48 protein-coding genes, 1 riboswitch and 1 other annotated feature are annotated in these 52,335 nt (G+C 59.8%); of the genes, 40 read left to right on the forward strand and 8 right to left on the reverse strand.

Translation table 11 applies throughout. The annotated features are described in order from the left end of the window. The first annotated feature begins 146 nt into the window (after positions 1-146). The 13 genes from rlmH (at position 147) to AAAU26_RS01460 (ending at position 14,148) form a co-directional block, all read left to right on the forward strand. Complete coding sequence (rlmH, locus tag AAAU26_RS01400; protein ID WP_158403043.1) at positions 147-632, forward strand: 23S rRNA (pseudouridine(1915)-N(3))-methyltransferase RlmH; 486 nt, start codon at positions 147-149, stop codon at positions 630-632. Positions 633-898: 266 nt separating this feature from the next. Next, positions 899-2,320: a glycine--tRNA ligase gene (locus AAAU26_RS01405; RefSeq protein WP_227619075.1), complete on the forward strand. Its 1,422-nt coding sequence runs from the start codon at positions 899-901 to the stop codon at positions 2,318-2,320. Between the two features lie 522 nt (positions 2,321-2,842). Continuing rightward, a complete protein-coding gene (locus tag AAAU26_RS01410) occupies positions 2,843-4,084 on the forward strand; it encodes an aminopeptidase (protein ID WP_227619074.1) in 1,242 nt (413 codons plus the stop codon). A 126-nt stretch (positions 4,085-4,210) separates the two neighbouring features. Next, positions 4,211-4,696: a ribosome maturation factor RimP gene (gene rimP / locus AAAU26_RS01415; protein ID WP_158396369.1), complete on the forward strand. Its 486-nt coding sequence runs from the start codon at positions 4,211-4,213 to the stop codon at positions 4,694-4,696. A gap of 100 nt (positions 4,697-4,796) precedes the next feature. Next, a complete protein-coding gene (gene nusA / locus AAAU26_RS01420) occupies positions 4,797-5,918 on the forward strand; it encodes a transcription termination factor NusA (protein WP_015565881.1) in 1,122 nt (373 codons plus the stop codon). A gap of 33 nt (positions 5,919-5,951) precedes the next feature. Then, entirely contained in the window at positions 5,952-6,257 is a 306-nt protein-coding gene (gene rnpM, locus AAAU26_RS01425; RefSeq protein ID WP_158396373.1) for an RNase P modulator RnpM, read from the forward strand. Then, the gene (locus AAAU26_RS01430) at positions 6,241-6,618 is read left to right on the forward strand and encodes a L7Ae/L30e/S12e/Gadd45 family ribosomal protein (protein ID WP_015565883.1); all 378 of its coding nucleotides are present in this window, start codon (positions 6,241-6,243) and stop codon (positions 6,616-6,618) included. Before rnpM ends, AAAU26_RS01430 begins: the two co-directional genes overlap by 17 nt. Next, complete coding sequence (gene infB, locus AAAU26_RS01435) at positions 6,615-9,050, forward strand: translation initiation factor IF-2 (protein ID WP_227619073.1); 2,436 nt, start codon at positions 6,615-6,617, stop codon at positions 9,048-9,050. The genes AAAU26_RS01430 and infB overlap by 4 nt, the downstream gene beginning before the upstream one ends. A gap of 263 nt (positions 9,051-9,313) precedes the next feature. After that, on the forward strand, positions 9,314-9,700 hold the full coding sequence (rbfA, locus tag AAAU26_RS01440) for a 30S ribosome-binding factor RbfA (protein ID WP_015565885.1): 387 nt from the start codon (positions 9,314-9,316) through the stop codon (positions 9,698-9,700). Between the two features lie 32 nt (positions 9,701-9,732). Continuing rightward, positions 9,733-10,716, forward strand: coding sequence for a DHH family phosphoesterase (locus AAAU26_RS01445; protein WP_227619072.1), 984 nt, complete (start codon positions 9,733-9,735; stop codon positions 10,714-10,716). Next, positions 10,716-11,600 (forward strand): tRNA pseudouridine(55) synthase TruB, encoded by an 885-nt coding sequence (truB, locus tag AAAU26_RS01450; protein WP_149794864.1) that lies wholly within the window; start codon positions 10,716-10,718, stop codon positions 11,598-11,600. The genes AAAU26_RS01445 and truB overlap by 1 nt, the downstream gene beginning before the upstream one ends. Positions 11,601-11,609: 9 nt before the next feature. Further along, positions 11,610-12,527: a riboflavin biosynthesis protein RibF gene (ribF, locus tag AAAU26_RS01455; protein WP_227619071.1), complete on the forward strand. Its 918-nt coding sequence runs from the start codon at positions 11,610-11,612 to the stop codon at positions 12,525-12,527. Further along, on the forward strand, positions 12,517-14,148 hold the full coding sequence (locus tag AAAU26_RS01460) for a GGDEF domain-containing protein (protein ID WP_227619070.1): 1,632 nt from the start codon (positions 12,517-12,519) through the stop codon (positions 14,146-14,148). The genes ribF and AAAU26_RS01460 overlap by 11 nt, the downstream gene beginning before the upstream one ends. A gap of 58 nt (positions 14,149-14,206) precedes the next feature. Here the strand turns inward: AAAU26_RS01460 and AAAU26_RS01465 are convergent, their stop codons facing one another. Further along, the gene (locus tag AAAU26_RS01465; RefSeq protein ID WP_227619069.1) at positions 14,207-15,757 is read right to left on the reverse strand and encodes a carboxylesterase family protein; all 1,551 of its coding nucleotides are present in this window, start codon (positions 15,755-15,757) and stop codon (positions 14,207-14,209) included. Positions 15,758-15,984: 227 nt separating this feature from the next. Between AAAU26_RS01465 and rpsO the strand changes: the two genes are divergently transcribed. The 8 genes from rpsO to AAAU26_RS01505 all read left to right on the forward strand — a co-directional run bounded on the left by rpsO (position 15,985) and on the right by AAAU26_RS01505 (position 25,270). Continuing rightward, on the forward strand, positions 15,985-16,239 hold the full coding sequence (rpsO, locus tag AAAU26_RS01470; RefSeq protein ID WP_005933138.1) for a 30S ribosomal protein S15: 255 nt from the start codon (positions 15,985-15,987) through the stop codon (positions 16,237-16,239). A 219-nt stretch (positions 16,240-16,458) separates the two neighbouring features. Beyond that, on the forward strand, positions 16,459-18,603 hold the full coding sequence (locus AAAU26_RS01475) for a polyribonucleotide nucleotidyltransferase (RefSeq protein ID WP_227619068.1): 2,145 nt from the start codon (positions 16,459-16,461) through the stop codon (positions 18,601-18,603). 148 nt (positions 18,604-18,751) lie between these two features. Next, positions 18,752-19,013, forward strand: a binding site (T-box leader). 113 nt (positions 19,014-19,126) lie between these two features. After that, positions 19,127-20,050 (forward strand): MetQ/NlpA family ABC transporter substrate-binding protein, encoded by a 924-nt coding sequence (locus tag AAAU26_RS01480; RefSeq protein ID WP_227619067.1) that lies wholly within the window; start codon positions 19,127-19,129, stop codon positions 20,048-20,050. 24 nt (positions 20,051-20,074) lie between these two features. Further along, positions 20,075-21,088: a methionine ABC transporter ATP-binding protein gene (locus AAAU26_RS01485; protein ID WP_149794869.1), complete on the forward strand. Its 1,014-nt coding sequence runs from the start codon at positions 20,075-20,077 to the stop codon at positions 21,086-21,088. After that, positions 21,085-21,741 carry a methionine ABC transporter permease gene (locus AAAU26_RS01490; protein WP_015565892.1) on the forward strand — a complete coding sequence of 219 codons (657 nt, stop codon included), beginning with the start codon at positions 21,085-21,087 and terminating at the stop codon, positions 21,739-21,741. Before AAAU26_RS01485 ends, AAAU26_RS01490 begins: the two co-directional genes overlap by 4 nt. Positions 21,742-21,853: 112 nt before the next feature. Further along, positions 21,854-23,128, forward strand: a complete 1,275-nt coding sequence (locus AAAU26_RS01495; RefSeq protein ID WP_158396389.1) for an O-acetylhomoserine aminocarboxypropyltransferase/cysteine synthase family protein — start codon at positions 21,854-21,856, stop codon at positions 23,126-23,128. Positions 23,129-23,237: 109 nt separating this feature from the next. Further along, complete coding sequence (metA, locus tag AAAU26_RS01500) at positions 23,238-24,176, forward strand: homoserine O-acetyltransferase MetA (RefSeq protein ID WP_149794871.1); 939 nt, start codon at positions 23,238-23,240, stop codon at positions 24,174-24,176. A gap of 53 nt (positions 24,177-24,229) precedes the next feature. Next, positions 24,230-25,270, forward strand: coding sequence for a DmpA family aminopeptidase (locus tag AAAU26_RS01505; protein WP_158403031.1), 1,041 nt, complete (start codon positions 24,230-24,232; stop codon positions 25,268-25,270). 41 nt (positions 25,271-25,311) lie between these two features. Here the strand turns inward: AAAU26_RS01505 and AAAU26_RS01510 are convergent, their stop codons facing one another. Genes AAAU26_RS01510 through AAAU26_RS01520 form a run of 3 tightly spaced genes read right to left on the reverse strand, consistent with a single transcriptional unit; the run spans position 25,312 to position 27,609 of the window. After that, a complete protein-coding gene (locus AAAU26_RS01510; RefSeq protein ID WP_207677656.1) occupies positions 25,312-25,899 on the reverse strand; it encodes a flavin reductase family protein in 588 nt (195 codons plus the stop codon). Beyond that, positions 25,896-26,876: a glycosyltransferase family 2 protein gene (locus AAAU26_RS01515; protein ID WP_227619066.1), complete on the reverse strand. Its 981-nt coding sequence runs from the start codon at positions 26,874-26,876 to the stop codon at positions 25,896-25,898. Before AAAU26_RS01515 ends, AAAU26_RS01510 begins: the two co-directional genes overlap by 4 nt. 46 nt (positions 26,877-26,922) lie before the next feature. Continuing rightward, positions 26,923-27,609, reverse strand: a complete 687-nt coding sequence (locus tag AAAU26_RS01520; RefSeq protein ID WP_227619065.1) for a Crp/Fnr family transcriptional regulator — start codon at positions 27,607-27,609, stop codon at positions 26,923-26,925. A 162-nt stretch (positions 27,610-27,771) separates the two neighbouring features. On the opposite strand from AAAU26_RS01520, the gene AAAU26_RS01525 reads away from it, so the two are divergent. Next, positions 27,772-28,791, forward strand: a complete 1,020-nt coding sequence (locus AAAU26_RS01525) for an ABC transporter substrate-binding protein (protein WP_227619064.1) — start codon at positions 27,772-27,774, stop codon at positions 28,789-28,791. A 62-nt stretch (positions 28,792-28,853) separates the two neighbouring features. On the opposite strand, the gene brnQ is transcribed toward AAAU26_RS01525, so the two are convergent. After that, positions 28,854-30,128: a branched-chain amino acid transport system II carrier protein gene (brnQ, locus tag AAAU26_RS01530; protein ID WP_227619063.1), complete on the reverse strand. Its 1,275-nt coding sequence runs from the start codon at positions 30,126-30,128 to the stop codon at positions 28,854-28,856. A gap of 166 nt (positions 30,129-30,294) precedes the next feature. Between brnQ and AAAU26_RS01535 the strand changes: the two genes are divergently transcribed. Genes AAAU26_RS01535 through AAAU26_RS01545 form a run of 3 tightly spaced genes read left to right on the forward strand, consistent with a single transcriptional unit; the run spans position 30,295 to position 32,372 of the window. After that, on the forward strand, positions 30,295-31,068 hold the full coding sequence (locus tag AAAU26_RS01535; protein WP_015565901.1) for an ABC transporter permease: 774 nt from the start codon (positions 30,295-30,297) through the stop codon (positions 31,066-31,068). After that, positions 31,065-31,664, forward strand: a complete 600-nt coding sequence (locus AAAU26_RS01540; protein WP_227619062.1) for an ATP-binding cassette domain-containing protein — start codon at positions 31,065-31,067, stop codon at positions 31,662-31,664. The genes AAAU26_RS01535 and AAAU26_RS01540 overlap by 4 nt, the downstream gene beginning before the upstream one ends. A gap of 18 nt (positions 31,665-31,682) precedes the next feature. Beyond that, positions 31,683-32,372 carry a DUF6199 family natural product biosynthesis protein gene (locus AAAU26_RS01545; protein ID WP_227619061.1) on the forward strand — a complete coding sequence of 230 codons (690 nt, stop codon included), beginning with the start codon at positions 31,683-31,685 and terminating at the stop codon, positions 32,370-32,372. Between the two features lie 3 nt (positions 32,373-32,375). On the opposite strand, the gene hemW is transcribed toward AAAU26_RS01545, so the two are convergent. Next, the gene (gene hemW, locus AAAU26_RS01550) at positions 32,376-33,458 is read right to left on the reverse strand and encodes a radical SAM family heme chaperone HemW (protein ID WP_227619060.1); all 1,083 of its coding nucleotides are present in this window, start codon (positions 33,456-33,458) and stop codon (positions 32,376-32,378) included. Between the two features lie 110 nt (positions 33,459-33,568). On the opposite strand from hemW, the gene AAAU26_RS01555 reads away from it, so the two are divergent. From AAAU26_RS01555 to AAAU26_RS01610, 12 genes are all read left to right on the forward strand, one after another. Further along, positions 33,569-34,276, forward strand: a complete 708-nt coding sequence (locus AAAU26_RS01555) for a Bax inhibitor-1/YccA family protein (RefSeq protein WP_227619059.1) — start codon at positions 33,569-33,571, stop codon at positions 34,274-34,276. A 214-nt stretch (positions 34,277-34,490) separates the two neighbouring features. Beyond that, positions 34,491-35,141, forward strand: coding sequence for a hypothetical protein (locus tag AAAU26_RS01560; RefSeq protein ID WP_207677646.1), 651 nt, complete (start codon positions 34,491-34,493; stop codon positions 35,139-35,141). 159 nt (positions 35,142-35,300) lie between these two features. Further along, a complete protein-coding gene (locus AAAU26_RS01565; RefSeq protein ID WP_227619058.1) occupies positions 35,301-36,086 on the forward strand; it encodes a M23 family metallopeptidase in 786 nt (261 codons plus the stop codon). Positions 36,087-36,214: 128 nt separating this feature from the next. Continuing rightward, positions 36,215-37,504 (forward strand): BaiN/RdsA family NAD(P)/FAD-dependent oxidoreductase, encoded by a 1,290-nt coding sequence (locus tag AAAU26_RS01570; protein ID WP_158396413.1) that lies wholly within the window; start codon positions 36,215-36,217, stop codon positions 37,502-37,504. Between the two features lie 136 nt (positions 37,505-37,640). Beyond that, on the forward strand, positions 37,641-38,306 hold the full coding sequence (cmk, locus tag AAAU26_RS01575) for a (d)CMP kinase (RefSeq protein WP_158396415.1): 666 nt from the start codon (positions 37,641-37,643) through the stop codon (positions 38,304-38,306). After that, positions 38,303-38,911: a lysophospholipid acyltransferase family protein gene (locus AAAU26_RS01580; RefSeq protein WP_158396417.1), complete on the forward strand. Its 609-nt coding sequence runs from the start codon at positions 38,303-38,305 to the stop codon at positions 38,909-38,911. Before cmk ends, AAAU26_RS01580 begins: the two co-directional genes overlap by 4 nt. 258 nt (positions 38,912-39,169) lie before the next feature. After that, positions 39,170-41,080 (forward strand): bifunctional 4-hydroxy-3-methylbut-2-enyl diphosphate reductase/30S ribosomal protein S1, encoded by a 1,911-nt coding sequence (locus tag AAAU26_RS01585; protein ID WP_158396419.1) that lies wholly within the window; start codon positions 39,170-39,172, stop codon positions 41,078-41,080. 87 nt (positions 41,081-41,167) lie between these two features. Next, a complete protein-coding gene (locus AAAU26_RS01590) occupies positions 41,168-41,785 on the forward strand; it encodes a GtrA family protein (protein ID WP_217211795.1) in 618 nt (205 codons plus the stop codon). Between the two features lie 58 nt (positions 41,786-41,843). Next, complete coding sequence (locus tag AAAU26_RS01595) at positions 41,844-41,981, forward strand: hypothetical protein (RefSeq protein WP_015565914.1); 138 nt, start codon at positions 41,844-41,846, stop codon at positions 41,979-41,981. Between the two features lie 42 nt (positions 41,982-42,023). After that, complete coding sequence (deoC, locus tag AAAU26_RS01600) at positions 42,024-42,689, forward strand: deoxyribose-phosphate aldolase (protein ID WP_158387707.1); 666 nt, start codon at positions 42,024-42,026, stop codon at positions 42,687-42,689. Positions 42,690-42,786: 97 nt separating this feature from the next. Beyond that, positions 42,787-42,885: riboswitch (SAM riboswitch) on the forward strand. Between the two features lie 110 nt (positions 42,886-42,995). Continuing rightward, positions 42,996-44,150 (forward strand): methionine adenosyltransferase, encoded by a 1,155-nt coding sequence (metK, locus tag AAAU26_RS01605; RefSeq protein WP_158400097.1) that lies wholly within the window; start codon positions 42,996-42,998, stop codon positions 44,148-44,150. A gap of 230 nt (positions 44,151-44,380) precedes the next feature. Further along, a complete protein-coding gene (locus tag AAAU26_RS01610; RefSeq protein WP_149794891.1) occupies positions 44,381-45,520 on the forward strand; it encodes a ribose-phosphate pyrophosphokinase in 1,140 nt (379 codons plus the stop codon). A gap of 72 nt (positions 45,521-45,592) precedes the next feature. On the opposite strand, the gene AAAU26_RS01615 is transcribed toward AAAU26_RS01610, so the two are convergent. Both AAAU26_RS01615 and AAAU26_RS01620 read right to left on the reverse strand, forming a co-directional pair. Then, positions 45,593-45,940 (reverse strand): Hpt domain-containing protein, encoded by a 348-nt coding sequence (locus AAAU26_RS01615; RefSeq protein WP_227619057.1) that lies wholly within the window; start codon positions 45,938-45,940, stop codon positions 45,593-45,595. Between the two features lie 9 nt (positions 45,941-45,949). Further along, on the reverse strand, positions 45,950-47,869 hold the full coding sequence (locus AAAU26_RS01620) for a diguanylate cyclase (RefSeq protein ID WP_227619056.1): 1,920 nt from the start codon (positions 47,867-47,869) through the stop codon (positions 45,950-45,952). Positions 47,870-48,381: 512 nt separating this feature from the next. On the opposite strand from AAAU26_RS01620, the gene AAAU26_RS01625 reads away from it, so the two are divergent. The 3 genes from AAAU26_RS01625 to AAAU26_RS01635 all read left to right on the forward strand — a co-directional run bounded on the left by AAAU26_RS01625 (position 48,382) and on the right by AAAU26_RS01635 (position 52,159). Beyond that, a complete protein-coding gene (locus tag AAAU26_RS01625) occupies positions 48,382-49,431 on the forward strand; it encodes a substrate-binding domain-containing protein (protein WP_174235888.1) in 1,050 nt (349 codons plus the stop codon). A gap of 169 nt (positions 49,432-49,600) precedes the next feature. Then, entirely contained in the window at positions 49,601-51,142 is a 1,542-nt protein-coding gene (locus tag AAAU26_RS01630) for a sugar ABC transporter ATP-binding protein (RefSeq protein WP_227619055.1), read from the forward strand. Between the two features lie 18 nt (positions 51,143-51,160). Beyond that, on the forward strand, positions 51,161-52,159 hold the full coding sequence (locus AAAU26_RS01635) for an ABC transporter permease subunit (RefSeq protein ID WP_158396431.1): 999 nt from the start codon (positions 51,161-51,163) through the stop codon (positions 52,157-52,159). Positions 52,160-52,335 lie beyond the last annotated feature (176 nt).

Here is a 52,335-nt window from a genome sequence, read left to right on the forward strand (position 1 = left end):
GGAGAGTGGAGTCCAGAGGTAGGGAGGGGGGATTCGAAACACCCCTCCCTATCTCTGGCCCGCGCGGAGCGCAAGCCGCTTGAACAAAAGAAAAAACTGCCCCGCGCTGCCAGCGCGAGAACCTACACAAAAGAGGAAGGATAACCATGCAGAATATCGACCTGATTTGCGTCGGCAAGCTCAACGCGAAATACTTCGCCGAGGGCGTGGCCGAATACCAGAAGCGTCTGGCGGCGTTTGCGTCCTTCCGCATCATCGAGCTTCCGGAAGAAAAAATCGAAGAGAAAAACGCCTCCGACGCTGTGGTGAAAAAGGCGCTGGATAAAGAGGGAAAAGCCATCCTCGGCAGCGTCCGCAAGGGCGCGGCAATCGTCGCCATGTGCATCGAAGGAAAACAGATCTCCTCCGATGAGCTGGCCCAGTTCCTTGCCGACCGCGCAAACAGCGGTGCGGGAGATGTGGCCTTCGTCATCGGCTCGTCCCACGGCCTCTCGGATGAGGTCAAGCGCGCGGCGGCGCTCAAGTTCAGCATGGGCCGCATCACGATGCCCCACCAGCTGGCCCGCCTTGTTCTCACCGAACAAATCTACCGTGCCTGCACCATCAATGCCGGAATGAAATATCATAAGTGAACCTCAAAGCCCTCGCAGAAGCGGGGGCTTTTGTCGTCTGCGGAAAATTTCGTCAGACGCTTTATTTTTTACCATTTTTCTATATGATAAATCCGATTGTGTTGTTCCGGATGCGGGGCAAGGCTTTACAATCCCCGCAAAACATGATAAAGTAAAGATACTGTGCTTTTAACAGGAAAAGCACGCCCGGCTGCGGGGAAAGCAACCGGGACAAATACACAACACGACACGGCAAACCAGCCGCGGACGGAAAGGATGTACTTACAATGGAACAGAGCGAAAAGACCCTTGATATGATCGTCAATCTCTGCAAGAACCGTGGTTATGTGTTCCCCGGTTCCGAGATCTACGGCGGTCTGGCCAATAGCTGGGACTACGGCCCTCTGGGTGTCGAGTTCAAGAACAACGTCAAGAAAGCATGGCTGAAAAAGTTCGTGCAGGAGAGCCCCTACAATGTGGGCCTCGATGCCGCCATCATCATGAATCCTCAGACCTGGATCACCACCGGCCACGTTGCCGGTTTCTCGGACCCGCTGCTGGACTGCCGTGCCTGCAAGGCCCGCCACCGTGCTGACAAGCTTATTGGCGACGAGCACCCCGAGGTCAACGTCGATGCCATGAGCTTTGACGAGATGGACGCTTTCATCGCTGAACACGAGGATATTGTCTGCCCCGTCTGCGGCAAGCACGACTTCACCCCCATCCGTAAGTTCAATCTGATGTTCAAGACCGCCATCGGCGTCACCGAGGACAGCTCTTCCACCTGCTACCTCCGTCCCGAGACGGCACAGGGCATCTTCGTCAACTTTGCCAACATCCAGCGCACCACCCGCCGCAAGCTGCCCTTCGGCGTCTGCCAGGTGGGCAAGGCATTCCGAAACGAGATCACCCCGGGCAACTTCACCTTCCGTACCCGTGAGTTCGAGCAGATGGAGTGCGAGTTCTTCTGCAAGCCCGGCACCGACCTCGAGTGGTTCTCCTACTGGAAGGACTATTGCGAGAACTGGCTGCTGAGCCTCGGCATCAAGAAGGAGCACCTGCGCCTGCGTGACCACGAGCCTGCAGAGCTGGCCTTCTACAGCCGTGCTACCACCGACATCGAGTATGCCTTCCCGTTCACCGACTGGGGCGAGCTGTGGGGCATTGCAGACCGCACCAACTACGACCTGAGCCGTCATCAGGAAGCCTCCGGCAAGAGCCTCGAGTACTTCGACAGCGAGACCAACGAGCACTACATCCCCTATGTCATCGAGCCGTCTCTGGGCTGTGACCGTGTGGCTCTGGCCTTCCTGTGCGAGGCTTATGATGAGGAGCACCTGACCGACAGCAAGGGCAAGGAGGACATCCGCACCGTCCTGCATCTGCACCCGGCTCTGGCTCCCTATAAGTGCGCTGTCCTGCCCCTGAGCAAGAAGCTGGGTGACAAGGCAATGGAGATCCGCAATGAGCTGAGCAAGTACTTCATGGTGGACTACGACGATACCGGTTCTATCGGCAAGCGCTACCGCCGTGAGGACGAGATCGGTACTCCGTACTGCATCACCGTGGACTTCGACACCGTGGGCGACGAGGCCAAGGGCATCGTGGCCGACAACTGCGTCACCGTCCGCGACCGCGACACCATGGAGCAGGTTCGTATGCCTATCTCCGAGCTGAAGAGCTACATCGAGAGCAAGATCGAGTTCTGATAAAAACTCACTTTTGTGAGTGAGAAAAACAGCCCCGCCGTTGCATTTTCGGCGGGGCTGTGGTATAATACAAATAAAGAAAGTGCTGTCTGGCAAACGGTCAGCACCTTTCCGGCAAGTCAATTACAACAAAGAATGACCGCACGAGTGGGCTAAACTGGGCGGTCATTTTTTGTTGTTGAAAATCTTCCACGCAATATCAAACATCCCAAAACCCACAGTTGCAAGCAACGTGAGAAGAGCTAAAGTTTCCAAAAGCGTCATGAAGCATCACCCCTTTCGCTGTGGAGCGTCGGGGGCATAACAAAAATGTTCGCCTTCCCGACGCAGTGCCGGAAAGGTGTAGACCGCCTGCCGTATGTAGACAGCACTCTCAAATACAAGTATAACAGACGTTTCCCGTTTTTTCAACCGGTAGAAACGTCTGTTTTGTTTTTATCGGGTGGACAATTCGCCCGGGAACGGTTATACTGTCAGATAGAAAATGCACCGCCGTGGTTTGCACGGCAGAAAGGATATTCCGTGGAAAACTTTACTATTCTTCTGAAAAAATATGCCGATTTCATCGTCCGGGTGGGTGTCAATCCCCAGCCGGGCCAGACCCTTGTCATCAACTGCTGCCTCGAGGCCGCACCGCTGGCCCGTCTGTGCGTGCGCAGTGCCTACGAGGCCGGCGCCCGTGACGTGCTGGTGAATTGGAGCGACAACGACGTTTCCCGCAGCCGGATGGAACTGGGTAGCGAGGAAGCCCTGAGCGATTTCAAGTCCTGGCAGCTGCGCCGCTATCTCGACTACGCCGAGAGTGAGGGCGGGGTCTGCGTGCTGCATATCCTCGCCGATGACCCGGAAGTCTACGCCGGTCTGGACGGCGCGAAAATCAGCCGGGTGAACGCCGGTCAGCGCAAGTTCATGGCTCCGTGGCGCGAGTACACCATGAACGACCGCGTCCAGTGGTCCATCGCCGCCATGCCCAGCGCCCCGTGGGCAAAAAAGATGTTCCCGGAGCTGGACGAGGCTGCGGCCATCGAGAAGCTCTGGCGGCTCATTTTCGATGTCTGCCGCGTGACGGGCGGCGACCCCGTCAACGAGTGGAAGGCCCACCTCGACCGTCTGACCGGCCTGAAGGACAAGATGAACGCCCTCGACCTCGAGAGCGTCCATTTCGAGAGCAGCAACGGCACGGATCTGACCGTCGGCATCGCCGACAAGGCCACCTGGGAGAGTGCCGCCAGCGTCAGTGAAAAGGGCGTGGTCTTCCTGCCCAACATCCCCACCGAAGAGGTCTTCACCGCACCCCACAAGGACAAGGTGAACGGCATCGTCTACGGCACCAAGCCCTACGTCTTCAACGGCCAGCTCATCAAGGGCTTCCATGTCACCTTCAAGGATGGCCGCGTCGTGGAGCACGGTGCAGACGAGGGCGCGGAGCTTCTGGGCCGGCTGCTGGACACCGACGAGGGCGCACGGAGCATCGGCGAAGTGGCGCTGGTGCCGGCGTCCAGCCCCATCAACCGCAGCGGCGCGCTGTTCTACAGCACCCTCTTCGATGAGAACGCCGCCTGTCACATCGCCTTTGGCGCCAGCTATCCCGGCACCACCGAGAACGGCACCCGCCTGAGCAAGGACGAGCTGCTGGCCCGGGGCATGAACCAGTCCGCCATCCACGAGGACGTCATGGTGGGTGCCGAGGACAGCCATATTACCGGCAAGTGCCGCGATGGACATACGGTTGACCTGTTCCGTGATGGTGTGTGGGTGCTGTGAGAAGAGGATTTTTCACGAAAAAGCTTGCATAATCCGCAAGAGTATGCTATATTCTAATAGTACGCTATAGTTTTATTGGAAAGTGGGCCGCAAGGTCCGCTTTTCTTGTTTGTTTGGAGGTTTTTTATGGCGAAGCAGTCTGGCGGCAACACCGCCCAGAGAGTCGAAGCGCTTGTCCGCCCCGTCGTGGAGGGCATGGGCCTGCGCCTGTGGGATGTGGTCTTTGAGAAGGAAGGGCCGGACTGGTATCTCCGTGTGCTCATCGACAAGGACGGCACCATGGACACCGACACCTGTGCCGAAGTGTCCCACGCGCTGGACCCCATCCTCGATGAGGCAGACCCCATCGACCAGAGCTATTATCTCGAGGTGGGCAGCCCCGGCCTTGGCCGCAAGCTGACCCGCCCGGAGCACTACGAGGCACTCAAGGGCGAGAAAATCGGCGTCAAGCTCATCCGCCCCACCGCCGACGGCGTGCGCGAGTTTGCCGGCATCCTGAAAGGCCGCGAGGGCAGCACCGTCACGGTCGAGACGGAGAACGGCCCGGTGAGCTTTGAGGTGAACGCTGCATCCGGCGTCCATCTCTGTGATGACGAACATCTGTTTGATTAAGAACAGCCCTCTCAGGCGCGTTCCGCGCCAGCTCTCCCAGAGGGAGAGCCAAAGATGAATCGAGAAAAGATACCATTATAATCTAGGAGGAACCCGAAAAATGGCAGCAGCGAACAACGAATTTTTTGAAGCTCTCTCCATGCTGGAGCACGAGCGCGGCATTACCGCGGAGTACCTGATCGAAAAGATCAAGGCTGCTATCGTCATCGCCGTGAAGAAGAACTACGAGGTCGAGGACGACCACGTCATGGTCGAGATCGACCCCAACACCGGCAAGTTCAACGTCGCCCTCATCCAGGACGTCGTGGCCGATGAGGACTGGTACGACGAGCACAGCGAGATCGGCATCACCGAGGCTCAGCACATCCGCAAGAGCTATCAGGTGGGCGACCGCGTCGTGACCCCCCTCAAGACCAAGGACTTTGGCCGCATCGCAGCCCAGACCGCAAAGCACGTCATCCGTCAGGGCATCCGTGAGGCTGAGCGCAGCCAGCAGCTGAGCGAGATCCAGTCCCGCGCCCACGACATCGTGCAGGCTACCGTCACCCGCGTTGACCCCGAGAAGGGCATCGTTGCCCTCGACCTGGGCAAGGGCGGCGAGGCTATCCTGCCCCGCAACGAGCAGGTCCCCGGCGAGGTCTACACCGAAGGCCAGATGCTGCAGGTCTACATCGTGGATGTCGTGGCAAGCGAGCGCGGCCCCCGCGTCATGATCAGCCGCACCCACCCCGGCCTCGTCAAGCGCCTGTTCGAGCTGGAAGTGCCTGAAATTTACGACGGCACCGTCGAGGTCAAGGCCATCAGCCGCGAGGCCGGCGCCCGCACCAAGATGGCTGTCTGGTCCAAGGACGCCAACGTCAACCCCGTCTCTGCCTGCATCGGCCCCCACGGCGACCGTGTGGCCGCTGTCGTCGAGAAGCTGGGCGGCGAGAAGATCGACATCGTGAAGTGGAGTGAGGACATCTCCGAGTTCATCTCCGCAGCTCTCAGCCCCGCAAAGGTGGTCAAGGTCGAGCTGCTGCCCGGCGAGACCCGCTCCTGCCGCGTGACCGTGCCGGACCAGCAGCTGAGCCTTGCCATCGGCAACAAGGGCCAGAACGCCCGTCTGTGCGCCCGCCTGACCGGCTACAATATCGACATCCGCCCCGAGAGCGGCTACTACGGCGAGGAAGAGCCGAAGGCTGCCGAGGCTGAGAAGACCGAAGACACCGCCGCAGAATAAGCGCGGAACACCTGCCGAAGGAGGGAAAACCGGATGGCACAAAAGAAGATCCCTGCCCGCCAGTGCATCGGCTGCCTGACCAGCCGCCCCAAGAAGGAACTGGTGCGTGTGGTGCGCGCACCCAGCGGAGAGATCAGCATCGACCCCGTGGGCAAGAAGCCCGGCCGCGGTGCTTACCTCTGCCCGGATGCCGCCTGCCTTGCAAAGGCAAAAAAGAAGAAGGCGCTGGAGCGCTGCTTTGAGCAGCCGGTCCCCGCCGAGGTATACGATGCACTGGCCCAGCAGCTGGCCAGTGTGGAAGCAGAAAAGGAGGCCGACCGCGATGGCAAAGAAGCATAACGCCCCCGCAAAACCGGCCCTTGAGCCGAATGAGGCCCTGTTCCAGGCCGTGAGCCTCTGCCGCAAGGCGGGCGCTCTGACCATGGGCTTTGACGCGGTGGAAGACGCCGTCGTCAAGGGCAAGGCATGGCTCGTGATGACTGCATCCGACGCCAGCCCCAAGACCGTGCAGCGGCTCAACTACGCTGTGGGCGATATGGTGGACGTCATCCCCATGCCGCTGACACAGGATAAGCTGGCTGACATCAGCCGCAAACCGGTGGCCATTTATGCCGTCACCGACCGCAACCTCGCCAAGCTCTGCTTTGACCGGCTGACGGCGTGCGGAGCGATTCAAACTGAGGAGGATATGAGCGAATGACCGTAAAATATAAAGTGAGCGATTTTGCAAAGGACCTGAGCATCTCTGCCAAGAAGGTCCTCGACGAGCTGAACGCCATGGGCAGCACCGGCAAGAAGAACAGCTCCACTCTGGAAGAGAACGAGCTGAACTACCTGCTGGAGAAGTTCAGCAAGGACAACAGCGTCAAGAGCCTGGACGAGTTCCTGAACAGCGCCAAGGCTCCCAAGGCTGAGCCGAAGCCCGCCGAGAAGAAGGCGGAGCCCAAGGCCGAAAAGAAGCCCGAGGCTCCCAAGGCTGAGCCCGCAAAGGCCGAGGCAAAGCCCGCTGCCAAGCAAAACAACAAGAAGAACGAGCAGCACAAGAAGCGCGAGGAGAAGACCGTCTCTCTGAGCGAGCTGGCCCGTGAGACCGGCGCAAAGGCTACTGCAGCTTCCGCTCAGTCCGTCTCTGTCCGCCGCGAGGACAATCAGGTCACCGTCGATACCCGCACCGTCGATATGAACGTGGACCGCTTCGACGCCCGTTACGACGATCTGGCTTCCACCAAGAACACCGAGAACCGCCGCAAGCCCACCCCCCAGGGCAACAAGCAGAAGTTCACCCAGCGCGGCCAGCGCCAGCGCCAGCAGTTCCAGAAGGGCAAGCGTGAGACCGAGTTCGAGCGTCTGCAGCGCATCCAGCTGGAAAAGGCCCGCAATGCGCAGCTGAAGGTCCTCATCCCCGATGAGATCACCGTCGGTGAACTGGCTGCCCGCCTGAAGCAGCAGGCCGGCAAGGTCATCGCCAAGTTCATGCAGATGGGCGAGATGCATGCCATCAACGACATCATCGATTTCGATACCGCCGCTCTGGTGGCCGAGGAGTTCCACGCCAAGGTCGAGAAGGAAGTCCACGTCACCATCGAGGAGCGCCTGTTCACCCAGGAGGAGGATTCTCAGGACGATCTCGTCACCCGTCCCCCGGTCGTCTGCGTCATGGGCCACGTTGACCACGGCAAGACCAGTATCCTGGACGCTATCCGCAAGACCAATGTCACCGCAGGCGAGGCTGGCGGCATCACTCAGGCCATCGGTGCATATCAGGTCAAGGTCAACGACAGCCTCATCACCTTCCTGGATACCCCGGGCCACGAGGCATTCACCTCCATGCGCGCCCGCGGTGCCAACATGACCGATATTGCAGTTCTGGTCGTCGCCGCCGATGACGGCATCATGCCCCAGACGGTCGAGTCCATCAACCACGCCAAGGCCGCCAACGTCAAGCTCATCGTGGCCATGAACAAGATGGATAAGCCCACCGCCAACCCTGAGCGCGTGATGGAGGGCCTGACCAAGTACGGCATCATCACCGAGGACTGGGGCGGCGATGTCGCCTGCATCCCTGTCTCTGCTCTGACCGGCATGGGCATCAACGACCTGCTGGAGCGCATCGCTCTGGAAGCTGAGGTCATGGAGCTGAAGGCTAACCCCAACCGCCGTGCCAAGGGCGCTGTTGTCGAGGCTCGTCTGGACAAGGGCCAGGGCCCCATCGCCACCATTCTGGTGCAGAACGGCACCCTCCACTCCGGCGACGTCATCATCGCCGGTACCGCCGTGGGCCGTGTGCGTACCATGCGCAGCGACAAGGGCATTCTGCTGAACGACGCCGGCCCCTCCACTCCTGTGGAGATCACCGGTCTGACCGCTGTGCCTGAGGCCGGCGACCTGTTCGAGGCCGTCGAGGACGAGCGTCTGGCCCGTGAGCTGGCCGAGCAGCGTATCGCTGCCGCCAAGGAGAAGCAGTTCTCCTCCTTCCAGAAGGTCACGCTGGATAACCTGTTCAGCCAGATGGCTCAGAACGATATGAAGGAGCTGGCCATCGTCGTTAAGGCTGACGTCCAGGGCTCCGCCGAGGCCGTCAAGCAGAGCCTCGAGAAGATCTCCAACGACGAGGTCCGCGTCCGCGTCATCCACGCCGGTGTCGGTGCCATCAGCAAGTCCGACGTTGACCTGGCCGACGCATCCAACGCCATCATCATCGGCTTCAACGTCCGCCCCGACAACGTGGCGAAGGAAGAGGCCGCTGCCACCAAGGTCGAGATGCGTATGTACCGCGTCATCTATGACGCCATCAACGACGTCACCGACGCTATGAAGGGTATGCTGGCTCCCAAGTTCCGCGAGGTGTCTCTGGGCGAGCTGCAGGTCCGTCAGGTCTACAAGATCTCCAACGTCGGCACCGTCGCAGGCTGCCGTGTCACCAGCGGCAAGATCACCCGCGACAGCAAGGTGCGTGTCGTCCGTGACGGCATCGTCATCACGGAGGACGAGATCGCATCTCTGAAGCGCTTCAAGGACGACGCCAAGGAAGTGGCCGAGGGCTACGAGTGCGGCGTTACTCTGGCAAAGTTTGCCGACGTCAAGGAAGGCGACGTCTACGAGGCCTTCAAGATGGAAGAATACCGCGACTAAGAGAAATAACCTCTCAGTCTGCCTTCGCTCGACAAGGCCGGGTTGCGGCACCCAGCATCCGCAGCACTTCGTTTGCGTCTTGCTGGCCGCTGCCCCAACAGCGACTCCCTGTTTCCGCCACTGGCGGCGGTCGTCGTTGTTGCCCCTACCGAGGAGAGCCTCTGGCGAAGAGGTGAAGCTTTACGAAATGCCAAGGACTCTCCTCGATAGGAGAGGTGGCATTGCGAAGCAATGACGGAGAGGTTTATTTTAGAGGAGAAACTATGTCTCAGAAAAATATGGGCCGTCTGGCGCAGGACATGAAGCGTGAGCTCATCGCCATCATCGGACGGCTGAAAGACCCGCGGCTGGAGGGCGGTCTGCTGACCGTCACCCGGCTGGATGTGACGCCCGACCTGGACGTGGCGAAGGTCTATGTGAGCGTGATGGGCCGTGAGGACGGCCCCAAGCCCGCTATCGAGGCCCTGAACCGCGCCGCAGGCCATGTGCGCACCGAAGTGAGCAAGAAAATGCACATCCGCAAGGCACCCCGCTTCATCTTTGTGGAGGACGACGGTGCCGCCTATGCAGCCCACATCAATGAGCTGCTCCGCACGCTGAATGTGAACGGCGATGCTGAGGACTCTCAGCCCGCCGAGACCGAGGAATAAATCCAGCGCTGCGGAAAGGATGGATCCATCAAATGACAGAACAGCTCAATGTGCAGCAGATGGCCGAGCGCCTCTGTGCTGCGGACAACATTCTGGTCCTGTGTCATAAAAACCCGGACGGCGACACCATCGGCTGCGGCAGCGCCCTCTGCCACGCGCTCAAGGCGCTGGGCAAGACGGCAGCTGTCCTCTGCTCCGATGCAGTGCCTTCCCGCTACAGCTTTACCGCACCGGTGCCGTTCCGGGGCGAGTTTGAGCCCAAGACCGTTGTGGCCGTGGATGTTGCCAGCGTGCAGCTCTTTGGTGAAAACAACGGTGTGCCGCAGTATACCCGCCACGTCGATCTCTGCATCGACCACCACACGGGCAACAGCGGCTATGCGGATTTCACCCTGCTGGACGGCAATGCGGCCGCAGCGGCAGAGCTTCTGTATGAGGTCATCAGCGAGATGGGCGTGGAGATCACGCCCCTCATCGCCAACTGCCTCTACACCGGCCTCGCTACTGACACCGGCTGCTTCCGGTTCTCTTCCACCACTGCCAACACCCATCTTGTAGCTGCAAGGCTCATTCTGGCCGGTGCGCAGGTGGAGGAGCTGAACACCCTGCTCTTCGACACCAAACCCCGGGAGAGGATGGAGGCGGAGCGTATCGCCCGCAACCATCTGGAATATCATCTTGAGGGCCGCTGCGCCTTGATGTATCTGACCCGGGACGAGATAGAGCAGAGCGGCGTGGACCCGGCTGACCTGGAAGAGCTGACCAGCCTGCCCATCAGCATCGAGGGGGTCAAAGTGGGCCTGCTGCTCCGTCAGCAGCCCGGCGGCAGCTACCGCATCAGCGTGCGCGCCGCCAAGGGCGTGGACGCCTGCGCCATCGCACGGCGTCTGGGCGGCGGCGGCCACACCCGCGCAGCGGGCTGTGAGCTGCTGGGCAACCTCGACAACGCCAAGAGCGCCATTCTGGCCGAAGTGGAGGCGGAACTCGACCGCCCCGAGACGCAGGAGGAAAGCTGATGCAGGGCATCCTTATCGTAGATAAGCCGATGGAGTGGACCAGCTTTGACGTCATCGCCAAGCTGCGCGGCATCCTCGGTACCCGCAAACTGGGTCACAGCGGTACGCTGGACCCCATGGCCACCGGCGTTCTGCCGGTGTTCTGCGGCGGGGCCAGCAAGGCTGTGGACCTTCAGCTCGACCACACCAAGACCTACTGCGCCCGGCTGCGGCTGGGGATGCAGACCGACACCGGCGACATCACCGGCACCGTGCTGGAAACAGCCCCGGTGACGGCGGGGGAGAAGGAACTGCTGGCTGTTCTGCCCCGGTTCCTCGGCCCCCAGATGCAGACGCCGCCCATGTACTCGGCTGTCAAGATCAACGGCCAGCCCCTCTATAAGCTGGCCCGCGAGGGCGTCACGGTGGAGCGGAAGGCCCGTCCCATCGAGATACTGGACATCCGGTACGGCGGCAGCCCGGTGGAGAACGAATACGTCCTCACCGTCCGCTGCTCCAAGGGAACGTATATCCGCACTCTGTTGGAGGACATTGCCGCCGCTATGGGCCAGAAAGGCACCATGAGCGCCTTGCGCCGCACGACGGCGGGTGTCTACACCGAGGCCGACGCCCACACGCTGGAAGAGATACAGGCGGCAAAGGACGCAGGCCCCGAGGCACTGCAGGCTTTGATGCTGCCGGTGGAGAGCGTGTTTGAGAGCCTGCCTCTGCTGGTGGCAGAGCCAAGGGTGGAGCAGCACCTGTACAACGGCTGCCCCACCAGCCGCTACCCGGCGGCAGACGGCCGTTACCGTGTCCGCAATGCCGAGGGTCAGTTCCTGGGCCTTGCGAACATCACCGGCGGCGTGCTCAAGGTCGAAAAACTCTTTGTAGAGAGGAATTAAAGAACATTCATGCAGATCTATTCACAGCTTGCGCCGCTTGCGCTGGGCGGTGCCCACGGCTCTGCTGTGGCAATGGGCTTTTTTGACGGCATCCACATCGGCCACCGCGCGGTCATCAATGGCGCAGTGGAGTGGGCCAGGGCCCACGGCGCGGCACCGGCGGTGTTTACCTTCCGCCTGCCCACCGAAAACAAGATGAAGGGCAAGCGCCTGCTCTCCACTGAGGACAAGCACGCCCTCATCGCCAGCCTCGGCGTGGAGCACTATCTCTGCCCCGATTTCGAGGAGATCAAGGCCATGACGGCGGAGCAGTTCGTGCTGGGCATCATCCGGGACTGCAACGCCCGGGCGCTGTTCTGCGGCGAGAACTTCACCTTCGGTGCCAGGGCGGCAGGCACACCGGAGCTGCTGCGTCAGCTCTGCGAGCCGCTGGGCGTGGAGGTAGTCGTCCTGCCGATGGCACAGTTTGAGGAGAAGCCTGTTTCCTCCACCCGCATCCGCACCGCGCTGGAAGGTGGTGACATCCCGGCGGCCAATGCCATGCTGGGGATGCCCTACGCCATCCGCTTCACGGTGCATCACGGGGCGGGCCTTGGCCGGACGCTGGGCGTGCCGACCATCAACCAGCTCTACCCGCAGGGCTTCCAGCTGCCCCGGTACGGCATCTATATCACCCGCACCAGAATAGGAGACCGGTGGTACCCCTCGGCCACCGGCCTTGGCACCCGGCCCACCGTCAACAGCGACGAGAGCAAGGTGACCTGCGAGACCTTCATCCCGGGCTTTACCGGCGACCTTTACGGCACCGACCCGGTGGTGGAGTTCCACGCCTACCTCAGCCCCAGCAAAAAGTTCGACACGTTGGATGAGCTGCGCGAGTGCATCGACCACGCAGCCCAGCGCGCGCAGGAATACTTTGCGGAGTGAACTTTATGAAAAAACAAAACAGAAATGGTGCCTGCGCATCCTGGTCTGGCTGATGGCGCTGATGGTCTTTCTGGGGGTGGCAGACTCCTGCCGTGTTCAGGAAGACCACCACCGCACACTGGTGCAGGGCAGTCTGCAGGAACTGAACGACAGCTGGACGCTGGAAACAGACCAGCAGGCCGTGTATGACATTCCGGAAAGCATGGGGGAAAGCCTGATGCTGAGCATCCGCAGCACGAAGCAGAAGTTCAGCCTCGGGCTGCGGGCGGCGGACGGTCAGGAGACGGTGTTCTATACCTACGACCCGGACAGCGGCCCGGCAGAGATGCGGCTCTTTGCTGCTCTGCCGGAGGGCGCGGCCGGAAAGACGCTGGTGCTCCACTGTGCGGAGCCGTCGGCCCTCAGCGTGATGCTGAGCAGCGAGTCGGTGCTGGCCACCCAGACGAAACTGAGCAGCTATTATTTCAGGCGCAGCCTTTACGCGCTGGTGTTCTTCCTGCTCTGCGTCCTCTGCGCCGTGGAGCTTGGCGTTCTGATGGTGACGATGCGCAGCATCTTCACTCCGGAGGTCTGCCATCAGACCCGGGTGATGATCGGGCTGATGCTGGACGTCGGCATCTGGGCGCTGACCGATTCCGAGCTGCTGGCACTGGTGACGGACAGGGCGAATCTCGTCGTGTTCGTCTCACTGGTCACCTTCAGCCTCACAGCGCCTTTCGTGCTGGAATTCATCCGCTGCACCGTAAAGAATGATGGCTGGCTCATCCGCCTCCCGCAGATGGCTGCGCTGGTACTGCTGGCAGCAGACGCTGCGGGTTGGCTGCTGGCCGGACAGCCCATGTTGTGGCTGCTCATGCCCATTCATATCACCGTCATTGCCAGCATTCTGGCAGCATTCCATACCCTCATGGTCTCCTATAAAAAGAACCACAGCGGCGAGGTGAGGAACATCCTGCTGGCTTTCGGCGCGCTGGCAGCGGGTACTCTGCTTGCGCTGGCGACCTTCTACAGCGGCTACCGGGATCGGACTTACGCCGTGTGCTACTGCGCCGGTCTGCTGGGATTTCTGGTGATGCTGGGCCGCATCGTGCTCCACCGCATCCGGCAGGCCAGCGACGAACAGGCCCAGCTGGAAAACTACAAAAATCTGGCCTACGTCGACTCGCTGACCGGGCTTTTCAACTATACGGCCTTCAAGTATATGAAGTCCCGCTGGCCCGAGCGCACGGACTGGACCTACATCGTTATGGACATCAACTGGCTCAAGCAGACCAACGACCAATACGGCCACCGTGCCGGTGACGAACTGCTCTGCTGTGCGGCCCGCTGCATCCGGGAGGCCTTTTACCGGGCCGAGGACTGCTTCCGCATCGGCGGCGACGAGTTCGCGGTCATTGCGGCTGCGACGGATGAGGAGGCTGTGAAGGCAGCAGTCGAAACGCTCCGGCGGCTGTGCGCGGAGTGGGATGCGAAGGAAGAGTATCCCGTCTCCATCGCAGTGGGCTATGCCATGCAGGCAGGCCGCATCATGACGGCGGACGAGCTGTTCATGGAGGCTGACGCTGCGATGTACCGGAACAAAGCCGAAATCAAAAAGGCTGTGGGCGGCATCAGCCGCTGAATAAAACAAGAACGCACTTCACCGATGAAAGTGATCGGTGAGATGCGTTTTTGCTTCGTCAGAAAGAGAAACCGGAAAAATAGAGGTGCTCCACCGTTTCCTTTTCGGCGGCGGAGAGGGACGTGTCTGCGGCCATGGCGGCACGGATACTTTCCTGGGTATCCGGGTAGGAGTTGAGGGTGATGCAGACTGTTTCGCTGTCGGCATCGAAGTGGAGGGCGTCACGGTCTTGCGGCGTCCAGACGTCCCAGCCCGGGGAGCCGCTGGTCATGAAGCCGGCAAGCGCCTGCTTCAGCTGGACTGAAAGGGCCTGCGCACCTGCCGAAGACAAATCAGCACAGGCAGAATAGCTGCTTTCGGACGAGAACAGCGCCAGCGGCAGACCGTGGAAGGAGCCGAGGCCCGGGATAGTCGTCTGACTGTCGGCTCCGCCGTAGTCGATGAGGCCAAGCCAGACCGGAGCACTGCCGCCCAGCGCTTCGGCGACGGCTTCGGTGCTGCTCCAGCGGCAGAGGGCTGAGCCGTATTTTACGGCATAGGCCCGGGCCGCGCTGGAAGCGGGCCGCAGGTCGTCCCGGACAAAGCCGCTGAATTCGGAGGCGCTGCTGAGCAGCAGGAGGGGGACAGCACTCCGGGCGTCCCGGGAGAGCACCACATCGTCTGCGTAGAGGATGGCTGGTTTGCCGAGGGCCGCAATGCGGGCCGGTTCGAGGCCGCAGAGCCATTCCCGGACGTCCGCCCCCGGCGTCAGCAGCCATTCGGCGGCGGAAGCCGTGTCAGCGAACCGCCCGTCTTCCACGGCCAGCGGTGCGAAATTTTCAGCCAGCTTCTGGGCGGCGGCGTCCGGGTCGGCGAGGGACAGCCCGCCGGAGATGGCGACGGCTTTTTGAAAGCGTTCGCGGAAGAGCGGGCTGCCCGCAAGGGCCGCTGCCATCTGCCCGCCGTCAGAGAAGCCGCAGAGGGTGATGTTGTCGGCGTCGCCGCCGAAGCGGTGGATATTTTCCTTCACCCAGTCCAGCGCCCGGGCGATGTCCAGCAGGGCAAAGTTTCCGGCGGCGTCGGAGCCGAAAGTAAGAGCGGGCAGGCAGTTCCACCCGAACAGCCCCAGCCGGTAGTTGAGCGCGACAAAGACGCAGCCCGCGTCCCGCACGAGTTCGCTGCCGGGCAGCTCGAGAGATGAGCCTGTGGCGGCGCTGCCGTGCAGATAGACGAGGACGGGCCGCTTTTTGGCCTCGGCGGAAGAATAAATGTCCAGTGTCAGGCAGTCCTCGGTGCCGAGGGGGAAGGTGGTGTACTGGTAGGCCGCCGGAGCGGGGCTGGTGCAGTCCCGCACAGTGAGCCAGCGGGCGGGCTCCTGCGGCGCTGTCCAGCGGCTTTCGCCCGTGGGCGCGGCACCGTAGGGGATGCCGTACCAGCAGAGCTGACCGTTTTCGCCCTCTCGGCCCTTCACCGGGCCGTACTGGGTCTGGCAGAGAGCAGAGACAGGGGAGAACAGGCCGTTTTCGTTTTCAGAAAAAGCTGCATCAGCCGAGAGGAGCGGGCTGGTGAGGGCCGCTGCGGCGGCTGCGCTTCCTTTGAGGAAGCTGCGGCGGGAAAAGCAATGTGTCATTTGATCTACCTCTTTATTACAATAGACAGATTATAACATGATTTGACAGGAAAACAACATCCTCATTTTTGCGGATCTGTAAAAATTTTTCTTGCTTTTTACGTTGGTTTCTGTTATACTAGCCCTGTTACCGCGATACGGGGCTGGGAGTATGCCCACTCGGGAGTACCGTTTTCCCGCTGCTGTGTCGCTGGCAAATAAAAATTTTATAAAGAGGTACTGTTACTATGAACAAGCAGGAAGTTATGGCCAAAGTCGCTCTGACCGAGAAGGACACTGGCTCTCCCGAAGTCCAGGTCGCTCTGCTGACCGCTCACATCAACGAGCTGAACGAGCACCTGAAGAAGAACCCTAACGATCACCACAGCCGCCGTGGTCTGATGAAAATGGTTGGCCGCCGCCGCAATCTGCTGGCCTACCTCCAGAAGAAGGACATCGAGCGTTACCGTGCTCTGATCGCAACTCTGGGTCTGCGTAAGTAATAGAAAACAGAGGGCAGGTACCGCAAATGGTGCCTGCCCTTTGCTCTTTTATGTTGGATTTTCCCTTGTATCCCAGGCACTGGAACAAATAGGCCGCTGCTGCGTGTTGCAGCAGTAAATCGAACGCCTGTGTGAAGCGGCACGGACGCTGGATTTATTGCTATGATGCGCGGCGGGCAGCCTTTTGGAATATCAAACGGACATAAGGAGGCAAACCAAATGGCAATCGAATTTGGTTCCCGCAAAGAAAACTTTGACAACTTCAAAGTTTACGAGACTACGCTGGCAGGCCGCCCCTTCAAGGTGGAGATGGGCAAGATGTGCGGCTTGTCCAACGCAAGCGCCCTCATCCGCTACGGCGAGACCTGCGTGATGTGCAACGTGGTCATGAGCCCCAAGCCCCGCGAGGGCGTCGATTTCTTCCCCCTGAACGTGGAGTACGAGGAAAAGCTCTACGCCGCAGGCCGCATCCCCGGCAGCTTCATGCGCCGTGAGGGCCGCCCCGGCGAGCGCGCCATCCTGACCAGCCGCGTCGTGGACCGTCCCATGCGCCCGCTGTTCCCGAAGGAGATGCGCAACGACGTCTGCATCACCATGACCGTCATGAGCCTTGACCCCGACTGCAGCCCTGAGATCGCCGGCATGATCGGCGCTTCTCTGGTCACCGCTGTGTCCGAGATCCCCTGGAACGGCCCCATCGGCGGCGTGCAGGTGGGTCTGGTGGACGGCGAGATCGTCCTGAACCCCACTCAGGAGCAGCGCAAGAAGAGCGACCTGGCCCTGACCGTCGCCGCCACCATGGACAAGATCGTCATGATCGAGGCCGGTGCCAATGAGGTCGATGAGGACACCATGCTGAACGCCATCAAGGCCGCTCACGTGGAGATCAAGAAGATCATCACCTTCATCAACAGCATCGTGGCCGAGCGCGGCAAGCCGAAGATCGATTTCCAGGTCGTGGGCCTCGATATGGACGTGTTCCACGCCATCAAGGAGAAGTATCTCGACGACTTCAAGGCCGCTATGGATACCGACGACAAGAATGTGCGTGATGCCGCCCTGCTGCCCATCATGGACAAGATCGCTGAGGAGTACCCCGACCTGACCGAGGCCGACCTCGACCTCGTCAGCTACAAGATGCAGAAGTACGTCGTCCGCCGCTGGCTGCTGGACGAGGGCAAGCGCGTGGATGGCCGCGGCATCAACGAGATCCGCCCGCTGGCTGCAGAAGTCGGCATCCTGCCCCGTGTGCATGGCTCCGGTATGTTCACCCGCGGCCAGACTCAGGTGCTCACCACCTGCACCCTCGGCGGCACCAAGGACAACCAGCTCATGGATGACCTGACCGACGAGCAGACCAAGCGCTACATCCATCACTACAATTTCCCGCCGTACTCCGTCGGCGAGGCCCGCGCACCCCGCAGCCCCGGCCGCCGCGAGATCGGCCACGGCGCACTGGCTGAGCGCGCTCTCGTGCCTGTGCTGCCCTCTCTGGAAGAGTTCCCCTACACCATCCGCTGCGTGTCTGAGGTCCTCTCTTCCAACGGCTCCACCTCTCAGGCTTCCATCTGCGGCTCCACGCTGGCTCTGATGGACGCAGGCGTCCCCATCAAGGCTCCCGTCGCCGGTATCTCCTGCGGCCTTATCACTGAGGGCGACCGCTGGATGACCATGCTGGACATTCAGGGCGTCGAGGACTTCCACGGCGATATGGACTTCAAGGTGGGCGGCACCCGCAAGGGCATCACCGCCATCCAGATGGATATTAAGATCGACGGCTTGACCTACGACATCATCGCCGAGGCCTTCGAGAAGTGCCGCAGGGGCCGTCTGTACATCCTCGATGAGATCATCAAGCCCGTCATCGCAGAGCCCCGCCACGAGCTGAGCCGCTGGGCCCCCAAGATGTTCAGCATGATGATCCCCACCGATAAGATCAAGGACGTCATCGGCAAGGGCGGCAAGGTCATTCAGGACATCTGCGCCACCTGCAACTGCAAGATCGACGTGCAGGAGGACGGCCACGTCTTCGTCTCCGCTGTGGACCAGGAGGACGCAAAGCGCGCCATCTTCACCATCAGGACCATCGTGGAAGACCCCGAGATCGGTGCTATCTACAAGGGCAAGGTCACCCGTCTGATGAACTTCGGTGCCTTCGTTGAGATCGCTCCGGGCAAGGAGGGCCTCGTCCACATCTCCAAGCTGGACACCAAGCGTGTCGAGCGCGTGGAAGATGTTGTTGCTGTGGGTGATGCCATCGTCGTCAAGGTGACGGACATCGACCAGCAGGGCCGCATCAACCTGAGCCGCCGCGACGCCATTCTGGCTCTCGAAGCCAAGAAGGCACAGCAGGAGCAGGGCTAATAGATAGCTTCTGAATATGCCCCCGTGCGTACAGCGCGGGGGCATATTTTGTCTCATGGGCAAAGGATCTTCAATTCCCTACTGAAAAAGTTTGTTTTAGGGGGTTGACAAATCCCGTCGAGGCGAGTACAATAAACGCAATATCACTAAAATGGCTGTGAAGAGAAGAGTAAGCTTTCGCATGAGCCTTACCAGAGAGCCCGGCAGGTGGAAAAGGGCAGGAAACAGGGAGCCGAAAATGGTCTCGGAGCTGCGCGGACGAAGAGCAAGAGCACTAGTCCACGACGGGTGCGCCCGTTAAAGCGTCCGGCTGTAAGCAGAAAAAATTCTGCCGCAGTTTTGAGGCAGTGTCCGCGAGGATGCTGTGAACCAAGGTGGTACCACGGAAGTTTCAGGCCTCCGTCCTTGTGCAGCGCATGGCTGGCAGGGACGGAGGCTTTTTTGATGCTTCCGTTCAAGGCGGGCGCAGACTGTGCCGCGCCGCCGCTGTACATTATATCCAATAATAGAGAGGGAAAAAACTATGATTACTCGTCGTGATTTTCTGAAAGTTACCGGTGTCGCAGCCGCTGCTGCTGCCCTGACCGCCTGCGGCGGCTCTTCTTCCACCGCAAGCTCTGCTGCTTCCAGCACTGCCGCTTCTTCTGAGGCTGCTTCCGCTGTGGCAAAGCTGGACAAGGTGAAGGTCGCTGTCCCCAACGACACCACCAACGAGGCCCGCGCTCTGACCCTGCTGGAGAAGAACGGCTTCTTCAAGCTGAAGGCTGACGCCGGCCTGACCGCCACCAAGAATGACATCGAGGAGAACCCCCTGAATGTCACCGTCGATGAGGTCGAGGCTGCTCAGGTCCCCAACGTCCTGCAGGATGAGGACTACGCTGTCATCAACTCCAACTACGCCATCTCCGCTGGTCTGGACCCCATGACCGACGCTCTGGCAATGGAGGACGGCTCTTCTGCTTACGTCAATGTTCTGGTCTGCAAGGAGGGCAACGAGAACGAGCCCAAGATCAAGGCCCTCGTCGCCGCTCTGCAGAGCCAGCAGGTCAAGGACTTCATGGATGAGAACTACAAGGGCGCTGTCGTCTCCGTCGTCGAGACCCCGACCGATGGCTATGACGCTTCCATCGACTACGATGCACTGAACGGCGAGACCGTCAGCTGTGCTGCTACTCCCGCTCCCCACTGCGAGGTCCTGGAGGTCTGCAAGGACATTCTGGCCGCTAAGGGCATCACTCTGGACATCCAGGAGTACGACGACTATGTGATCCCCAACACCATCGTCGAGGACGGCCAGTGCGACACCAACTACTTCCAGCATCAGCCGTATCTGGACAACTTCAACGAGGAGAAGGGTACCCATCTGGTGACCGTCGCCGGCATCCACGTCGAGCCCATGGGCATCTACGGCGGCAAGCAGGACAGCCTGGCACCCATCGAGGGTTGAGCTTTACCAACTAAGGAGTAAATCGTGATCGAGATCAAACACCTTTCCAAGACCTTCCAGATGAAGGACGGCGCGGTGAATGCGCTGAAGAACATCGACCTGACCATCCCCGATGGCTCCATCTACGGCATCATCGGTATGTCGGGCGCGGGCAAATCCACGCTGGTGCGCTGCATCAACCTGTTGGAGCGCCCCACCGAGGGCAGTGTCGTCATCGACGGCACCGCGATGGAGACCCTGTCCCCCGCAGCCCTGCGTGAGCGCCGCCGCGACATCACCATGATCTTCCAGCAGTTCAATCTGCTGATGCAGCGCAGCTGCCTGAAGAACATCTGCTTCCCGATGGAGCTTGCGGGCGTGAAGAAGGCCGATGCCGAAAAGCGCGCCAGGGAGCTGCTGGAAATGGTGGGCCTGCCCGATAAGGCAAATGCCTACCCGGCCCAGCTCTCCGGCGGCCAGAAGCAGCGCATCGCCATTGCCCGTGCGCTGGCCACCAACCCCAAAGTCCTGCTCTGCGATGAGGCCACCAGTGCGCTGGACCCCAACACGACCCACGCCATCCTGACCCTCATCAAGGACATCAACAAGAAGCTGGGCATCACCGTGGTGGTCATCACCCACCAGATGAGCGTCGTGGAAGAGATCTGCGACTCCGTCGCCATTCTGGACGGCGGCGTGGTCGTGGAGCAGGGTGAGGTGCGCGAGATCTTCGCGAATCCCAAGACGGCTGCGGCCAGACGCCTCGTCGCCCCCAACGGCGGCAGCGCAGCCCGCGACCTCTCGAGCTTTGCGCCCGACGATCACGTGGTCCGTGTTACGTTCAATGGTTCGTCCGCCGCAAAGCCGCTGGTGGCGAGCCTCGCTGCGGAGAAGGGCATCCTCGTGTCTGTGCTCAGCGCCGACACCCGCGATCTGAGCGGCCAGTGCTACGGCTCCATGCTGCTCAAACTTCCCCGCGATACCGAACAGGCAAAGCAGGCTGCGGCCTATATGCGCAGCCAGAATGGTGTGACCGTTGAGGAGGTGACCGGAGAATGAGCTTTGCAGATTATGGCTTCGCCATTTGGGAGACGTTCTACGTGACCGTCCTCTCCACGGCATTTTCTCTGGTTCTGGGCCTGCCGCTGGGCGTTCTGCTGGTGGCTGGTGATAAGGACGGCGTCCTGCCCCTGCCGGGCTGGCTGATGCACATTCTGAACATCGTCATCAACATTCTGCGCAGCGTGCCGTTCCTGATTTTGATGATCTGCGTCTTCCCGCTGACCCGTGCCATTGTGGGCACCACCGTCGGCACCAAGGCCACCATCGTTCCGCTGGTGGTCGCGGCCTTCCCCTTCGTGGCCCGTCTGGTGGAGACCAGTCTGCGTGAGCTGGACGAGGGCGTCGTGGAAGCTGCCCAGAGCATGGGCGCGACTCCCTTCCAGATCATCACCAAGGTCATGATCCCCGAGTGTCTGCCCGGCCTCATTTCCAGCATGACCACTGCCCTGACTACCATCCTCGGCTACTCGGCCATGTCCGGCGTCATCGGCGGCGGCGGTCTGGGCAAGATCGCTCTGTCCTACGGCTACTACCGCTACCAGACTAACATCATGATCGTCTGCGTCGTGCTGCTGGTGCTCATGGTGCAGGTGTTCCAGACCGTCGGCACCTTCTGGGCGACCAGGAGTGATAAGCGGCTGAGAAAGTAAGTTTCTGCTTCCTGCAGGGAATAAAATTTAACGAATCGATTCCCCGCAGGAGGCTCATGCTCCTGCGGGGAATTGTGCTATACAGACAAACCCAGTAAAGGAGTATGTTGCAATGAACCGTGATACCATCTGCGTGCAGGGCGGCTACACCCCCGGCAACGGCGAACCCCGCCAGATCCCCATCATCCAGTCCACTACGTTCAAGTACGCTACCAGCGAGGACATGGGCAAGCTGTTCGACCTCGAGGCCGACGGCTACTTCTACTCCCGCCTGCAGAACCCCACCTGCGATATGGTGGCGAAAAAGATCTGCGAGCTGGAAGGCGGCACCGCCGCCATGCTGACGTCCAGCGGTCAGGCGGCCAACTTCTTTGCGCTGTTCAATATCTGCGAGGCAGGCGACCACATCGTGGCGTCCAGCACCATCTACGGCGGCACCTTCAACCTCATCTCCGTCACCATGAAGAAGATGGGCATTACCGCCACCTTCGTGGACCCGCTGTGCAGCGAGGAAGAACTGGATGCCGCCTTCCGGCCCAACACCAAGGTCGTGTTTGGTGAGACCATCGCCAACCCTGCCCTCACCGTGCTGGACATTGAAAAGTTCGCCAAGGCCGCACACGCCCACGGCGTACCGCTCATCGTGGACAACACGTTCCCCACGCCGGTCAACTGCCGCCCCTTCGAGTGGGGCGCTGACATCGTGACCCATTCCACCACCAAGTACATGGACGGCCATGGCGCTGTGCTGGGCGGTGCTATCGTGGACGGCGGCAAGTTCGACTGGATGGCCCACGCCGAGAAGTTCCCCGGCCTGTGTACTCCCGATGAGAGCTATCATGGCATCACCTACGCGGAGCGCTTCGGCAAAGAGGGGGCTTTCATCACCAAGGCCACCGCACAGCTCATGCGCGACTTCGGCTCGATGCAGTCCCCCATGAACGCCTATATGCTGAACCTCGGTCTTGAGAGCCTCCACGTCCGGATGCAGCGCCACTGCGCCAACGGCATGGCCGTCGCAAAGTTCCTTGAGGCTCACCCGAAAGTGGCTTACGTCAACTACTGCGGCCTCGAGTCCAGCCCTTACCATGCACTGGCTGAGAAGTATCTGCCGAACGGCAGCTGCGGCGTCGTTTCCTTTGGCCTGGCCGGCGGCCGCGAAGCCGCCAGCACCTTTATGAAGGAGCTGAAGCTTGCCGCCATTGAGACCCACGTTGCCGATGCCCGCACCTGCTGCCTGAATCCGGCTTCCAGCACCCATCGCCAGATGAACGACGAGCAGCTGGCCGCTGCCGGTGTGCCTGCTGAGCTGGTGCGGATGAGCTGCGGCCTCGAGAGCAGCGAAGACCTCATCGCCGATATTGCACAGGCGCTGGATAAGATTTAAGAAACACGGTCAGCGCCATCTGCCGGTTTCGGCCCCTTCCCGTGAAAAAAGCGTCTCTGGATGCAGATAAAAACTTCCCGCTAAAACCGTCAAAAGGAGCAACGATGCTATGCCGCTGATCATCCCCAAGACTCTTCCCGCCTACGATGCCCTCTACGAGGAAAACGTCTTCGTCATGCACCGGGAACGGGCGCTCTCCCAGCACATCCGTCCGCTGGAGATCCTCATCCTGAACCTCATGCCGACCAAGATCGCCACCGAGACCCAGATCGCCCGCCTGCTGGCCAATACGCCCATTCAGGTCCACATGACCCTGCTGCAGACGGCCAGCCATGCGGCGACCCATGTCTCTGCGGCCCACCTCGAGGCGTTTTATAAGACCTTCGACGAGGTGAAGAACAACCGCTACGACGGCATGATCATCACCGGTGCGCCTGTGGAGAAAATAGACTTTGAACAGGTGGACTACTGGCAGGAGCTGTGCGAGATCATGGACTTCAGCGAGACGAACGTCTACTCCACCCTTCATGTCTGCTGGGGCGCACAGGCGGGACTTTATTATCACTATGGCATCCGCAAGCAGCTTCTCGACCAGAAGATGTTCGGCGTCTTCGAGCATAAAGTCACCCGTCCCTCAAACCCGCTGGTGCGCGGCTTTGATGAGGTGTTCTACGCCCCTCACAGCCGCCACACCGGCATCAGCCGGGAAGACGTGCTGAACTGCAAGGCCCTGCGCATCCTCGCCGAGAGCGACGAGGCCGGCCCCTTCCTGATGAGCACCGAGAATGGACGGCAGATCTTCGTCACCGGCCACCCGGAGTACGACAAGTACACACTGGACGCCGAGTACAAGCGGGATGTCGGCAAGGGCCTGCCCATCGCGGTGCCAAAGAACTATTACCCCAACGACGACCCCGAGCAGCCGCCTCTCTTCCGCTGGCGTGCTCACGCACACCTGCTGTATGAGAACTGGCTGAACTACTACGTCTACCAGAATACGCCCTACGACCTGGGTGCTATCAGCAAGGTGGAGCACGAGGAAGAATAAAATCAGCCCTCTCCGTCTGGTGAGGAGGGGGCATTTTTGCAAGGAGAATACTTATGGGAATCGAAGCAAAATGGAAGAGCCGGGGCATCCGGGTGGGCAAACTGCCCTGCGGGCCGCTGGACAAGATAAGCGATGTGCCGGGCGTGACGGTGGGCCACTGCACACTGGCGGACGGCGAGGTCCAGACCGGCGTGACCGCGCTGCTGCCCCATCAGGGCGATATTTTCCACGATAAAGTGATGGCGGCCAGCCATGTCATCAACGGCTTCGGCAAGACAACCGGCCTTGTCCAGATCGACGAGCTGGGGACGCTGGAAACGCCCATCCTCTTCACCAATACCCTCAGCGTAGGTACTGTGGAGACAGCGTTGGTGAAGTATATGCTGGATAAGAACCCCGACATCTGCGAGACTACCGGCAGCGTAAACCCGGTGGTCTGCGAGTGCAACGACAGCGGCCTCAACGACATCCGGGGCCTCCACGTCACAGAAGAAAACGTGAGGGCCGCGCTGGCCGACTGCCGCGCTGATTTCGCCGAGGGCGCTGTGGGCGCGGGCCGGGGAATGCGCTGCCACGGCCTGAAGGGCGGCATCGGCTCGGCCTCCCGTGTGGTGGAGCTGGACGGGAAACAGTACACCATCGGTGCGCTGGTGCTCTCCAACCACGCCGTCTTCGATGACCTCGTAGTGGCAGGCACCCCCATCCAGAGCCTGCTGGACGCCCACATCCCGCCCCACGAGGACAAGGGCTCCATCATCACGGTGCTGGCAACGGACATCCCCCTCAGTGAGCGCCAGCTGCGGCGGCTCTGCCACCGGGCGCTGGTGGGCCTGTCCCGCACCGGCTCTTTCTGTGGCAACGGCTCCGGCGAGATCGTCATTGCCTTCACCACCGCCAACCGGGTGCCGCACTACTCCGAAAAGGCCATCCTGCCGATGGGTATGCTCCACGACGACGCCATCAATCCGCTGTTCCGGGCGGTGGCCGAGTGCGTGGAGGAAAGTGTGCTGAGCAGTCTGCTCCATGCCGAGACGGTCACAGGCTATCATGGCCGGACGGTCAGATGTCTGAGTGATCTGCTCGACGAGAAATAAAAAAATGGGAAGCGCTTTAGTGCTTCCCATTTTTCATAGTATTATCTGCGGGGCTTCCGCGTCGGCTTTTTCTTCCGCACGCTGTAGCCGAAGGTCCCCAGCTTTTTGCCCAGAGCCAGATATTCGCCGTGGCTGTAGACGATGAGTTTGGCCTTGTCGAGGCAGAGCTTACCGTTCTCGTCCAGCAGGCTCTCGTCCACGTCGCAGGCGACTACTTCGGCGAGGAAGAGGTCGTGGCTGCCCAGCGGGATGACCTGCGTGACCTTGCACTCGAGGTTGACGGGGCTTTCTTCGAGAATGGGGCAGTCCGTCAGCACCGAGCCGGGGGCAGAATGGAGTTTGCAGGCCGCGAATTTATCGAAGTCCCGGCCGCTCCTGACGCCGCACCAGTCCACCGACTTCACCAGTGCCTCGGTGGGCAGGTTGATGGCAAACTGGCCGCTCTCCCTGATGAGGTGGTGGCTGTACCGCTCGGGGCGGACGCTGATGGATACCATGCTGGGCTGGGTGCAGATGGTGCCGGTCCAACCGATGGTGATGAGGTTGGGCTTGTCCAGCCCGCCGCAGGAGACCAGCACCGGCGGCTCCGGGTTCAGGAGGGTGCTGCCTTTCCAGCTCTGTTTGCTCATCCGTGATACTTCCTTTCGTAGGGAGCCCATGTGCGCTCGCTGATGATGTAGCGGGGGCGGGCCTTGGTCTCCATATAGATTTTGCCGACGTATTCGCCGATGACGCCCAGACACACCAGTTGGACGCCGCCCATGAAGCAGACGATGCAGATGGTGGAGGCCCAGCCCGCCACGGCGCTGCCCAGAACAGCCTGCACGATGGCCCAGATGACGCCGATGAAGCTGATGAGGCTGACCACGATGCCTGCGCCGGTGATGAGGCGGATGGGCTTGTTCGACAGGCTGGTGATGCCGTCGAAGGCGAGGGCCAGCATCTTGCTGAGGGGATAGTGGCTCTCGCCGGCCAGACGCTCGTGGCGCTCGTAGTAGACGGTGTCGCTGGGGTAGCCCACCAGCGGCACCATGCCCCGCAGGAAAATGTTCACCTCGCGGTAGTCGGCGAAGCTTTCCAGCACCCGGGTGCTGATGAGCCGGTAGTCGGCGTGGTTGAATACGATGTCTGCGCCCAGCGCGTTCATCACATGGTAGAAGCCCTCGGCGGTGAACCGCTTGAAGAAGGTGTCGGTGTCCCGGCGGCTGCGCACGCCGTAGACTACCTCGGCGCCGTCCAGATACTTTTTGACCATCTCGTCCATGGCGTTGATGTCGTCCTGACCGTCGCAGTCGATGGAGATAGTGATGTCGCAGCTGCCGCTGTGGAGCGCCTCTATCAGCCCGGCCAGCACGGCGTTCTGGTGGCCGCGGTTCCGGCTCTGGGAGATGCCGATGAAGTGCTCATCCTCAGAGGCGAACTTCTGGATGAGGGACCAGGTGGCGTCGCGGGAGCCGTCGTTGACGAAGAGCACCCGGCTCTTCTCGCTGATAAGGCCCGCTGCGGCGAGGTCGTTTATCTTTTTCAGGAACAGGGGGGCCGTGATGGGCAGCACCTGTTCTTCGTTGTAGCAGGGAATGACGATCCATAAAATCGGTTTGGACATGATGAAGTTCTCCTTCTATATAAGGCTCTCCCAAAGGGAGAGGCTGTTACAGCACCATGTGCCGCAGCGCGTCCGGTTCTAGCAGCTTGAAGCTGCTCTTATAGGTCTCGAGCAGGCCGTCCCGCTGCATCAGGCTCAGCTCCCGGGAGAGGGCGCTGCGGTCGCAGTTGAGGTAGTCGGCCAGCTGGATGCGGGAGTAGGGAATGGTGAAGGTGAGGCTGTGGTGAACCTCGGCCTCGCTGAGCAGGTAGGCGCACACCTTGGCCCGCAGGCTCTTGAGCAGCAGCAGGTCTACCCGGCGGGAGAGCAGGAAGTATTTGTCGCTGATGGTGCGCACAAGGTTCTGCAGCACCCGCTGGCGGGCCGGGTCGGCCCCGGGCAGCAGAAGCTTTTCGTAAGGCACCAGCAGCACCTCGCAGGGGGCCGAGGCCATCACCGTTACCGGGCTGGAAAGGCTCGAGCCGCCCAGCACGTCGCCGAACACACCGCCTGGCCCCATCTGGCTGATGGGCAGACGCGCCCCGCTGGCGGCGGGATGGTAGGCCTCGATGGCGCCGGAGAGCACCACGCCCACCCGGCGGTTCGACTGTCCGGCCAGTACGAGGGTCTCGCCCCGGCTGTAGGTGCGCAATACGGCCCCCACTTCGCCCAGCAGGACCCGGAGCGCTTCGGCTTCCAGCCCGGCGAACAGAGAGGTGGATTGTAACAGCGGAAGATAATTTTCCATACCCATTCCGTGAGGTTTTCCCCGGGCCCTCACCGCCCTTCTGCGATTCCGTTGCATGTGCAACGGTATTTTTTCTCTTATTATAGTAAACTTGAGGGCGTAAAGCAAATGGTTTTGCAAATTTTTTGCGGGAAAATTTCTCCCAATGAAAGTGAGGAACGAAATCCTATGAAAAAACTGACATCTCTGCTGCTGTCGCTGGTGCTGATGGTCAGCGTGCTGGCCTGCGGCGCATCGGCCAAGACGAGCACAAAAGTGCGCATCGCCGGCCTGAAAGGCCCCACCACCATGGGCCTCGTCAACCTGCTGAGCATGGAGAAGGACGGCACTGCTTCCCTCGACTATGACCTGCAGCTCTACGGCGCTGCCGATGAGATCGTGCCGAAGCTCATCAAAGGCGAACTCGACATGGCCGCTATCCCGGCCAACCTCGCCGCGAACCTCTACCAGAAGACGAACGGCGGCATCCAGGTCATGGCCGTCAACACGCTGGGCGTCCTCTACGTCGTGGAGAAGGGCAATACCGTCCACAGCTTCGCCGACCTCAAGGGCCGCACCATCCTTTCCACCGGCAAAGGCACGACGCCCGAGTACGTCCTGCGCTATCTGCTCAAGAAGAACGGCCTCGACCCCGACAAGGACGTGAAGATCGAATACTACAGCGAGGCTTCCGAGGTCACGGCCCAGATGGCCGCTGCCAGGAAGGATGCCATCGCCGTCCTGCCTCAGCCCTACGTCACCGCTGCCCAGATGAAGGACAGCGACCTCCGCGTCGTCCTCGACCTGACCAGGGAATGGAACAGGGTCTGTGACACCCAGCTCATCACCGGCGTCACCGTGGTGCGCACCGAGTACGCAAAGCAGAATCCCGACGTCATCGCAGCTTTCCTGACCGACTACCAGAAGAGCGTCAAGGCGGCGAACGAGGACATCGACGGCACCGCCGCCCTCTGTGAGGAAGTCGGCGTGGTGGCCAAGGCTGCTATCGCCAAGAAGGCCCTGCCCAAGTGCAACATCGTTTACCGCAACGGTCAGGAGATGAAGAAAGACATCTCTGCTTACCTGCAGGTGCTCTACGATGCCTCTCCCGCCGCCGTGGGCGGCAAACTGCCGGACGATAACTTCTACTACACCGAGCCGTCCGTCCTGCGCAAGGTCATGGCGGCTATCCGCAATTCCGCAAAGTAAGCTTTGAAACAAAGAAGGGGCTGCTGCACATCGTTTTAGCCGAAAGTGCAGCAGCCCCTTTCTTAGATCAGAAGGCCCGCGCCGATGCCGATGAGAGCCGGCAACAGCCAGCCAAAGCCGAGGCTGCTCAGGGGCAGAGCGTTCATCAAAGTGGAGAGGGGGCCGAAGGGCAGGGCAGCAGGGATGCTCTGGATGGCCGTGAAGAGGATACTCAGCCGCCAGACCGATGTCCGCTGGAACCGTCCGGGCAGGAACTCCACCACGATGAGGACGATGGCGATGGGGTAGATGGCGTTCAGCACCGGAACGGAAAGGCTCAGGATGTCCGCAAGGCCGATGTTCGCCAGCAGCATGCTCATCAGCGCGAAGAAGGCTGCAATGGCGGGGTAGGAAAGCTGGGGCAGAAGCTCGTGGAAGTATTCGCCTACGCTGGCGATGAGGCCGACGCAGGTGTTGAAGCAGGCGATGACGAAGATAACGGCCAGAAGCACCTGTCCCACCCGGCCAAACAGGCCGTCGGCCAGTGCCGTCAGGACGGAGGCGCCGGTGTCACTGCCGGGGAACGCGGCCCCCGAGATGCCGCCGATGTGGGTCAGCATGGCGTAGACCACCAGCAGCATCCCGCCCGCGATGAACCCGGCCCGGATGGTGCCGCGCCGGACGGCAGCTTCTTCCGTGATGCCCACCGCCTGAATGTTCAGCGCGATGACCGCGCCGAAGTTGAGCGCTGCCAGCGCGTCCATGGTTTGATAGCCGTCCAGCACGCCCTGTGCGGCGGGGAGAGCGGCGTAAGCCTCGGCAGGCGTGCCGTAGCCGGGCGAGGCCGGGCGGAGGATGCAGCCCGCGAACAGCACCACGATGAGCACCAGCAGGGCAGGGCAGAGGATGCGGCCCAGCCGCTGGGTCAGCTTTTCGGGCTTGAGGGCCACGAAGTACGCCGCAGCAAAGAACACGAGGGAGTAGATGAACTGTCCCGGTGCGCTCCGCCCCACAAGCGGCGTCAGCATCTCAAACGAGGTGCTGGCCGTGCGGGGGATCGCGAGGCAGGGACCGATGGACAGATAGACCAGCACAGCGAACACCTGTGCGAAGCGGGGATGGACCCGCCCGGCCAGCGCAGGCAGACCGCCCGCCCGGGCCACTGCGGCCACGCCCGCGATGGGCAGACCGATGGCGCTGACGGCAAAGCCCACAAAAGCGGACCAGAGCGCCGTCCCGGCCTGTGCGCCGAGGAAGGGCGGGAAGATGAGGTTGCCTGCCCCGAAGAACATCGAGAACAGGGTGAACCCCACCAGAAGGAGCTTTTTGCCCCGGAGGGCCTGAGCGGAATCGTGCATGGTCATCTCTCCCAGCTGTGCGCGGAGGCACGTAGAATAAGGATTACTTTATTCCAGTGTAGTGTTTTATGACCTTCATGTCAAGAGAAGAAAAGATGAAGGATTGTATTCTCATACATGATGTGATATTCTGAAAGCGAGAAAACGAACAGGAGCAAAGAAATACATGGATAAAACAAAAAAACGCCGCATTCAAATCTTAGCGGCGTCGGTGTTCTGGCTGGGCGTCTGGCAGGCGGCGGCTGCGGCCATCGGGCAGGAAGTCTTTCTTGTCTCGCCGGTGCAGGCCATCGGTACGCTGGTGGAGCTGCTGCCGCAGGCCGAGTTCTGGCAGCGCATCGGTTTCAGCGCCGGGCGCATCCTGTTAGGCTTCGGGCTGGGCGTTCTGTCCAGCGCGGTGCTGGCGGTAGCCGCCGAAAAGTGGGAGTGGGTGGACGCCCTTCTCGCCCCCGTGATGCAGCTGGTCAAGGCTACTCCGGTGGCGAGCTTCATCATTCTGGCGCTGGTGTGGGTCAGCGGCTCGTCGCTGTCCGTCCTTATCAGCTTTTTGATGGTGCTGCCCGTCCTCTACAGCGCAGTGCGTACCGGCATCGGGAGTGCTGACCGCCAGCTTCTCGAAATGGCGCAGGTGTTCCGTCTGCCTCTGGGGCGGCGTCTGCGGGCGGTCTGGCTCCCGGCGGTGCTGCCCGCGTTCCGGCAGGGATGCAGCGTGGCGCTGGGCATCTGCTGGAAGAGCGGCGTAGCAGCAGAGGTCATCGGACTGCCGGACGGCAGCATCGGCGACGCGCTTTACCGGGCAAAAATTACCCTTTCCACCGGGGAGCTGTTTGCCTGGACCTTCGTCATCATCCTGCTGAGCGCCGTATTCGAAAAGCTGTTCCTCGCTCTGCTGGATAAAGCGGTAGCGGCAGTTCTGGGAGAAGAGGGGGCTGAAAAATGAGTGAAACCAACAACAAACTGGAAATAAAAAATCTGTCTAAACAATTCGGAGAGAAAATCCTCTTCGAAAACCTCTCTCTTACTGTGGACGACCCGGCGGTGCTCTGGGCGCCAAGCGGCTGGGGCAAGACGACCCTGCTCCGCATCCTGATGGGGCTGGAAGCGCCCACCTCCGGCAGCGTGGAGGGCGTGGGCCGGGTCGGCGCGGTCTTTCAGGAAGACAGGCTCTGCCCCCAGCTGACCGCCGAAGAGAATGTGGCGCTGGTGCTGAACGCAGAACAGTACAAGGTCAAAATACAATACAAAGAGCAGATACGAGATGACCTTATACAATTGGGACTAGATGACGAGGCCCTTGCCCTGCCTGCCCGGAAGCTCTCCGGCGGACAGAAGCGCCGCACCGCCTTGCTGCGCGCTCTCTGGGCCGAGAGCGACACGCTTCTGTTAGATGAGCCCTTCACCGGCATGGATCCCGCCGTCATGAAAAAAGCCGCAGCCATGCTCAAGGCACGCTGCGGCACAAAGCCCACCCTGCTGGCGACCCATGATCAAGAAGCCATCCGGGAGCTGGGGTGGAAAATAATCGAACTGGGCTGAAACGAAAGGAGCCTGACCATGGAGAAAAAGACGAGCTGCCTGCTCTGCGTTCTTACCGCGCTGCTTCTCGCTGTGCTCTATCTCTGGGCCGCCCTCCGCCCGGGCGTCTGGCTGCGGGATGCCTTTTTGTATCGTCAGGCCGACGGCAGCTTTTCGGGCAAGGATGCGTATGCCGCCTACACCATGCAGGTTGCTCAGACGGAAAACGGTGCGGAAGTGGATTTCACGATGGACGGAGAAACGCGGCACTATCGGCTCGAATCGAAAGCCGAAGGCATGAGCGACCCGGGCGTAAAAATTGAGCAGGACGGAGTGGTCATTTTTACCGGGACCGCGCTGGGCGACCCCGGCGACGCCATCCTGTGGAGGGAAGACGATGGGGGCCTTGCCGACGAGGTGAACGTCATCGTCAACGGCGAATACCGGAGATCCGACCTCTGGCCCAGTTGTAACTGGCTCTATAATGTGGCCGTCGGCGGGCGGCGGGAGAGCCGGGGCAGCGTGGCGTTCCTGCTGCCGATAGGGGCGCTGGTGGTGCTCCTTGTGCTGGATGTCCGGTTCCCGCTGCTGTTCTGGAACCTCCGCCACGGGCTGGAAGTGTACGGCGGTGAGCCAACCGAATGGTATTACGCGATGCAGAGGGTGAGCCGCATTACCAGCATCATCGGTGTTTTTGTGCTGGCGGTGATGAGCTTTGCTGTTCACTGAGGCTCACAGCAGCTCGGCAAGGATGCTGTTCTGTACGATGAGCCCGGCAGGCGTGAGGGCGAGGGTGTGGCCGTCAAAGTTGGCGTAGCCGCTCTTCACGCAGTTTTTCACAAAGGACAGCTGCGAAGTGGAGAACTCCCTGCCATAGCGTTTTTTGTATTCGTCGAGGCTCAGACCTTTGCGCAGACGCAGCTGCAAGATGAGATAATCCTCCGCACCGCAGCCGCCGTCCATGACGGGCGCGGCCTCGTCCCGCAGAAAGGCTTCGGTGTCGGCGGGGTAGTAGAACCGTTTGCCGCCCATGCAGGAGTGGGCCGCAGGGCCGATGCCCAGATAGTCGCCGCAGTCCCAGTAGATGAGGTTATGCTTTCCCTCATAGCCCGGGCGGGCGAAGTTGGAGATCTCATATTGCCGGTAGCCATGATGTTCCAGCTGCTCGACGGCGTAGAGGTAAAAATCTGCCGCCTCGTCGGAGGTGGGCAGACCCTCGGGGGGCGTCCGGCCAAAGGCGGAGTCGGGCTCGATCTTCAAGAGGTAGGCGGAAATGTGGGCCGCGCCGCCATCCTCGATAAGCTCCAGCGTCTCGTCGAACTCGGCCTGCGTATAATGGGGCAGGGCCAGCATGATGTCGCCGCTGATGTTCTCGAACCCGGCACGGCGTGCGGCGGAGAAAGCGGCCCGCGCCTGCTTTGCCGTGTGGGGGCGGCCCAGCGTCTTGAGCTGGCTGTCCCGGGCCGACTGGACGCCGAAGGAAATGCGGTTGACGCCCGCCTCCCGGAATGCCCGGAGAGAGTCTTCGGTCACGGTCTCAGGGTTGGCTTCCAGCGTGATCTCGGCCCCGGGCAGGGGCTGCGCGGCGTCGATGAGCCGGGCGGCGTCTGCCGGGTCCAGCAGACTGGGCGTTCCACCGCCGAAATAAAGGGTGTTCGGCCGCAGGGGCGCGTCCGGCGCAAACCGGGAGAGTTCCCGCAAAAGGGCGTCCACATAGGCCCGGGGGACGCCGCGCTGGCCGGGGGCGGAGTAAAAATCACAGTACCGGCATTTGGAAAAACAGTAAGGGATATGCAGATAAAGTCCGAGGGACATCAAATATCACAGCCTTTTTCATGAATCGTTCATTTCTATGCAGTATACTATATTTCGTAGACCGGGGCAAGGCCGATGCCGATGCCCTGATTTTGAATGGAGGATTCCTTATGGATTACAACAACTATGACCGCGGCTATGCGGAGCCTTCGATGAGCGCATCGGACTATATGACCCGCACCTACCGCTGGATGGCCGGCGGCCTGCTCGTCACCTTCGCAATGGCCTATATCACGGCGACCACGTCCCTTATCTATCTGGTCGATTCGCTTTACTTCCTGCTTACCATCGGTGAGCTGGCGCTGGTGTTCATGCTCAGCGCCCGGGTGCAGAAGATGTCCATCGACGGTGCAAGAGCCGCGTTCTTCGGATACGCCATCCTGAACGGCATGGTCCTGAGCTACTACTTCCTGATGTTCTCGGTAGGCACGCTGGTCATGGCCTTCCTCGCCACGGCGGTCTACTTCGGCCTCATGGCTGTGTACGGCACCACTACCCATAAAGACCTCACCGGCTGGGGTCCCCGCCTCATGATGGCTCTGGTGGCCATGATTGTCACCAGCCTCGTGGGTGCGCTCTTCGGCTTTGGCTTCGGCACCTCGGTGCTCTACTGCGGCATCGGCCTGGTGGTGTTCATGCTGCTCACCGCCTATGATACCCAGAAGCTCCGCCAGATCTACGCCTACTATGCAGGCGACGCTGAGCTGGCCGAGAAGGCTTCCATCTATGGCGCACTAACCCTGTATCTGGACTTCATCAACATCTTCCTGTACGTTGTCCGTCTGCTGGGCATGAACAGCCGCAGCCGCAACAATTAAATCAAATTTTTCGTAGCCGCCGTGCAGAGCGTTTGCACGGCGGCTCTTTTTTGTCAGAATGCCTGCTTTGAATCATGATAACTGTGCGATTTGCCAAAAATCGAGGGAAAGGTTGACAGAATGCCGGGGGGGGGTAAAATTTGTGTGGTGATGCGGCAGATGATGTTTGCGGCAGCAGCACACAGAGCTTATTTTTATTGAGGAGGGGTTTCGAATGAAACTGTTCAAAAAGGTTCTCGCCGCAGCCCTCGCGGGCGTGCTGGCACTGTCCGTCCTGACGGGCTGTAACAACAGCAATAGTGTGGCTACCGTGAAAATGCTCGATGCGCTGAATGACTGGGCGAAGGTCTATGGTGTGGATACTACCTTCGAAAAGGGCAATAAAGAATTGCAGGAACAGGTAAACGCACTGGTGAAGACCGTGGATGAGGTCGGCAAGGGCATCGATTTTGGAGATGCCAAGGACTTCGATGATGTGTACAACGCCATTATGAAAGATAAAGCTGCAAGGCTGAAGCTGGGGGCTTGGGCAGCGAAGTTTACTCAAGCAAATGTTGGTGATGGTTCGCCGCTGTATGAGTGTGGCTTTGCCGATATTAGCGCAACGCTGTCTGCAAGTAGCAATAAGAACATTTACTATGCAGGTCAGCTGATGACTTCCATAGGCCCCATCAATGCTCCTGACACGGAGTGGGATAATGGTGAGCCTAATTGGACTGTGGGTGACAAATCTTATGTTGCCGTTGCGACCGGCGAGGTTGGCGGTAAGAAGTACATGATCGCGCTCTTCCAGACCACTGCTGTAACGAATCCGAAGTATCAGCCGGGTGACAATGGCATGGGCGAAGGTGCTAGTAAGGATTGAGCCTCAGCCGCAGCAATGCCCGCCCACTGAATCATGAACCCGTTAGGCCCCGGTCCGCCGGGGCCTTTTTTCGTCCTTATGAATAAACCCCGCTCTGCCGCTCCAAACTACCACCAAAGAAACGATTCCGTACACAAAGATGGATTGGAGTAACGAACGATGGAGCAATTCAGAAAGTTTTTGCGGGACAAAGCCTTTGCGCTGGTGCTTACCGCCTGCCTGCTGGCGGCGGCAGCGGCCGGTGTGTGGGCTGTGCGCACGGTGCGCAATGAGCTGAAGCAAGATCTGGACGCGGTGCGAAGCCCGTCCAGCACCGCCCCCGGCATCGACGAGGGCATCAACACATCGCCCGGCGTTGCCGGAGAGGAGGAAGCCGAATGGCAGCAGCAGAACGCACCCGCAGCAAACAGTGTGGCCAATGTGCCAAAAGCCGACAGCTCGTCCGGTGGGGCTGCGTCCTCTTCTGGTGCGCGGTCTGGGTCTGGTTCGGTGCGCGAACCCTCCGCGCTGCAAACCGAGTCCTTGCCTGCCAGCAGTTCGGCTGCGCCTGCCTCCACGCAGCCTGTCTCGGGGCGCGTCTTAAACAGCTACAGCGGCGATGAGCTGGTCTACAGCAAGACGCTGGGTGACTGGCGCACCCACAACGGTGTGGACTACGCCGCCAGCAGGGGCGCGGAAGTGACCGCCCCGGCGGCAGGCAAGGTGGTGGAGACCGGCACGGACGACAAGTGGGGGCCTGTGGTCGCCATCGAAGATGCTTCCGGCAGGATCTGGCGGGTCTGCGGTACGACGGATGCCAAGGTGAAGAAGGGCGACACCGTCTCGGTCGGGCAGACCATCGGCAAGGTGGGCAGCGTGAGCTGTGAGTGTGCCGAGGAGAGCCACATCCACTTGGAAGTCATGGAGGGCGAAAAGTATCTCGACCCCATCAAGGCCATGAAATAAGCAAAATTTTCCGGGCAGGTGCAGCAGAACGCTGTACCTGTTTTTTTCACATTGCTTTTGGCGGTCGATTCTGGTATGATAAACTAGAATAAGTGTGAAGACAGAAGAAAAAGCGGAGGAAACGAAACATGAAGGTCTTAGTGGTAGGCGGCGGTGCTGCCGGCCTGATGGCGGCGGGCGCGGCCCTGCGGCAGGGGCATGAGGTGACGGTGCTGGAACATATGGAAAAGCCGGCTCAGAAAATTCTCGTCACCGGCAAGGGCCGCTGCAATGTGACCAACGACTGCACCGCAGAGGAATTTCTGCACCATGTGCGGACGAACCCCCGCTTTTTGTTCTCGTCGCTGGGGGCTTTCCCGCCGGCCAAGACGATGGAGCTGTTTGAGTCTCTCGGTGTGGAGCTGAAAGTGGAGCGCGGACGCCGGGTGTTCCCGGTGTCAGATAAGGCCGAAGAGATTCGGCAGGCTCTTCTGCGGTACGCAGATGGAGCGGACATCGTCCACGACGGGGCAAAAAAGCTGCTGCTGGAGCCGCTGGCCCAGCCGGAAGAAGCGCCTGCCGCGCCGGAAAATCCGCGCCACCCGAAAAAGAAAAAGCCCGGCCCGGCCTATCGCTGCGTGGGTGTACGGGGAACTTCGGGCCGGGAGTACAAGGCGGACGCCGTGCTGGTGGCAACGGGCGGCCTGAGCTACCCCACCACCGGCTCCACCGGCGACGGCTACAAGCTGGCCCAGCAGGCGGGCCACACCCTCGTGGAGCCTGTCCCCAGCCTTGTCAGCCTCGTGAGCCATGACGCCGACTGCAAGAAGATGATGGGCCTCGCCCTCAAGAACGTGACTCTTACCCTCCACGAGGACGGCAAACCTATCTTCGAGGAGCAGGGCGAGATGCTGTTCACCCACTTCGGCATCAGCGGGCCGCTGACCCTCAGCGCGTCGAGCCATCTGGGCGACATGAAAAAGCACAAGTACGAAGCTTTTATTGATTTGAAGCCTGCCCTCAGTGAGGAACAGCTTTATGACCGCATCACCCGGGACTTTGCCCTTCTGGCGAACCACGCGGCGCAGGGCGCACTGGTGAAGCTGCTGCCGTCCAGTATGCAGCCGGTCATGGTGGCCCGCTGGGGCATCGACCCGGCCACCAGGGCAAACCAGATCACCCGGGAGCAGAAGCGGGAACTGGTACAGCTGATGAAGCACTGGCGGGTGACTATCGACGCCCGGGGCGATTTGGCACACGCAGTCATCACGTCAGGCGGCGTGTCGGTGCGGGAGGTTGACCCCAAGACCATGCAGAGCAAAAAGGCCCTCGGCCTCTACTTTGCAGGCGAGGTGCTGGATGTGGACGCCTATACCGGCGGCTACAATCTGCAAATCGCATTCTGCACGGCACAGAGTTTTGCGAATCATCTGGAATGACCTCTCAGTCTGCTTCGCAGACGGCCCCTCGTTAGGGCAACAACAACGACTGCCGCCAGCGGTGGAACGGCGTCAGCCGTGACGGAGAGGTTTAAGCGGCTGGAAATTTCAGATTCATAGAGAAGGAGATATAAAAATGATTTCTGTTGCGATTGACGGGCCTGCGGGCGCAGGCAAATCTACGCTGGCGCGGCGTCTGGCTGCGGACTTCGGCTACATTTATGTGGACACCGGTGCGATGTTCCGTACCATCGGCCTTTATGCCCTCCGCGCGGGCAAAGAACCGAAGGACAACGAGGCAGTCGATGCGCTGCTGCCCAATATCACCCTCGAGTTTGCTTTTATCGAGGGTGAACAGCATATCTATCTGAATGGCGAGGACGTCAGCACGGCCATCCGCACCGAAGAGGTGGGAATGGCGGCTTCTGCCGTGGGTGCAAATCCGGCGGTGCGCGCCTTCCTGCTGGAGATGCAGCGGGACATGGCCAAGACGCAGAACATCCTGATGGATGGCCGCGACATCGGCACCGTGGTGCTGCCCAATGCGACTGTGAAGATCTTCCTCACCGCCAGCCCGGAGGCCCGCGCCACCCGCCGCTGGAAGGAGTACCAGCAGAAGGGCATCGATACCCCCTACGAAGATGTGCTGGCCGACGTCAAGCAGCGCGACTATCAGGACACCCACCGCGCCGCAGCCCCCCTCAAGCAGGCAGACGATGCCGTGCTGCTGGACACTTCGGAGCTGAATTTTGAGCAGAGCTTTGAGGCCATGAAGAAAATTATCACGGAGAAGGTCAGATGATACTATATTATATTCTGGTCCCGCTGGCATGGCTGGTGTTCCACATCGGCTTCCGCGTCCGGTGTGAGGGCAGGGAGAACCTGAAAAAAATCGGCACGAAGGGCTGCATCATTGCCCCCAACCATATCTCAGCCATCGACCCGGTGTTCGTCGTCATCGCCCGATTCTGGGGCCAGCGGATGACCGTGTTTGCCAAGAAAGAGCTGTTCGAGATAAACGCATTCCTGTCGTGGTTCTTCCGGTGCGCCGGTGCAGTCTGTGTCCGCGGCACGAAAGAAGAGGTCAGTGTCATCGACGACACCGTGAAAAAGTGTCAGGAGGGCGGTACACTGCTGCTCTTTCCGGAGGGTACGCGGGAGCAGGAGGGAAAGTTCCTTCCCCTCAAGAGCGGCCTCTTCGTCATCGCGGCGGCAGCAAATGTGGACGTCGTGCCTTGCCGTATCTACTACGACACCCCTGATGGTAAGATGAAGCTGTTCTGCAAGGTGCGTGTCATCTTCGGCGAGCCCATGCCCGCTGCACAGTTTGCAATGGAAGGCCGCCGCGACATAAAGAAACTGCGGGAAAATAAGCAGGCCGTTCTGGATGCGTGGAGTGAATTGTGATGAACCTCTCAGTCTCGCTATCGCTCGACAAGGCCGAGTTGCGGCTCCCAGCATCCGCTTCGCATTGCTTGCGTCTCGCTGGCCGCTGCCCCAACAGCGACTCCCTGTTTCCGCCACTGGCGGCGGTCGTCGCTGTTGCCCCTAATAGGGAAGCCCTCTGACGAAGAGATGAAGCCTTGCGGAATGCCAAAGCCTCCCCTCGGTAAGGAAGGCGGCATCGCGCAGCGGTGACGGAGAGGTTGAATTTAGGAGAGTACAATGGAAATCAGACTTGCAAAGACTGCGGGTTTCTGCTTCGGCGTGGACCGCGCGGTCAAGTTGACCTACGGTCTGCTGGATGAGGGCCGCAAGGTGGCCACCCTCGGCCCCCTCATCCACAACCCCCAGACCGTGGAAGACCTTGAGCGCCGGGGCGCACTGGTAGCAGACACCCCCGCTGATGTCCCTACGGGCTACGAGGTGGTCATCCGCAGCCACGGTGTCCCCCGCAGCATTTACGACGAGCTGGAAGCCCGGGGCTGCACTTATCACGATGCCACCTGCCCCTTCGTGAAGAAGATACAGAAGATCGCTTCCGAGGCCGAAGCCGCCGGTGCAGTGCTCGTGGTGGCCGGTGATGCGTCCCATCCGGAGGTGCAGGGCATCGTCGGACATACCCGGGGAGAGGTATTCGTTTTCAGCGATTTGGCCCAGCTGAAGGCGTGGAAAGGGCCTTCGGACCCCCAAAAGCCCATTTTTGCAGTTGCACAGACCACATTTCAGGTAACAAAATGGCAAGAAAGTTCGGAGTTTCTCAAAAAAGCCTATACAAACGCCCGAATTTTTGATACAATATGTAATGCGACGTGGGCGAGGCAACAGGAAGCGGAAGACCTCAGCCAACAATGCGACATCATTGTTGTCATTGGCGGTCATCATTCTTCCAATACCCAAAAGCTGGTACAGGTCGCCGCAAAGCATACGCGAGCCGTAACGGTCGAGACAGCGAGCGAACTTCGGCCGGAATGGTTTGCAGATGTAAAGACGGCGGGCGTCACAGCCGGGGCTTCAACGCCATCGTCTATTATTGAGGAGGTACTTAACAGTATGAGCGCAGAAATCAATGACAGCATGAGCTTTGAGGAGATGCTGAACGCATCCGAGGAAAAGCGTGTTCATGCAGGCAGTATTGTGAAAGGAATCGTGACCAGCATCTCTGCCAACGAGATCCAGGTGGATATCGGAGCTAAGCAGACCGGCTTTGTCAAGCTGAGCGAGCTGACCGATGATTCCTCCGCCAAGGTCGAGGACCTGGTGAAAGTTGGCGATGAGCTGGACCTCATCGTCGAGAAGGTTATGGATCAGGATGGCGTCATCCAGCTCTCCCGCAAGAAGCTCGCATCTCGCAAGGGCATGGAAGAGATCGCCAAGGCAGCTGAGTCCGGCGAGGTCGTCGAGGGCGACGTCACCGAGTTCAACAAGGGCGGCGTTGTCGTCAACGTCAAGGGCGTCAAGGTGTTCGTCCCCCGTTCTCAGGCCACTATGCGCCGCGACGAGGACTACACTGCTCTGGTCGGCCAGCACGTTCAGCTGGTCGTCACCGAGTGCTCCGGCCGCAAGATCGTCGGCAGCATCAACAAGGTCACCGCTGAGCAGAACAAGGCTAAGCGTGAGGAGTTCTGGGCAAGCGTCGAGGTCGGCAAGACCTACACTGGCGTCGTCAAGAGCCTGACCTCTTACGGTGCATTCGTTGACATCGGCGGTGTGGACGGTCTGTGCCACATCAGCGAGCTGAGCTGGAACCGCATCAAGCATCCCTCTGAGGTCGTCTCCGTTGGCGACACCATCGAGGTGTATGTGAAGGATATCGACACCGAGAACCACAAGGTCTCTCTGGGCTACAAGAAGGCTGAGGACAACCCCTGGGAGCAGCTGAAGAACAACTACCCCATCGGTAGCACCTTCCATGCTCCGGTCGTGTCCCTGACCAAGTTCGGTGCATTCGTCCGCATCCTGCCGGGTGTTGACGGTCTGGTCCACATCAGCGAGATCAGCAATGACCGCGTTGAGAAGGTCTCCGACGCACTGAAGGTCGGCGATATGGTCGACGTGAAGCTGCTGGATGTTGACTTCGACAAGAAGCGTATCAGCCTGTCCATGAAGGCTCTGCTGAACGACGACGCTGAGTAATCAGCCCGCAGCATAGTCTCATCAGACACAATGCGAACTACAGCCCCGTTGCCGGGAAAACGGCGGCGGGGCTGTTTTTGTACAATTATGAAAAACTGGTTTATAAAGCACCGCGAGGTGCTGGCTTATCTCGTTTTCGGTGTGCTGACCACATTGCTGAACATCGTACTGTATGCGCTGTTCAGCCGCCTGTTCGGCTACGAAGCTGCCAACAGCTGGGGCAATGTGCTGGACAATGTCATCTGCATTTTGTTCGCCTACGTCACCAACCGGGCGTTCGTCTTCGCCAGCCGGACGCAGGGCAGAGAAGCGCTGAAAGAATTTGGTGCATTCGTCACCTGCCGTCTGGGTACACTGGTATTGGATGCCGCCATCATGATGATCTTCGGCAACCTGCTGGCCGCCCAGGGGGCGGCTCTGGTGGAGAGCTTTATGAACGGTGCGCTGAGCCTGTTGGCTGGCTGGTTTGGCCCGGATACGGTGCTGCACATGGCCACCGGCGGCGCAGCGCCCGCTCCCTCCATCTCCGACGGCTCTGCCGCCATTGCCATCATTGGCGGTGCCGACGGCCCGACGGCCATCTTTGTCACCAGCTTCTACGATGCCCAGGCGCTTTGGGGCATGGCGGTGAAGGTGTTCTCTAACGTGGTGGTGGTCGTGCTGAATTATGTGTTCAGCAAGCTCATCGTTTTTAAGCGTAAGTGAGATATTTTTCTGTCGGCGGCAGAAAAATATCTGATATAATTTCAGGAGGTACGGTATTATGAAACGTGGTCTGAAAGGTTTTGCATTTCTGGTCTCCGGTCTGGTGCTGGGCATCATCGGCGCAACGGTGTCTGCAACGGCCATTGCCCTGAGCGCTGTCGGCATGGCGAAGGTACGCCGTGCCACCAAGAACTAAGAAGCTGTTTTCAAAACAACTTCGATTCAGGAGGAAAAAAGTATGAATCGTGAAGAGATCCTGTCCCACGTCGATCACACCCTGCTCAAGCCTGAGGCTACCTGGCCCCAGATCCAGACCCTGTGCGACGAGGCCATCGCCAACCACACGGCTTCTGTCTGCATCAACACCTGCTATGTGAAGCAGGCTGTCGAGTACATGGCGGGCCGCATCCCGGTCTGCTGTGTGGTCGGTTTCCCTCTGGGCGCAATGGACACCGCTTCCAAAGCTTTTGAGGCCAAGACTGCCATCGAGAACGGCGCTGCCGAGGTGGATATGGTCATCAACATCGGCCGCCTGAAGAACGGCGAGTACGACGCCGTCCGCGAGGACATCCGCGCCGTCAAGCAGGCTGTGGGCGATAAGGTCCTGAAGGTCATCATCGAGACCTGTCTGCTGACCGACGACGAGAAGCGCAAGATGTGCGACATCGTCTGCGAGGCAGGCGCTGACTACATCAAGACCAGCACCGGCTTCTCCACCGCCGGCGCAAACTTCCACGACGTGGAACTGATGGTCAAGGGCGTGGCCGGCCGTTGCAAGGTCAAGGCCGCCGGCGGCATCTCCACCGTCGAGGATATGGAGAAGTTCCTCGCCCTCGGTGCAGACCGTCTGGGCACCTCCCGCGCCGTCAAGATCCTGAACGGCGAGCAGGCAAAGGGTTATTGATCCTTATCGATCTGCGCGAAATGTCAAAAAAGAGTGCGACTCTTCTTGACATTTCGACGAAGCAATGATAAGATATTACCCGGACAAACTGAATACCGACTTATCAAGAGCGGCTGAGGGTACAGGCCCTGTGAAGCCCGACAACCTGTGTGTGAGCATAAGGTGCCAAATCCTGCGGGAAACCGAAAGATAAGAGTGCAACGCTCAGAGCTTCGGTTCTGAGCGTTTTTAATTGCATAAACTTGATGAACGAGTAGGAAGCTGTCAATATCGATACACACACCCCAACGCCAAGGAGGTACAAAAATGGCAAAGCACCGTCTGTTTACTTCTGAGTCCGTCACCGAGGGCCATCCCGACAAGATCTGTGACCAGATCTCCGACGCCATCCTCGACGAGATCCTGACCCATGACCCCGACGCCCGCGTGGCCTGCGAGACCTGCGCATCCACCGGCCTCGTCCACATCATGGGCGAGATCACCACCAACTGCTACGTCGATTTCCAGAAGATCGTCCGCGAGGTCGTGGCTGACATCGGCTACACCCGCGCAAAGTTCGGATTCGATGCCGACACCTGCGCCGTCATCTCCAACATCGACGGCCAGAGCCCCGACATCGCCCTCGGCACCAACGATGAGGTCGGCGGTGCCGGCGATCAGGGCATGATGTTCGGTTATGCCTGCGACGAGACCCCCGAGCTGATGCCCATGCCCATCAGCCTGGCCCACAAGCTGGCCAAGAAGCTGACCGAAGTCCGCAAGAGCGGCGAGCTGGACTATCTGCGTCCGGACGGCAAGAGCCAGGTCACTGTCGAGTATGTGGACGGCAAGCCCGTCCGCGTGGACGCTGTGGTCATTTCCAGCCAGCACAGCGATGCCGTCAGCATGGAGCAGCTGCGCGCCGACGTGATGGAGAAGGTCATCAAGGCCACCATCCCCGCCGAGCTGCTGGACGAGAACACCAAGTATTATATCAACCCCACCGGTCGCTTCGTCGTGGGCGGCCCTCAGGGCGACACCGGTCTGACCGGCCGTAAGATCATCGTCGATACCTACGGCGGCTACGCACGCCACGGCGGCGGTGCTTTCTCCGGCAAGGACCCCAGCAAGGTGGACCGCAGCGCCGCTTATGCGACCCGCTGGGTGGCCAAGAACATCGTGGCCGCTGGTCTGGCCAAGCAGTGCGAGGTGCAGGTGGCTTACGCCATCGGTGTGGCAAAGCCCGTCTCCATCATGGTGGACACCTTCGGCACCGGCGTCGTGGCTGACGAGAAGATCGAGCAGGCTGTGGAGAAGGTCTTCGACCTGACCCCCGCCGCCATCATCCGCGACCTCGACCTGCGCAAGCCCATCTACCGCAAGCTGGCTGCTTATGGCCACATGGGCCGCGAGGACCTGGGCGTGAAGTGGGAGAACACCGACCGCGTCGAAGAGCTGAAGGCTGCTGTCGCTGCCCTGTAAGAGTAAAAACTTAAAAGAATGACTTTTGAGCCGGAGAATGTATGGTTTTTGTAAAAAACACATAGTCTCCGGCTCTTTTTCGAAAAAGAGATGTGCAAGGCGCAGAAAATGCAGGTTGGATGCAAGTTTCTAGTGTCGAAACGCCGAAAATGTGATAGAATAAATAGCGGATATGCACTTCAACGTCTGATTTTATCAACTGATAAAAGAAACTTTAAGGAGCTATAATTATGTCTGTCATTATCCCTAAGGATTGCTTCCACCAGCCTCAGGTCGCCGACCTGCGCCTCATCGCCTGCCCGGGCGCCGAGGAGCTGACCAACCTCATCGACAAGCATCTGGTGCGCTGGGCCAGCGAGGCCGGCTACCAGACCAATAGCTTTATCATCGAGAGCGCCTGCCCCCGCTTCCAGAGCGGCGACGCCAAGGGTCTGGTCAAGGAGTCGGTGCGCGGCGACGATATTTTCATCGTTGTTGATCCCGGCAACTACAGCGTGACCTACAAGCTGTTCAACTATGAGAACCACCTGTCTCCGGATGACCACTTCGCCAACCTGAAACGCCTCATCCAGGCCGTGGCCGGTAAGGCACACCGTGTGTCTGTCATCATGCCCAGCCTGTACGGTGGCCGTCAGCACCGCCGCGTGTCCCGCGAGAGTCTGGACTGCGCTGTGGCTCTGCAGGAGCTGCAGGCCATGGGCGTCAAGAACATCATCACCTTTGATGCTCACGACCCCCGCCTGATGAACGCTGTGCCTCTGATGAGCTTCGACAATGCGATGCCCACCTATCAGGTCCTGAAGAACCTGCTCAAGAAGAACCCCGAGATCAGCTTCGACAAGGACAAGTTCATCGTGGTCAGCCCCGACGAGGGTGCTATGAGCCGCAACATGTACTTCTCCAGCGTGCTGGGCTGCAATCTGGGTATGTTCTACAAGCGCCGCGATTACACCCGCGTGGTCAATGGCCGCAACCCCATCGTCGCTCACGAGTATCTGGGCGATTCCGTCGAGGGCAAGACCGTCTTCGTCGCTGACGACATTATCGCTTCCGGCGAGAGTATGCTGGAAGTTGCCACCAACCTGAAAGAGCGCGGCGCAAAGCGCATCATCGCCAACGCCACCTTCCCGCTCTTCACCAGCGGCCTCGAGAAGTTCGACAAGGCTGTGGCCGACGGCATTCTGGACTACGTCACCGGCACCAACCTGACCTACCGTATGCCTGAGCTGCTGACCCGTGACTGGTACGTCGATGTTGACGTCTCCAAGTACGCCGCATACTTCGTCGTGGCCCTGAACCATGACATGTCCGTTTCCAGCATCATCGACCCCATCAAGAAGATCGAGGCTCTGCTGGCAAGCCGGAAATAATGACAGATATTTCCTGATATTCATCCAATAGAAAAACACCCGCAATGCTGATGCACTGCGGGTGTTTTTTCGTTATTCTAATGCTTTCAGCGCCTCGACCACACGCTGATATTCTTTCTCTACCGGAGGAAACAGCTCGTCGGCACCGTCAAGGCTGCCGCCGCGGAGGGCTTCCGTCAGAGCACTGGACGGGGCGTACAGTGCATCGAAGCCGAGGTTCTGGCAGACGCCCTTCAGGGTGTGAGCGGCACGGAATGCTGTCGGGGCATCCTTCTCTTCCAGCGCCTTTTTCAGGTTCGGGAAGCTGTCGTCCTGTAGAAATTTCAGCGCGAAGCGGCGGACAAAGTCAGCACTGGGCAGACGCTCCATCACGCCCTTGTAATCGCCGCCAATGGCTGCATATACTTGTTCCAACGTCATTTTTATACCTCACTCAAGAACAGTTTCGTCAAAGAGAATTCCTTTTTTCGGGGGGGGGGCGGGGGTATCTCCCTCAGTCTCCTCCGCGAGCCGGTCTTCTACGTCGCGCAGGCATTCCAGCAGCAGCGGATTGAAAGCACCGCGCTTTCCTGCGGTCAGCTCAGCGACCGCTTCTTCCTGCGAGAGGGCCTCGTGCTTGTCCCGCTTGCCGACCAGACCGTCATAGGCATCCGCCAGCGCTACCACCTGTGCTGCGATGGGGATGTCATCGCCCCTCCGGCCATCGGGATAGCCGCTGCCGTCCCAGCGCTCATGGTGCCAGCGGCAGATTTGGATCGCAAACTTCACCAGCGGCTCGTCCTGATACTGGGACAGATTTTCCAGCATCTGCGCACCCAGAATGGGGTGGGTGTGGAGGATGGCAGTTTGTTCTGGCGTCAGGTCGTGGGCGTTGAGGATGCGGTCGTCGATAGCAACTTTGCCGATGTCATGGAGGGAAGAGGCCGTCGTGATGAGGTAGCGGTCCATTCCGCTCAGGCCGTAGATGTCGGTCTTCTGGCACAGACGCTCCAGCAGGATGCTGGTGATGCGCTGCACCCGGGAGATGTGGTGGATGCTCTCGCTGTTGTGGATCTCCATGACCTGGCCGAGGATGCCGATCATCATCTGGTCGTTCTTCTCCCGGTCATAGAATTGCTGGGACACCAGCGCACTGAGACGGCGCTGACGGGCGTAGAGCCGGGTGACATTGGAGACGCGGCGGTGGACGATGCGGGCATCGAAGGGGCGGCTGATGTAGTCCGAAGCACCCAGCTCGTAGGCGCGGCGGACGGTCTGGGAGGAATCCTCGCTGGAGATCATCACGACGGGGATGTCCTCGAGCCAGCCCTGGGCGGACATCCGGGAGAGGACATCGAAGCCGTCCATGTCGGGCATCACGATGTCCAGCAGCACGATGGAAATATCCGAGCCCCAGGCGTTCAGAAGCTCGAGGCACTTGGGGCCGTTGGGAGCTTCCAGGATCTCGAAATCATCGCAGAGGATCTCCGAAAGGATGTCACGGTTCATGGGGGAGTCGTCCACGATGAGCACCATCGGACGGTGGTCATTTTCAGAGCGGACGGCATCGGGGGCGATGTCCTCGGTGACGACAGTGTTCTTGCTGTGTTTTGCAAGGTACATCCGCTTGTCGGCGATGGGCAGGGCATCGCTGATGGGGATGCCGGCGGCCATCACGCCGCCGATGCTGGCCGAGACGTGCATCTTCTCGAACTCGGGCAGATGGGCCGCGAAGAGGCGCTTGTTGATGTCCTTGAGCTTGCGCACGAAAGCCTCAGCCGAGATGTCGGGCAGGATGAGCAGCAGCTCGTCGCCGCCGTACCGCACCAGCATATCGGTGGAGCGGATGCGGCGGTGGATGATGGAGACGATGAGCCGGAGCGCTGCGTCACCGGCTGAGTGACCGTAGGTGTCGTTGCAGAGCTTGAAGTCGTCGAGGTCTATCATGGCGACGCCGGCGTTAAGGTACTTGTGCTTTAATTCCTCTTCATAGAAACGGCGGTTGTAGGCACCGGTGAGGGCATCCCGGTAGATGAGCTCGTTGGAGTTGAGGGTGCTGCGGGCGCTGGCGTCCAGCGGCAGGATCATCTCCATCACATAGGGCTTGCCGTCCACCTCGACATAGCGGGCCGTGACCTGATAGAGGGAGCTGCCAAGCGTTTCCAGCTTGGAGCACTGGCATTTGCCTGCCATTGCCTCGCGCCCCACGCAGCTGGTGCAGGGATGGACATTCTTCCAGGGCGGGTAGCAGGGTTCTTCCGCCAGCATCTTCGGGTCGAGAAGACGGACGGAAGCATATATCTTGCGCAGACAGGCCATCTCCTGTTCGGCCTGCTGGCGTGTCAAATTTTGCTCGGTAAGTTCGGACATGATGTCGCTCCTATTATAACGAGGTAACGAGGTATGGCGTGGAAGGAGGGCGAGAAACAGCAGTCCTTCTGCAGCGGATAATTATAATCATGTAATATACTACCACAATCATGGGAAATCCGTCAATGCATAAAGAAATATTTCCGAAATGGAATGACAGTCTACCGGGATTCCCGGGAAAATAGAAATTTGGAGCAGACCGATAAAATTGTTGCATCCCGGCGCGAAACGGCTCGAAAAGTTTGTAACCGATTTGATAAAAATACGCACAGACACAATAAATTTGGACGCTGGTTGCACAAATATGAAAAATTGTGCTGCTTAACAAAAAGATTTTTGGATACAACAGAATGTATTGTGGAACACTCACAAAATATAGCAAATAATCTTGTCTATTTGTTCTATTGCGAACGGTCGGACGGATGGTTATAATACAAACAGAAACCGCAAAACGTGTAACGAGTGCGCTTTGCGAGATGCTGTGATAAGCGTTAATGAAGGAGAACAAGATTATGAAAATGATTTCTCGTCGTGACTTCCTGAAAGCTTCCGCTGTTGTGGGTGCTACCGGCGTTCTGACTGCCTGCGGCGGTTCTTCCGCTTCTACTGCTGCTTCCTCTACTGCAGCTTCTACCGCTGCTTCTTCTACCGCAGCTGCTGCTTCCGGCTCTGCTAATGTCGGCGTCTGCATCTATCAGTTTGCTGATAACTTCATGACCCTGTACCGCACCGATCTGGAAGAGTACCTGAAGGACATGGGCTACGCCGTCACCATCGTCGATGGCAAGAACGACCAGAACACCCAGACCGAGCAGATCAACACCTTCCTGCAGCAGGGCGTGGACGTCCTGATCATCAACCCCGTCCAGACCACTTCCGCTCAGACCATCGTTGATACCATCAAGCCCTCTGAGACTCCCATCGTCTTCATCAACCGTGAGCCCGACAAGAGCGTTCTGGACTCCTACGCAGACAAGTGCTGCTACGTTGGCGCTGACGCACGTCAGTCCGGTACTTATCAGGGCGAGCTGATCCTCGAGACCGAGACTCAGGGCGACATCAACGGCGACGGCAAGATCACCTACATCATGTGCAAGGGCGATCCCGAGAACATTGATGCTCAGTACCGCACCGAGTACTCCATCAAGGCTCTGACCGACGCCGGCAAGGAAGTCGAGTGCCTGTACGAGTACCTGGACAACTGGGACCAGACCACCGCACAGCAGGACGTCGCAAACGCTCTGGCACAGTACGGCGAGAAGATCGAAGTCGTCTTCTGCAACAACGACGCAATGGCACTGGGCGCTCTGCAGTCTCTGCAGCAGGCTGGCCGTACCGTCGGCAAGGACGTCTATCTGGTCGGTGTTGACGCACTGAGCGAGGCTGTCCAGAATGTCGTCGATGGCAACATGACCGGCACCGTTCTGAACGATGACGTGGGTCAGGCTACCGCCGCCGCAGCTGCTACCAAGCTGTACGTCGAGGGCAGCAAGGTCGAGCAGTACTACTGGGTCGACTACGTCAAGGTCACCAAGGAGAACGCTGCACAGTACATCAAGTAAGCAGCCAAAACCCTATCGTTGCAAGGTGCGCAGTGAACCAATAAGGCTTAATTAAAAGCTAAAAAAGCGCGTGCGTGCGAGAAAATATCTCCGCGCACGCGCCTTATTTTAAGAACCTGTCGGCAAAAGACGCACTTTCCAAGACCCAAAGACAAGGAGGCTCTGAGGAATGTCAGAATACCGTCTGGTAATGAAAGGCGTGGTAAAGACCTTCCCCGGCGTGAAAGCGCTGGACCACGCGCAGTTGGAGCTCCGCCCCGGCAAAGTCATGGCCCTGATGGGCGAGAACGGTGCCGGTAAGTCCACCCTGATGAAATGTATGTTCGGCATTTACAAGATGGACGAGGGCGAGATCGAGTACGAAGGCGAAAAGGTCAACATCCCCACCCCGCTGGATGCACTGAACCGCGGCATCGCCATGGTGCATCAGGAGCTGCAGCCTATCCCGGCCCGTACTGTGGCCGAGAACATCTGGCTGGGCCGCTACCCCACCAAGAAGGCTGGTCCCATCACCATCGTGGACCATGCCAAGATGTACAAAGATACCGATGACCTGCTGAAAAAGCTCAAGCTGGACATCAACTCCCACGCAAAGCTGGGTACACTGAGCATCGCACAGATGCAGATGGTGGAAATTGCAAAGGCTGTTTCCGCAAACTGCAAGGTGCTGATCCTGGACGAGCCGACTTCCTCGCTGACTGCGAACGAAGTCGAGTCCCTGTTCCGCATCATGAACGAGCTGAAAGAGCAGGGCGTCGCTCTGGTCTACATCAGCCATAAGATGGACGAGATCAAGGTCATTGCCGACGAAGTCACCATCATGCGTGATGGTCATTATATCGGCAAGTGGGACGTCGCCAACATGACCAAAGAGCAGATCATCGCCAAGATGGTCGGTCGCGAACTGTCCAACCTGTATCCCCCGCTGGAAAACCACCCCTCCGACGAGATCATGATGAAGGTGGAAGACTTCACCTCCATCCATCCGCGCTCTTTCCGCCACTGCAGCTTCGAACTGAAGAAGGGCGAGATCCTGGGTGTGGCCGGCCTGGTGGGCGCACAGCGCACTGAGCTGATGGAAGGCATTTTCGGCCTGCGCGCTCACACCGCCGGTAAGGTGTGGATCAAGGGTCAGGAAGTCGCCATCAAGCAGCCCCGCGACGCCATCCAGCACAGCGTGGCTCTGCTGACCGAGGACCGCCGCGCCACCGGCATCATGGGCGTGCTGAGCGTGGCCGATAACATCTCTATCGCATCTCTGGACGCCCTGCGCAAGGGTCCCATCATGCTGGATGACAAGAAGATCCTCGAGCTGGTGGCTACCAACAAAGAGAAGATGGCCATCAAGGTCCCCAGCCCCAAAACGGCGATCAAGAGCCTTTCCGGCGGCAACCAGCAGAAGGTGCTGATCGCCCGCTGGCTGGCTAACAACCCCGATGTCCTCATTCTGGACGAGCCCACCCGAGGCATCGACGTCGGCGCAAAATATGAGATCTACTGCATCATCGCCGACCTGGCCAAGCAGGGCAAGAGCATCATCATGATCTCCTCCGAAATGAGCGAGATCATCGGTATGTCCAACCGCGTCATGGTCATGTGCGATGGCCGCATCACCGGCTTCATCGACGGCAAGGATGCTACGCAGGAGAACATCATGGCTCTGGCGACCCAGTTCGAGACCGCGCCCGAAGCGGCGGCGGCCAATCAGTAAACAAGGAGGCTGTCTATCGTGGAAGCTACCAAGAAAGTAACGGGCAAGTCTGTAAAGAAGTGGCTGGGCAACAACGCCATCATCGTCCTGATGCTGGCCGTGTCCCTCATCGTCGGCATCATCCACCCCAACTTCTTCGCACTGGCCAATATCATCAACCTGTTCAAGAACGTCTCTATCCGCTACATCATCGCTCTGGGCATTTCCGGCTGTCTGATCACCACCGGTAACGACCTGTCCGCAGGCCGTCTGGCTGGTTTCGCTGCCTGCCTGGCCTGCATCTTTGCGCAGACCGAGGGCGCTGCCGGCAAGTTCTACCCCAATATGCCCACTCTGCCCACCCCCGTGGTCTTCATCCTCGTCATCGCCATCTGCGCCATCGTGGGCCTGTGCAACGGCCTCGTGGTCAGTTACCTGAAGGTCCAGCCCTTCATCGCTACCCTGGGTATGCAGCAGGTGGTCTACGGTATCTGCCTCGTCTACACCGGCGGTACCCCCATCGGCTCTCTGAACAAGGACTTCACCTCTCTGGCCTCCAACACCCTCTTCGGTGTTCCTGTGCTGATCATCATCGCCCTCTTCGTGGCCTGCTGCTTCTGGTTCCTGTACAACAAGACCCGTCACGGCAAGTATATGTACGCCATCGGCGGCAACGAGGCTGCTGCCGAGGTGGCCGGTGTCAACGTTTACGCCACCAAGATCCGCATCTACATCCTGGCCTCCTGCATGTTCGGTCTGGCAGGCTGCCTGCTGGCTGCAAAGTCCGGCGGCGCATCCGTCAACACTGCAATGGGCTATGAGCTGGACGCCATCGCAGCTTCTACCATCGGCGGCGTCTCCACCACCGGCGGTGTCGGCACTGTCCCCGGCATCCTCGTCGGCGTGCTGGTCTTCGAGCTGATGAAGGTCGCTCTGCAGTTCATGAACGTCAACTCTTCTTACACTTACATCGTGCAGGGCCTTGTCATCATCGTGGCTGTTGCTATCGATATTCGCAAGTACCTCGCAAAGAAGTAATTTCCCTAAGAGAGCGCCTATCGGGCCGTCCACTCGTTGCAGTGGGCGGCCCACTTTGTTATAATAGGTTAAACCTCTCCGTCACGGCTGACGCCGTGCCACCTCCCCTACTAGGGGCAACGGCGACGACCGCCGCCAGCGGCGGAAACAGGGAGTCGCTGTTGGGGCCGCGGCCC

The organism is Faecalibacterium longum, assembly GCF_040094125.1.
GTDB lineage: Bacteria > Bacillota > Clostridia > Oscillospirales > Ruminococcaceae > Faecalibacterium > Faecalibacterium longum.

Coding starts and splice junctions, on each gene's coding strand:
- AAAU26_RS01480 (WP_227619067.1), top strand. CDS start 19,127: ATGATTACTCGTCGTGATTTTCTGAAAGTTACCGGTGTCGCAGCCGCT.
- AAAU26_RS01555 (WP_227619059.1), top strand. CDS start 33,569: ATGGATTACAACAACTATGACCGCGGCTATGCGGAGCCTTCGATGAGC.
- AAAU26_RS01535 (WP_015565901.1), top strand. CDS start 30,295: ATGGATAAAACAAAAAAACGCCGCATTCAAATCTTAGCGGCGTCGGTG.
- AAAU26_RS01620 (WP_227619056.1), bottom strand. CDS start 47,869: ATGTCCGAACTTACCGAGCAAAATTTGACACGCCAGCAGGCCGAACAG.
- rpsO (WP_005933138.1), top strand. CDS start 15,985: ATGAACAAGCAGGAAGTTATGGCCAAAGTCGCTCTGACCGAGAAGGAC.
- AAAU26_RS01495 (WP_158396389.1), top strand. CDS start 21,854: ATGAACCGTGATACCATCTGCGTGCAGGGCGGCTACACCCCCGGCAAC.
- metA (WP_149794871.1), top strand. CDS start 23,238: ATGCCGCTGATCATCCCCAAGACTCTTCCCGCCTACGATGCCCTCTAC.
- metK (WP_158400097.1), top strand. CDS start 42,996: ATGGCAAAGCACCGTCTGTTTACTTCTGAGTCCGTCACCGAGGGCCAT.
- rlmH (WP_158403043.1), top strand. CDS start 147: ATGCAGAATATCGACCTGATTTGCGTCGGCAAGCTCAACGCGAAATAC.
- AAAU26_RS01590 (WP_217211795.1), top strand. CDS start 41,168: ATGAAAAACTGGTTTATAAAGCACCGCGAGGTGCTGGCTTATCTCGTT.
- AAAU26_RS01430 (WP_015565883.1), top strand. CDS start 6,241: ATGGCAAAGAAGCATAACGCCCCCGCAAAACCGGCCCTTGAGCCGAAT.
- AAAU26_RS01570 (WP_158396413.1), top strand. CDS start 36,215: ATGAAGGTCTTAGTGGTAGGCGGCGGTGCTGCCGGCCTGATGGCGGCG.
- AAAU26_RS01515 (WP_227619066.1), bottom strand. CDS start 26,876: ATGTCCAAACCGATTTTATGGATCGTCATTCCCTGCTACAACGAAGAA.
- AAAU26_RS01510 (WP_207677656.1), bottom strand. CDS start 25,899: ATGAGCAAACAGAGCTGGAAAGGCAGCACCCTCCTGAACCCGGAGCCG.
- AAAU26_RS01580 (WP_158396417.1), top strand. CDS start 38,303: ATGATACTATATTATATTCTGGTCCCGCTGGCATGGCTGGTGTTCCAC.
- AAAU26_RS01615 (WP_227619057.1), bottom strand. CDS start 45,940: ATGACGTTGGAACAAGTATATGCAGCCATTGGCGGCGATTACAAGGGC.
- AAAU26_RS01565 (WP_227619058.1), top strand. CDS start 35,301: ATGGAGCAATTCAGAAAGTTTTTGCGGGACAAAGCCTTTGCGCTGGTG.
- rnpM (WP_158396373.1), top strand. CDS start 5,952: ATGGCACAAAAGAAGATCCCTGCCCGCCAGTGCATCGGCTGCCTGACC.
- AAAU26_RS01560 (WP_207677646.1), top strand. CDS start 34,491: ATGAAACTGTTCAAAAAGGTTCTCGCCGCAGCCCTCGCGGGCGTGCTG.
- AAAU26_RS01625 (WP_174235888.1), top strand. CDS start 48,382: ATGAAAATGATTTCTCGTCGTGACTTCCTGAAAGCTTCCGCTGTTGTG.
- AAAU26_RS01545 (WP_227619061.1), top strand. CDS start 31,683: ATGGAGAAAAAGACGAGCTGCCTGCTCTGCGTTCTTACCGCGCTGCTT.
- ribF (WP_227619071.1), top strand. CDS start 11,610: ATGCAGATCTATTCACAGCTTGCGCCGCTTGCGCTGGGCGGTGCCCAC.
- AAAU26_RS01465 (WP_227619069.1), bottom strand. CDS start 15,757: ATGACACATTGCTTTTCCCGCCGCAGCTTCCTCAAAGGAAGCGCAGCC.
- AAAU26_RS01405 (WP_227619075.1), top strand. CDS start 899: ATGGAACAGAGCGAAAAGACCCTTGATATGATCGTCAATCTCTGCAAG.
- AAAU26_RS01525 (WP_227619064.1), top strand. CDS start 27,772: ATGAAAAAACTGACATCTCTGCTGCTGTCGCTGGTGCTGATGGTCAGC.
- AAAU26_RS01630 (WP_227619055.1), top strand. CDS start 49,601: ATGTCAGAATACCGTCTGGTAATGAAAGGCGTGGTAAAGACCTTCCCC.
- nusA (WP_015565881.1), top strand. CDS start 4,797: ATGGCAGCAGCGAACAACGAATTTTTTGAAGCTCTCTCCATGCTGGAG.
- rbfA (WP_015565885.1), top strand. CDS start 9,314: ATGTCTCAGAAAAATATGGGCCGTCTGGCGCAGGACATGAAGCGTGAG.
- AAAU26_RS01595 (WP_015565914.1), top strand. CDS start 41,844: ATGAAACGTGGTCTGAAAGGTTTTGCATTTCTGGTCTCCGGTCTGGTG.
- AAAU26_RS01505 (WP_158403031.1), top strand. CDS start 24,230: ATGGGAATCGAAGCAAAATGGAAGAGCCGGGGCATCCGGGTGGGCAAA.
- AAAU26_RS01540 (WP_227619062.1), top strand. CDS start 31,065: ATGAGTGAAACCAACAACAAACTGGAAATAAAAAATCTGTCTAAACAA.
- AAAU26_RS01610 (WP_149794891.1), top strand. CDS start 44,381: ATGTCTGTCATTATCCCTAAGGATTGCTTCCACCAGCCTCAGGTCGCC.
- AAAU26_RS01445 (WP_227619072.1), top strand. CDS start 9,733: ATGACAGAACAGCTCAATGTGCAGCAGATGGCCGAGCGCCTCTGTGCT.
- AAAU26_RS01585 (WP_158396419.1), top strand. CDS start 39,170: ATGGAAATCAGACTTGCAAAGACTGCGGGTTTCTGCTTCGGCGTGGAC.
- rimP (WP_158396369.1), top strand. CDS start 4,211: ATGGCGAAGCAGTCTGGCGGCAACACCGCCCAGAGAGTCGAAGCGCTT.
- cmk (WP_158396415.1), top strand. CDS start 37,641: ATGATTTCTGTTGCGATTGACGGGCCTGCGGGCGCAGGCAAATCTACG.
- AAAU26_RS01520 (WP_227619065.1), bottom strand. CDS start 27,609: ATGGGTATGGAAAATTATCTTCCGCTGTTACAATCCACCTCTCTGTTC.
- AAAU26_RS01490 (WP_015565892.1), top strand. CDS start 21,085: ATGAGCTTTGCAGATTATGGCTTCGCCATTTGGGAGACGTTCTACGTG.
- brnQ (WP_227619063.1), bottom strand. CDS start 30,128: ATGCACGATTCCGCTCAGGCCCTCCGGGGCAAAAAGCTCCTTCTGGTG.
- deoC (WP_158387707.1), top strand. CDS start 42,024: ATGAATCGTGAAGAGATCCTGTCCCACGTCGATCACACCCTGCTCAAG.
- AAAU26_RS01475 (WP_227619068.1), top strand. CDS start 16,459: ATGGCAATCGAATTTGGTTCCCGCAAAGAAAACTTTGACAACTTCAAA.
- hemW (WP_227619060.1), bottom strand. CDS start 33,458: ATGTCCCTCGGACTTTATCTGCATATCCCTTACTGTTTTTCCAAATGC.
- truB (WP_149794864.1), top strand. CDS start 10,716: ATGCAGGGCATCCTTATCGTAGATAAGCCGATGGAGTGGACCAGCTTT.
- infB (WP_227619073.1), top strand. CDS start 6,615: ATGACCGTAAAATATAAAGTGAGCGATTTTGCAAAGGACCTGAGCATC.